This is a genomic window from Terriglobia bacterium (assembly GCA_020073205.1).
Classification (GTDB): domain Bacteria; phylum Acidobacteriota; class Polarisedimenticolia; order Polarisedimenticolales; family JAIQFR01; genus JAIQFR01.
This window is the reverse complement of record JAIQFR010000001.1, coordinates 57,672-115,342: the sequence shown is the minus strand read 5'-3', so window position 1 is coordinate 115,342 and position 57,671 is coordinate 57,672. Positions and strand designations below refer to the sequence as shown.

Here is a 57,671-nt window from a genome sequence, read left to right as displayed (position 1 = left end):
GGACGCCAAGGCTGGCATGGCGGTTCTCGGAGAATCCCTGAAGATGGCGTTCCGGTCGCTGTTGCACAACCGGCTGCGGTCCGCGCTGACCATGCTGGGCATCATCATCGGCGTCGCCTCCGTGGTCGCGCTGATGGCGATCGGCAACGGCGCGAAGCAGGACGTCCTCGAGCGCATTCAGGCCATGGGCACCGACTTGTTGACGGTCATGCGAGGGCCGCCCGCCGTCCGCGCCTCGGCCGTGGTCGTGACCAGCTTCCTGCCCGAGGATCTGCCGTCCATTCGCAGCCTTGCCGGTGTCGACCTGGCGGTCCCGGAATCGACGTCGTCCTCCCTGCTGCGCTTCGGCGACCAGGACCTGACGGTCGCGGTCGTCGGGACCGGCGAGGACTTCCCCCAGGTGCACGATTGGCCGCCGCAGGCCGGCGTGTTCTTCTCGGCGGAACACGTGAAGCGCTACGCCCAGGTCGTCACGCTCGGGAAGACCGTGGCGAGCAACCTGTTCCCCGCGGGTGCGAATCCGCTGGGACAGTACATCCTCATCGGCAGCGCGCCCTTCCTGGTCATCGGCGTATTGAGCACCAAGGGCTTGACCCCGCGGGGCGACGACATGGACAACTCCGTCTGGCTGCCCTACACGACGGCAGGAGCGCGCGTCTCGGGACAACGCTATTTCAATAATTTTGTCGTGAGAGTGAAGCCGGGAGCGGACATGGCCGTGGTGCAAGCCGGACTCCATGCGCTGTTGATGAGGCGTCACGGCAAGGAGGACTTCAACATTCGGAACCAGGCCGACACCATCGCCACGGCCAGTGAAACGCAGAACACGCTCACCTATCTTCTGGCGGCGATCGCCGTGATCTCGCTCATCGTCGGCGGCATCGGCGTGATGAACATCATGCTGGTCTCGGTGACCGAGCGGACACGCGAAATCGGGATCCGGATGGCGATCGGCGCGCGCAGCTTCGACGTGTTGTTCCAGTTCCTCACCGAGGCCGTGATGGTCTGCTTCATCGGCGGCCTGGCGGGTGTCGCCGTCGGCGTTGCCGGCGGTCTTTCGACCTCGGCGATGGCGGGCTGGCGCGTGATCTTCACGGTCGCGCCGATCGTCATCGCCTTCGCATGCGCTTTTCTTACGGGGATCGTCTTCGGCTATCTTCCGGCCAGGAAAGCCGCGCACCTGGACCCCATCGAGGCGCTGGCTCGGGAGTAGGAACGCCGTGGGTCCGCCGGGTCCGGGATGGGCCCGCGAGCGTGTCCCCTCACCGTGGGTAGGGTTCTACCCCATGGAGGAGGGCCGGCGCGCGGCATACCCTACACTCGAGTCAGAAGACAGCTGGCTCCGGATCCCGAGCGGTCCTTGCTCCCATCGCTTCCGTAGTCCTTGTGCGGGCGCGGTGCGGGATCCCAGGCAACACACCACCCACAAGGGAACAAAGGAAAGGCACCAAGTCATGAGAATCCGATTCTTCGCGATTCCTCTCGCACTCCTTCTGGCTCTCTCCGCGGCGGCCGCGACCGGGCTGACCAAGAACGACAAGACGACGCTGCGCGAGGCCGTGGTGGTCCTCGACGCGCTGACGAGCGCCCCCGACAAGGGCATCCCGCAGGAGCTCCTCGGGAAGGCCGACTGCATCCTGATCTTCCCCTCCGTGACCAAGGGTGCGTTCATCGTGGGAGGCAAGGGGGGCCACGGCGTGGCCTCGTGCCGCCAGCCCGACGGGAAAATGGGCTCCGCGGCGTTCTACACGGTCGGTGGGGCCAGCGTCGGCTTCCAGATCGGCGCGCAGTCGGCCGACGTCGTGATGCTCATCATGAACGAGGGTGGGGTCAACCACCTCCTCGCGGACCGCTTCACGATCGGCGGCGAGGCCACGGCCACGGCCGGCCCGGTGGGACGAACGGCCCAGGCGGCGACCGATGCGCAGATGCACGCTCAGATCCTCTCCTGGTCCCGGTCGCGCGGCCTGTTCGTCGGCGCGGCCCTGGACGGCTCGGTGGTGAAGCCGAACCAGGACGCCAACGCGCGTCTCTACGGCGAGAAGACCACCGGGAGGGAGATCCTGGTGAACTCGAAGCTCGACGTCCCGGCCTCGGCTCAATCGCTCGTGGATTCGATCCGCCAACACATGGCGGTCGCCGTCGCCCAGGAACGGTCCGAGACGCGGTGAGCGGGGTCGGTCGCCGTCCCCGTTGCCAGCGCTTCCGCACCATGGCTCGATGATCGCTCACCTGTCGGCTCGCTTCCGGAACCTCCGGGAGCGAGCCGCGTTTCTTTCGGCCGGCGCACCTCGGTGATGACCCCAAGGAGCGAGAAGTAGGGTTACACCCCATGGAGGCGCGGAGTGTCCCGCCGTAGTGTCCAAGGTGGAACGCGGCGCTTCGTATGCTTCGCGAGAGGGAGAACGTCATGTTGTGGACCGTGGCCGTGATCCTGATGGTCTTGTGGCTTCTGGGTATGGCAAGCAGCTACACGATGGGCGGCTTCATCCACGGCCTGCTCGTTCTGGCGATCATCGTGGTCCTGCTCCGGCTGATCCACGGACGAAGACTGACGACTTCCTGATGCGCCTTGCGCTAACCGTCGCCATGTCAATGCTAGCGCCGTTCCGAGGACCTCCCGAGGACACCCGCGATGAGCGCTCGCGAGTCCGGATCGGCGGGCCAGGCGTCGGAATTCCACGTAGGCTCCGCGGTCGACAACGCGACGTCCCGCGCCTTCAATCCAGCGACCCCGTCGTGGCCGTTCGGCGTCGCTCCTCGTGGCTCCGCCGCGCGACGCTCGTCGTGGCCCCGCCTTTCGCGCTGCTCTTGCTCCTGACGGCGGGCATCGTGCACCATGTCTACTTCGATCGGAGCGGTCTCCCGGACCTCACGTCCTTTCTCCGTTTCGAGCCCCCCAGGATCGGCGACGTCTACGACGGCCGGGGCAAGGTACTGATCGAGTTGGCGCGGGAGTACCGCCGGGTCGTCTCCTACGACGAGGTGCCCCCCATCGTGCGCGAGGCCATTCTGGCGGCCGAGGACAAGAACTTCTTCTCCCACTCCGGCGTGGAATACGGCGCGCTGCCGCGGGTGGTGAGGGCGACCGCCCTGCACTCGCTGGCCGCGTGGTGGAGGGGCGATGGGTTCCGTCCGCGCTTTCCCCAGGGGGGCTCGACGCTCACGCAACAGCTCGTCCGCAGCTATTTCCTCCAGGATCTGACGATCCGCGAGAGCAGCGATCTTCCGATCGGCGGCGGACTGACCCCGCGAGTCCTCTCCGCGGTCCTCGGTGTTCGAGCTGCGAACAAGCTCGTCCGGAAGATGGAGGAGGTCCGCCTCTCGCTCTGGCTCGAGAAGGAGATGCGCCGGCGTTACGGATCGCTCGACCGGGCCAAGCGCGAGATCTTCGCCCGCTACGCCAGCTTCATCTACCTGGGCCACGGCCGCTACGGCTTCGCCGCCGCCTCGGAGTATTACTTCGACAAGACCCTGTCGAGCTACACCCGCGAGGACGCAGGGAGAGCGGCGCTCCTGGCCGGGATCAGCAAGTCGCCCAGGGATTACGCACCGGTGCCCGGCGATGCGCGACCCCTGCGCCGCCGCGACGCGATCCTGGTCCTCATGGCACGCAACGGGTGCATCTCCGAGGGCCTCGCGAAGCGCTGCCAGGCCGAGCCGATCCGCGTGCCGGCGCGCAGCCTGGTCGAGACCGACGCCCCGGGGGCGATTGCGAACGTCCTCGAGGAGCTGAAGCAGCACGGCGAGGGCCGCTTCGGGATCGAGGACCTGCTCCAGGGGCGGATCTCGGTCCGCTCCACGGTGGACGGCCGGGCCCAGACCATCGTGAACGAAGCGCTGGAGAACGGCCTGGCCCTCTACGAGAAGCGGCACCGCAGATCGAAGGGGCTGATCCAGGGATCGGTGGTGGTGCTTCGCAACTCGGACGCGGCGATCCTCGCCGAAGCAGGCGGGCGACAGGTCTTCAAGGAGCGCTCAACAAGGTACTCCGACCTGAACCGGGTCACCGGCTCGCTACGGCAGCCGGGCTCCGCGTGGAAGCCGATGGTGTACCTGGCCGCATTCCGCCAGGGGCTCAACCTCGACACGGCCGTGCCCGACGAGCCCATCGAGGTGCCCCTGGGCGCCGATCGCGGTGTGAAGTGGATCGCCAACTACGACAACCAGTTCAAGGGCCTGATTCCGGTCCGCCAGGCCCTGGCCGAGTCCCGAAACGCCGTGGCCGTGTGGATCGCCCGCGAGATCGGCGTGGACGAGGTGAACCGGACCGCCCGGCAGCTGGGAATCCGCACGCCGCTGCAGCGGTACATCAGCACGGCCCTGGGTGCGTCGGAGGTGCGGCTCCTGGAGCTGGCGGGCGCCTATCGCGCCATGGCTTCGGGGGTCCTGGCGGAGCCCCACGTCATCGCCCGGGTGACCGACGCGTCCGGCGGGATCGTGCTCTTCGAGGCGTCCCTGACCGCGCCGGAGATCGGCTCGGACGGGCCGAGCTCCTCCGAGCTGAGCCTGATCCAGGAGGGGCTGCGCGGAGTGGTACGCCTCCCGAGCGGGACGGCTCACGCCCTCGACAGCCTCGACTTCCCGATCCCGGTGATGGGCAAGACCGGGACGACCAGCGACTTCCGCGACGCCCTGTTCGTCGGATCCACCTACGGGCTGCGGGGGATCACCGTGGCCGTCCGCATCGGCTTCGACGACAACCGCGCGCTGGGCGAGAAGGAGACCGGGTCGCGCGCGGCGCTGCCGATCTTCCGCGAGATCATGCTTCGTCTTTACCACGATCGGCTGGTGGGGCCCCTGCCGCAGTTCCCCTGCGAGATCGAGGGGCGGATCGACGATTTCCTGGCGATGCAAGCCGAGCGGGAGGCGGGGCGTGACGGGCGGCTGACGGCCCTCGAACTCGAACTGACCTCCCCTTCCGCTGCGATCTCGGCTTCCACGACCCTCCTGCACCGTGCCGCCTGCGCCCCTTCGATGGCGGCTGCGGCAGCTCCCGCGCGCTGAGCCGCTCCCCCCAATCCCATCGGTAGGGTAACACCCCATGTACCGGTCGATGCCGGCGGAGGATAGTAACGACATCCGCGTGCATCTGAAATCATCTTCGAGGTGACCCGTGAGTTCTGGATCCCCGCTGAAGCCGATCGGGTGGTACCGAGGTTCCGTCGCGGCCTCGCCAAATCCCGGGGCGCACGAGCCTCGAGCGAGCTTCCGGCCGACCGAAAGTCCCGGCCGCAGAGCGGTCGCGGCCGGGCTCGACAGGCTGGATCTGGCCGAGAGTCACGAGCACACGCGCAGGAGCGCCCCGCGCCGGCGCGAACGCTTGTCGGCCGAACCACGTTACGAGTAGCGCCGCGTCAACGCGCGAAGCACGGGAAAACAACGAGAACACGGGTGCTCGACGGTCGGAGCGTGTGAGTCACGGGCGTCCCGTTGCGGATCGGCTCGGTGACGCTCCTGGCCAACACGGTCAGCCCGTGACGCAAGAGGGGGTCGCGATGAAAGGCTACGTGCAAGACATCGATGACGTCGCCGTCAGGAACAACGAGGTCCGCCGGGTGCTCTATACGGCGAAGCACTGCCAGCTCGTCGTCATGGCGCTGAAGACCGGCCGCACATGGGACCGCGGAAACCGAATTGCCGGCCGTCAGAACGACGGAGAAGACCGCAGAGCGGGTCCTGTCTTGGGAGACGGGGGTCGGCAAGAGCTACGTGATCCCGGCCTTCGAGATCTTCGGATTCGACTTCCTGCTGAATCAGGCCGACCGGCACTTCATCGACGCGGAGGCGTACGGGTCGAACCTCTCCACCATCCGTCACAACTTGTCCACCCGATGGGTGGTCGACACCGACCCGTTCTCCGTCAACCAGTTCTTGCATCCGGTTCAGGGATCCATGTACCACGGATTCGCGCGATCAGCGGGGCTCGGCTACTGGAAATCGCTGGGGTACACGCTCGCCGGAAGCGTGCTCTGGGAGGAGGCGGGAGAGAACACCACGCCCTCCATCAACGACCAGATCGCGAGCGGCGTCGGTGGGACTTTCCTGGGCGAGCCGCTCTTCCGGATGGCGAGCCTGACGCTGGAGAAAGGCGGCGCCGAGCCCGGGTTCTGGCGCAAGCTGCGCGCGGCGATCACCTCGCCGCCCACCGGCTTCAACCGCCTTGCGGGCGGCGACCGCTTCGACGCCGTCTTCCCGAGCCACGCCCCGGCCGTCTTCACCCGCGTGCAGCTCGGCGGGAGCCGGACCGCGCAGGTGTCCGAGCAAGGCGACACGCACACCGTCAAACGAGTGGAAGCGACCGCGGACTACTCCATGGCCTACGGGCTCCCCGGAATGCCCGACTATGGCTACGAGCGTCCCTTCGACTACTTCCACTTCGAATTCACGGCGTCCAGCGCCAACACCTTCGAGAACATCATGAGCCGCGGCCTCCTCGTCGGAAGGAGCTACGCGGCCGGTGAGACCTATCGCGGGATCTGGGGCCTCTACGGGAGCTACGACTACATCTCGCCGCAGATCTTCCGGGTCTCGAGCAACGCCGTCTCGATCGGAACCACGGCACAGTGGTGGCTCTCTCGCGGGGTGGCGCTCCAGGGCACGGCCCTTGGCGGCATCGGCTACGGCGCCGCCGGCACCATCCGGGGCGGCGGCGAGCGCGACTATCACTACGGCCTCACCCTGCAGGAGCTCGTCGCGTTCCGCTTCATCTTCGGCGGCCGTGTCACGCTCGATGCGACCGCGCGCCATTACTACGTCAGCGGCATCGCCTCCACGGAGAGCCGGGGATCGGAGTACATCCTCCGCGGTGACACGGCGCTCACCGTGCGCGTCTATCACCGCCACGCGTTCACGCTCAAGTACGTCACCTCGCGCCGGAACGCGCACTACCCCGATCTGGTCGACCGGTACCAGACCGTGGGGACCGTCAGCCTCGCGTACACCCATCTGGGTGCCACGCGGTTCGGCGCGGTCGAGTGGCGCGCTCCGAGCGGGACCGACGCGAATCCGGACTGACCCCGCGAGTCCTCGAAGCCGTCCTTGGTGGTCGAGCCACGAAAAACTCCTCCCAAAGGTGGAGGAGGTCCGGCCGTGTACTCCGGCCGAAACGGCGCTCAGCGCGCGTGCGGCGCGAGCTCGCGGAGGGCTTCGGTCTCGCTCCGGTGAACGGGGAAGCGCGCGTCCAGTCCGACGCGGTGGAAGAGCCGGTGGAGCCTCGGGCTCAGCCCGCTCCACTGAACCTGCGCGCCCCCGTCGATGGCGGACGCCGCAAGCCTCGCCAGGTGCGCCAGGACGAGAGGATGGACGCTCGCGACGTGGGACATGTCGAAGAGGACCCGCGCGCCTTCCTGACCCAGGGTGCGACGCACGAGCGATTCGAGCGCGCCCTGCTCGGACGATAGCGCGTCGAGGCCGAGATGGCCTTGGAAGCGGACGGTCGTCACGCCATCCTTGAGCTCCGAGGCGATCGGCCACAGCATCGTATGGCCCCTCCGTGCCGCTGCGGAGCGTGGGTGATGCGGACACGCCCGCCGCGGTACCGGCCCTCGCTCTGGCAAGCCACCCACCCGCGCCGAAGGAACGCTACCACCTCCCGGGCCGCTTCCCTGTTAAATCCGTGTGACGCCGTCATCTGCATGACCCTTCTCCACTTACGCGCTCCAGCTCCTTCCTCGCGCTCCCGTCCGACTCGACTCAGAAGGCCCACTGCAGCTGGGCGGTCACGAGAAGGTTCCGGTCGGAGTCGAGCTTCGGGAAGGCGGCCTCATCGAGGAAGAACTCGGTCATGTCCAGGCTGTTGACCTTCGAGGTCTTGACCGCGAACGCGCTGCTCCCCTCGGCGTTCACGCCGAGCTTGAAATAGGACGCGCTGACGCTCCACTTGAGGGCGTGCCCCTTGATGTAGCGGGTGAAGTTGAGCGTCGCCTCGCTCCGCTCGTCGCTCGAGAGCTCCTTGTCGTTGTCGGTCTTCGAGTATCGCGCCGACAGCTCCGAGCGCGGCCCGAAGAGGAACCCCGCCTGCACGTAGTACCCCTGCTGGTCGCAGGACAGCCTTCCCTCGAGATAGGCGCCGAGGCATCCCTTCGGGAGATCGATCCCGGGTCGGCCGGTCAGGCCCCCCACGGCGTCGACCTGGATCGTGCGGGTGTAATACTCCGCCGTCACGTTCGCCCGCTTCCAGTACATCTCGAAGTCGGCGGCGAATCTCGCGTCGTCCACCGTTCCGATGGGCGTCCTCGGGTCGTCACGCTTCGGCGTGTCGGTGGAGCGGTACCAGGAGAAGCCCCCCTGGATGCGGCTTCCCGAGGTGACGGAGGCGTCCGAAACCGACTCGACGTCGAGGTAGGGCCCCTTCGAGGTCGCCGTCAGCCGCGCGGCGTATGCCAGCGTCTTGTCGAGGTTCTGGCCCTCGGAGAGCCCCGTCCCGTTGAACGCGCCGAGGCGCCATTCGATCACCCGGTTCGGCGTCCCGCCGTAGAACATCACCCCACGGTCGCGGCTGGGCGCGAACTGGTCCGATGCGATCGACCGAGCGGTCATCTGGAGGAGGTAGTCCGAGACCAGCTCCTGCCGGCCGTAAGGCACCTTGAAGGCGCCGATCCTCACGCCGGCGGCGGTCCTCGGAGCGAGGTCGACGTAGGCGTCGAGGGTCTTCACCGTCCGGTTGTCCTGCGTCTCCTGTCCCGCACGGATGTCGAGCTGCGGAAAGCTGGGGGAGGCCGAGGAGAACTGCCATTCCGGAATGAACACCCGCCGTAGCCCTTCGTCGTTCCCGGCGAGGTCCGCCTCGACCCGGTAGGTGATCCACGGTTCGTGGAGCGACCCCTTGGCGAACAGGCGGAAGCGCCGGACCTCAAAGGACGGCTGCGTGACGCCGACGTTCTCGACGGTGAACGGCGGCACGACCTCGTAGAACTGCGAGCGCCGCCACTGGTCCTGGTCGAGGAGCTGGAAGCGGAACTGGGTGTACATCCCCAGGTTCAGCGTCGTGCTCCCGTCGTCGCTGGAGAACGTCACGCCGTTCCCCGGCTCGACCCGCACGGGTTCCGCCGCCTTGACGGCCGTGACGAGCATCGCCGCGAACGAAGCGATGCCGAAGAATCCGAGACCCCTTCTCCGCATGCCCCCGCCTCCTGGCTCGCGGGCGAGGGCGCCGGATTCCGACGCGCCGCCGCGGTCCGGGGCACGCTAACGGGGGCCCGTCACGAAACCGTGACGCGAATGTGACGGCTCGGAGACGGGCCGATGGGATCGTGTCGGGCGTGCGAAAAGAACCTTCACGCAATCGACACGTGGGCGTCAAGAGACCGTCGCGGGCGGGTCGTGTAGTAGGCGCGCCGGCGGGCCGCGCGAGTTCGATCGGTGCGCCGACGGCGCGTCGCAGAGTCCGAAACGGAATGAACCAAGGAGGAGCGCCCGTGAAGAAATCGACCCTGACCCTCGTGCTCGCCGCCGCGGCCCTCGCGGTCTGCTTCGGCCCGGCGTGGGCGCAGACGTGCGTCCCGGCGATCTGCCAGGCCGCGAACAACACGGCCGACGTCCACATCGCCTTCCTCGGCGCGACGGCGCCGGCCCCTTCGATCATGCAGGCGGCGACCGAGCTCTACGGCGCCGCGATCAAGGACTGCACGAACAACGTCCGCGTCTTCAAAGGTTGCCGCGATCTCGACGGCAACGCGGGCAACGGCGCCGAGACCTGCGTCGAGGCCCTCTTCGCCCAGCGGAACGGCTCCTGCGAAGGCGTTCAGGCACTCGACCGCAAGGAGACCAGCTTCCTCGTCTGCGACCCCGCCGGCGGCGGCGGCTCCGGCGGCACCCGCAGCATCGTCGGTCTCCTGGACGAGAACGGGAAGCAGATCTACGCGAACTTCACCAGCTCCGACGTGCGATACCAGCTCTGCGAGCCGGTGGTCACGGCGTCGACGATCACCCGTCCGACCGTCTTCGACAGCACCGAGGACCCGGTGTTCGTCGAGCCGTTCTCGCTCATCGTCAACCGGGGCATCGAGACGTACCTTCCCGCCGCCTCCAAGCCGTCCCCGGCCGACTGTCCGTACGGCGCCGGCGACTGCGTAAAGCTCGACCTGTCGATCTCGAAAGACCAGGGGAAGGACATCTGGGGGAACAACAACCTCTGCGACTGGCGCTGGGTCAGCCCGAACGTGACGGGCACGAACCCGCTGACGATCGGAACGGTGATCCGGAACCGGCTCTCCGGGACGCGTCGCAACTTCAACGCGACGTTCCTCGAGACGGTCAGCCCGGGCCAGGGGAACATCTTCGAGGCCGGATCGGGCGGCTTGGTCGGCGCGGTGAACACCAACCAGTGGTGCGGCAACACGCCGTCGCTGTGCGGCGAGAACCAGTCGACCGGCGCGCTGGGCGGCGGGGCGGTCTCGCCGGCCTGCAACGCGTCGGCCACGGTGATCAGCGCCGGCCAGCTCGGGGGCGACCGTCTCGCCATCAGCGACAACAACACCCCCGCCGACCCGTTCGACGACTACGCGATCCGGGGCGCCTCGGGCGACAACTACGACGTTCTCCAGTACGACGGGAAGTACTACAGCAAGGTGAACATCCGGTGCGGCCGGTACGACTACTGGTCGCAGGAGCGGATGTACTACGACAACGACTCCACTCCCGACGGCTCCGGCAACCCTGGTTACTACTTCCCTCCGGGGAGCATCAGGGAGGCCGCGGTTCTAGAGCTGATGGCCCGGGCCGCGGCGGACGCGGTGAGCGACCCGACCGTCGTGGCGAACAGCCAGATGCTCGTGTCCCGCGCGCGCGACGGGGCGCCCGTGTTCCCGTCGAGCCCCTACAACGCGACGCTCTGCGCCAAGCCGTAGCGGAAGAGGAGTGTCGAGATGAACAAGACACCCAAGGCCGGATTCGCGCGGCTCCGGGCCGTTGCGGCGGTGGTCGGGATCGCCCTCGCGCTCCTGGCGGCAGCGACTCCCGGGCTGGCGAGCAACCCGAACATCAATTACCAGCGGGGCCACCTGTTCTACCTGGCGTACGAGAACTCGCCGTCGGGGCCCGAGTACCTCGTGGATCTGGGCGACGAGAGCGTCTTCACCAACGCGACGACGAACGTCACCCTGCCCGACGTGAGGGCCGGCGACTTCGCGTCGATCTTCTCGGGGATCACACCTAACCTGTGGGTCGGGCTCTTCGGTATCCAGAACCCCGTGACCCTCGACGGCATCCTGTCGGCCAACGGTCCCAAAGACGACACGCAGTTCAACTCCAGCTCGGTGGTCGGCGCGGTCCAGCAGATCGACACCTGGGGAACGGGCCTCGCCGCCTTCTCGTCGCCCGTCGGCTCGAGCGCGAACGCGGGACAGTTCCCCGGGGCCGTGAACGGCTCCTACCAGGCCACGCTCAACGGCTCGAGCCAGGGATCGCTGGGCAATAACGTCCAGTGGAACGTCGAAACCCGTCTCTCGAGCTCCGCCGGCACCCGGATCGGCCCGACGAAGATCCACTTCGACTCGGCGGTCAACAACCCGACTTCGGGGGCGAATTCGCGCGCCGTCGTGGGGATGTTCACCCTCTTCACCGACGGGACCGTCCTCTACCAGCCGGACCGTGACGGTGATTTCCTGCCTGACGTGCCCATCGGAAGCGACCCCAACGCGGACAAGTGCCCCGGCGTCAACAGCACGAACAACACCGACGCGGACGCCGATAGTCGGGCGGTTCCCTGCGACTGCAACGATGCGGACGCCACGGTCTGGTCCGCGCCCGGAGAGGCCACGGGGATCGCCTTCTCGAGCCACACGGCGCTGGCCTGGTCCGCCCCGGCCGACAAGGGAGGCACGGCCGCCCTGACGTACGACGTCCTCCGCGGCACGCAGACGGTGGGTGGCACCGCCCCGACCTACAGCTGCTTCTTGACCGGGACCGCATCGGCGAGCTCCACGGACTCGGACGTCCCGACGCTCGGGGGCAGCCCGTTCTTCTACCTGATCCGAGCCATCAACCCGTGCCCCGGCACCCTCGGGGACGGCCCCGTCGGCACGGGACAGAACACGAGCGGTCCGTTCGCCCGCGTGGTGCCCACCTGCCCTTGAGGAGGGACGCCCGAGGTTTCGCAAGAGGACAGTTGTTCGAAAGCAGAGCGGCACGGAGGCGAGTCTCGATCCGTCCGCGCCCATCGGCGGGACGGGTCGAGGCTCGCATCCGTGTGTCAGGAAGCCGAGGCGGCGGACGCCGCCTCGAGGGAGCGTCATGACGAGACCCAGAGTCGTCCTCGCCGCAACGTTGTTTTCTCTCGCGATCGCGGTCGCGGCGCCTGCACGGGCGGCGGGCTCCGCCGCCGGCACCGTCGTGGACCGCGACGGACCGCTTCCGGGCGCCACCGTAGTGCTCGCCGGGGCCGCCCTCCCGGCCGCGAAGAGCGCCCTTACCGACGCCAAGGGCTTCTACCGGTTCCAGGGAATCCCCGCCGGGACCTACGAGATCACCGCGTTCCTCGGCGACGGCCAGAAGTTCAAGCTGCCGGGGGTCCAGGTGGCGAACGGCAGTGAGACGCGGGTGCCGGCGATCTCGCTCTTCGTCGAAACCGTTCAGGTCACCGGGAAGAGCCTCGACGTGGTCACGAAGGACACGACCACCTCCGGCGAGACCTTCGAGGCGGAGAAGATCGCGACGCTCCCCACGGGCCGCTCCTACACCGACCTCCTCAAGATCGCGCCGGGCGTCTCCGGCGACGACGGCTCGGGCGGCCAATCGGTGTACGGCGCCACCGGGCTCGAGTCGTCCTACCTGATCGACGGCGTCAACACGACCTCGGTCGAGTCCGGCCGCCCCTCGAAGGAGATCAGTTTCGACCTGATCGACAAGATGGAGCTCAAGACCGGCGGCTACGAGGCCGAGTTCGGGGGGGCCCAGGGCGCCATCGTCAACGTCACGACCAAGAGCGGCTCGAACGAGTTCACCGGCGCCCTCTCCTTCTACGACACGCCGGCCTCCCTCTCCGCGGCGCCGGCGCGGAACGGCTTCGGTACGGAGCTTCCGGTGCCGAACGACCGCGAGATCTCGACGTCGGTCGGCGGCCCGATCGTGCGCGACAGGCTGTTCTTCTTCGCCGCGGTCTCGAGGAAGAACTCGTCGCGCGTCGCCCCGCAGGCCGACCTGTCGAGCGTCCTCGGGGAGACCGTCCAGGGGGCGACGCGCCGCTTCGCCGAGGACAGCGACGAGGCGGACCTCTACTCCCTCAAGCTCACGTGGCAGCCGGCCGGCCGAAACCGGGTCGTGGCGACGCTCATGTCCGACCCGAGGCTCCAGAATCTGCGCGACGAGCTCGGCGGCTACGGCGGCGACCACGAGGTGCGCACCGGCGGGACGACGGCGTCGGTCCAGCTCTCCTCGATCCTGTCGAAGCGCTGGCTCCTCGAGGCTCAGGTCGGCACGCACTCCGAGAACGACCGCGTCCTCCCCACCCTCGAGCGGCGGTCGTTCAATCCCGTCGGCGAGGACCGTCGCCTCTCCTACGCGTCCGTGCAGCTCCGAGGCGCGAGGGGCGCGGACGGGACGACCCTTCCGGGCGAGCCGAGCCTCAAGTACGGCCCCTACGCCTACTCCGGCGAGATGAACGGCGACCGGCAATTCGCGAAGGCCGCCGCCGAAGCGTCGTTCCTCCGGCACACGGTGAAATTCGGCGCCGAGTACGAGATCTCGGATTACGAGCAGAGCCTCGACTACGGCTGGGGCACGGGGATGGCCCTCGAGTGGAGCGACATCACCGATCGCGACCCCGCGACCGGAGCTCCGAGGCCCGGCCGCCAGACCGAGGAGCTGGTCGGCGTGCGGCGCTGCTGGGGCGACGGCCAGGGGGACTGCGTGGACTGGAACCACCAGGTCCGCGCGCGCGGAGCCACGGGCTCGCTCCGCCTCTTCGCCCAGGACCAGTGGAAGCCCGCCTCGACGGTCACCCTCAACTACGGGCTGCGCTGGGAGCAGCAGGACATCCGCGACGCCGAGGGTAGCGTCCTCGGCAAGATGAAGGACAACCTGGCGCCGCGGCTCGGCTTCGCGTGGGACGTGCTCGGCGACGACCGCTCCAAGCTGTACTTCTCGGCGGGCCGGTTCTACGACACGGTGCCGATGCAGGTCGTCAGCCGCGCGTTCGCTCCGCGCATCCTCATGACGCGCCTCTACCGGTCGAAGAACTGGACCGACATCCCGACGTTCCTCAACACCCTGAACGCCCTCCCGGGGAGCAACTACTTCGGCGTCTGCCCGGTCAACGATCCGATCTACGACCAGGGCAGCTCGACCTGCTGGGACTTCGAGAGCAAGGACCTCTGGCCCGACCCGTTCGCCTACGCGACGAAGAAGGGGATCCTCGCGGACAAGGTCCACAGCCCCGACGGTCTCAACTCGAACGGCACGCCGGTCAGCTTCGTCCCGGAGGTGGTGGTCAACTCGGGCTCCCTCAATCGATCGCCGATCGACCCGGACCTCAAGGGAACGAGCACCGACGAGGTGACGGTCGGATACGATTGGGAATTCCGCGACGGCTGGATGGCGGGAGCGCGGGCGATCGGCCGCCGGCTCAACGAGGCGATCGAGGACATGAGCCTCGACTTCGGCAAGACTTACGTCATCGCAAACCCCGGCGGACCGTACCGGTTCTACGCCGATCCGTCGAACCTGGACCTCGTCAACCCGAGGTACGTGCCGGGGAGCGCGGATCCGTCGCAGGCTCCCGGCCTGGCCCAACGCTTCGGCTGCGAGCCGGGCGCCGTGTGCGCGGTCCGGAACGACGATCTCGAGGCCGCCGGTCTCGGCGCCTTCCCGAAGGCCACCCGGACCTTCCGCGGCGTCGAGCTCACGCTCTCGCGAAAGTTGCGGGACAAGTACTGGTTCAATCTGTCGTACCTCTACTCGCGCACCTTCGGGAACTACCGGGGCCGCTACTTCGCGGAGTCCGAGGAGCGCGATCCCAACGTGACCGAGGCGTTCGACGTGCCGGCGCTCGTCGTCAACTCGACGGGCCTGCTCCCGCAGGACAAGACGCACCAGGTCAAGCTCTACGGCAGCTACCGCGTGACGCCGAGCGTCAGCCTGGGCGCGGCGTACCGTTTCGCCACCGGCTCCCCGATCAGCGCGACGACGGACCCTGCCGGGGGATCGACACCGTTCTTCGGGCCGATCTTCCTGCTCGAGCGGGGCTCGGTCGGCAGAACGCCGTCCCTTAGGAATCTCGACGCCAACGTCGCGTGGGAGATCCGGGACGCCGGGCGCGCGAAGCTCTCGATGTACCTCGACGTGTTCAACCTGCTCAACGAGCAGAAGCCGGTCCGGGTGGACGAGCAGTTCCTCGCGGTCGGGCAGCCGAAGGCGGTCATCTACCCCGGTCTCGGCGCCTACATCAGCCAAGGAGGTCGAGGGGAGCCGCTCGACCTGTACCTGGATCAGAAATTCGGCAACAAGGACGGCCGGGTGACGCCGAACGAGTGGAACGCCTGGGCGAACTCGCTGAACGGGGCGTTCGGGTCGCTCCGGGAGCTGTACGCGTACCTCAAGAACGAGACCGTGCCGGACATCCTCTCGTACGACAGCAAGCCGGTGCCGGCTTTCCCCGGTTTCGCGAACTGCCCCGCCTCGCTCCCGGCGGACCCCACGGAGTGCCCGGCGCTCAACGCGGGGTTCGGGCGCGCGAAGGAGATCGAGGCGCCGCGCAGCATAAGGGTCGGGATTCGCCTGACGTTCTGATCGGTCCGACTCGAAGGAGACATGGAAATGATGCTCCGACGCTTCGTAGCCGTGGCGGGAGCGGCGCTGGCGGTCCTGTCGTCGATCCCCGCGGGCTCCGCCGGGGGCGACGACGACCGATCGAAGTACGGGCTCGATACCCCGGTCCTGCCCGTGGATCGCTTCTCGGACGCCGCCGGCACGCTGCTTCGCCGGAGCGAGATTCCCTCGCTTCCCGGCCCCAACGAGGCGATCGACCTGGACCGTCCCCCGTTCGCCCTGACCCTCGCGGGCCCCGACGGCTCCCTCAGGCGCTGCTACGACCTGGACGTCCGTCCGGCGAAGCCGTCGCGCTACTACGTGTTCTACGACCGGGTGGGGAACTACCAGCTCGGCCAGTTCCCCGTGGTGGACGCGGCGCCCGGCGATCCCGGCTACTCGGACCTTTGGGACATCATCAAGGTGATCGTTCCGGACGGATTCGAGCCCTTCAACAGGATCCGGGACGCGGCGACGGTGGAGCGTCTCCTCGCGGATCCCAAGTCCCGGTACACCACGCAGCGGACCGGCATCCTGCTGAACGGCCCGGTCGTCCCCGAGGGGACCTCGGCGTCGCTCAAGGCGGACAACCGGGAGGGCTCGGCGACCCTGCTCTACGCGTGGTATCGCGGGAAGCGCGCGCCCTACCTCTACTTCGAGGGAAGCCTGCGCGCCGAGGGCGACTCCTCGCCCGTCGCCCTCATGCAGTTTCCGGGCGGATCGCCAGGCGTCCCGCTCGGTCTCGCGCTCGCCGACGGCAAGACCAAGCCAACGATCGACGCGGTGCCGAAGGGACCGGGCTACTCCCCGCTCCATCGCGTCGTTGGCCCGGACGGGCGGCCCCTCCTCGACGGGTGGCTCAACTGCCCGGTGGTCGGTACCGCTCCTTGACCCTCGCCGCCCGCGCCGCCGCGGGCCTCGCCGTGCTCGCGTGCGCCGGGGCGCTCCGCGCGATGCCGTTCCCGGACGCGCCCTCCTCCGCCGTCCCCGACCCGAGCGCCCTCGACCGCGCGTTCCGGCAGATGCTCGACGCCTCGGCGATCGTCGAGGCCGAGGACAGGAACCGGGTCGAGCGCGCGCTCGACGCGGTCGTCCGCCGGGTCGACCGGAGCGTGGCCGGCACGCGCTCCCCCCGCCGCCGGGCGCGGCGAATGCACAGGGCGCTGCACGACACCCTGTTCCTCCGGTACGACGCCCGCGCCGACGGCATCGATTCGCCGCTCGATCGAGGTCGCTACAACTGCGTCTCGGCGGTGCTCCTCGAGGGGCTCGTTGCGAGCCGCCTGGGGTTCGAGGCGCGCGTCGTCGAGAGCCCGACCCACCTCTCGCTGCGGCTCCTGGCCGGCGGCGAGACGGTCGACGTCGACAGCGTGTCTCCCGAAGGGTTCGACACGCATCGCGACCTCCGCGCGTTCGAGCGCCTCCTGCTCGCGTACAAGCTCGCCACCCCGGGCGAGATACGGCGGCGCGGCCTCGACACGCTGTTCGACGAGTTCAACGAGGTGACGGGCACCGTCGACCTCGCGTCCGCGGTCGCGTACCTCTGGCACAACGCGGGCGAGCGAGCGGTCGAGGAGGGGCGCGGCCTCGAAGCCGCCCGCTGCTTCCTGGAGGCCCACCGGACCCACCCGGGCCTGGGAGCCCGCGACGACTCGCTCCCATCGCTCCTCGCGAGGGCGTTTCGTATCGAGTACGACGCGGGGCGGTTCGAGGCCGCGAACCGGGTCGCCATCGTCGAGAACGCGATCCTCCCGGGCCGCACCGGCGCTCGGGACCGTCTGCTCGCGTCGGCCATCCAGCGCATCGAGGCGGCTGCGGAGCGCGGCGAGACCGCGCTCGCCGAGATCCTCCTTCGCGACACCGACGCCGTCTCGACGTTTCCCGAGGACCGGGTGAAGCTCGAGCGGGAAGCTTGCCCGCAGATCGTCGCGGCTTCCCTCCGCGAGGGAGATTGGATCCGCGCCCGCCGGATGATCGCGGTCTACCTCGGCGCGGGCGGCGATCCGGAGGAAGCCGCGGCCCTCTCCGCGTGGGCGGACCGGCGCCAGGCCGGGCCGGCTCCGCCTCGTGCCGCCCCCGCGCCGTCCGCGTCGCGCGCTCCAGGGCGTTGAGCCTGCCCTCCGATCCATCGAGTTACAGGAACTTTACGGCCGCGTAACGTCGCGGCGTCGCCCCGTCCGGTACGTTGACGGGCAGGAGGCGCCAGGGATCGATGGCGGAGAGCATCCTGGTCGTCGACGACGAGAAGGACATCGCCGAGATCCTCGGCCACGTCCTTCGGGCGGAGGGGTTTCGCGTTCGCACCGTGCTGGACGGACAGGACGCGGTGCAAGCCGCCCGGCGCGAGACCCCGGACCTGGTCATCCTGGACCTCATGCTCCCGGGGCTGCCGGGGCTCGACGTGCTGAAGGAGCTGCGGAAGAGCGAGGCGACGCGGTCGGTCCCCGTGATGCTCCTCACCGCGCGGACCGGGGAGATCGACCGGGTCCTCGGCTTCGAGCTCGGCGCCGACGACTACGTGACGAAGCCGTTCAGCCCGAGGGAGGTGGTCCTGCGCGCGCGGGCGCTGCTCAAGCGTGCGACGGCGCCGGACTCCGGGAAGGGAACGCTCCGGGCGGGACCGATCGAGGCGGATCTCGAGCTCCACGAGGTGAAGGTCGCCGGGAAGGCGGTCCAGCTCACGATCACCGAGTTTCGCCTCCTCGCGAATCTCCTGTCGGCACGCGGCCGCGTCCGGTCGCGCGCCACGCTCCTCGCGGACGTCTGGGGTTACGACGCGGAGGTGATGTCGCGCACCGTCGACACGCACATGCGCCGGCTTCGCGAGAAGCTCGGCCCCGCGGCGAGCTGGATCGAGACGATCCGCGGGGTCGGCTACCGGATCCAGGACCCCTCCCGCGCCTGACCTGCCGGGAGTCGGCGCAGGAGCGCAGCGTCGAGGCCCGGATGGGGCGAGCTCTCGCCGCGCCTCGACGTGGAATCGCCCCCGCGAACGATCCTAGTTGCGCCTCCCCCCCAGCGTGATCTGGGTGTTGACCGCCTTCGTGAGGCAATGCGTCATCAGGTACTGCGCGTCCTCGATCAAGATCTGCGCAGCGGCCGGGTCGATGTTCTTTCCGCTCTGGGCCTGCACCTCGTTGATGAACGCCCCGTAGATGAATGACGCGCTCGCGCAATTCCCCTTGCTCCTGGACTTCGCGGCGTTGATCAGCTTCTGGAGAAGCGAGTTTTCGCTCAGCGGATCGATCGACCCGTCGGCGACGAACTGGATCACGTCGATCTTGATGCTCTCCGGAGTGACGATGATCTCGAAGGTCACCGACTTGCTGCCGGCGTTTCCGAGGTAATCGTCCGCGTTGACCGTGAACGTGTGGGGGCCGAGCCTCATCTCCGTCAGCAGCCGGATCTTCTGTCCGCTGGCCAGGCCGTGGCCGGCGAGCGTGGCGGCGTTGTCCATCAGGGCGCCGAGGTCCTTCAACCCCGCCCCGCCGACGTCGACCGCTGAGTAGTCCAACGTGAGCGTGGCGCTGTGGACGTACTGCGTCGCCGTCGGCTGGTTGATGGTGATGTCCGGGGGGAAGGTGTCGCAGGGACCACCGGGCAGAACGGTCCCGCTCGTGCCGTGCCAGGCCAGCTCCTGGATGTTGAACTGGAACTGGTACACCCCGTTCTGATTCACGGTGTCCCCGGTGATGTCATCGCTCCAGATCCCGCCCCCCGCCTGCTCTCGGACGAACGTCGCGTGGGTGGAGCCGAGCTCCGCGTCGGCGTTCTCGCAGCTGAAGAGGTGGTTCACCTCGCCGATCGGATCGTCGCGACCGCCGGAGAGGTACGTTCCCAGGCCGAAGAGATTGTTGAACTGGTCCTGGAAGCTGCAGTCGCAGGCGACGTTCGGGTCGATGAGGTTTCCGAAGACCTCGTTGATGCCGTCCGCCTCCCAGCCATCGGTGTGAATCCGGAACTTCCCTCCCGGCGGCAGGACGAGCGTGAATTGCCAGGGGTTCAAGCCTCCGCCCCGCCGGTCGATGACGACGCCGTCCTCGGTGTGATCGTCGGCGTCCCCGAGCCCGTCCTCCAGGATGTTGCCGACATCGTCCGACGCCAGCTCGTTCAGGAAGAGCCAGTTCCCGGCGACCTCCACGAACACTCGGAGCTCCATGTCGCCCTGACCGGTTCCGGGCTCGAGCATGTCGTTGGCCCCCGGATCCATCAAGACGTAGTCGGGCGTCACCTTGAAGATCCGGGGATGATAGTCGGCCTGCACGCCGTGATTGACCGTCAGATCCGCGGTGTTGTCGCCCGTGCTCCACCAGACGTAGAACGTCCGGGCGAAGACCGCGGTGTCCGGCGCCGCCTGGCTGTTCCACGGGATCGTGACGGTCATGCTCGGCAGGAAGTGCACGGAGCCGTTCGGCAGGGTTTCGCTGTCCTGTGAGATCAGGGGATTGGCCGGGAAAGTGTCGCCGTCGTGCAGGACGAACGCCGCGTTGAGCCGGGCGGTGGGGCCGGGCGGCGGAACGTTGTGCGTGATCTTGAACGTGTAGTCCTTCTCGCCCATCGGCACGCGCCGCACGAAGGACGGTGCGCCGGACCGATTGTTGTTGAGCGCGTTGCCGTCGCCGCTGGCGAAGACGTCGGTCTTGGTGGCGACCACGAAATTGCTGGTCGAGACGGACGGGCCGAACATCGAAGGCAGCTGCCGCTGTATGGCGACGAGACGCGGCGGGTGGATCTCGGTGGACGCGGGCGCGTGGCCGCGGTCGAAGATCCAGAACCCTTCCACGTGCACGTGGTCGCCCGCGGTGGGCCACTGCCAGATGAGCTCCCGTCGGGTGTGGCCCTGCGAGAAGTAGCCGCAGCTGTTCCCCGACTCGTTGGCGGAATGGCAGGGGTTGCTGTCGTTGTCGGCGCCGACGCCCACCTCCCATTCGACCTCGACGTCGTCCTGCGTCGTCACGGTCGACGCGCAGTCCGCCATGCCCTGCAGCGCCTCGCAGGACAGATTGTTGCAGGAAGCTCCCCCCGGCGTCTTCGTGCAACGACCGTCCGAGAGCTCCTCGCAATCCGATGGGCAGACCAGGCAAGCTCCTCCCGCGCCGAGATCCACGCAGTCGCCGTTCGAGTTCACGATGCACGGGGCCGGACAGAATCCGTCCGGCGGGGGCTCGAGGGGGCACTCGGGCGTGCAGGTCTCCGCGGCGTTGACCGAGCAAGTCGCGCCGCCACTCTTGGTGACCTTCTCGCCGAGGAGATATCGATACGAGTCGTCGGGGAGCACCTTGAAACAGAAATCGTGGGTATCGTGGCCGAAGGGGGTGTCCTCGAAGCTCACGTGAGGGCCGGTCTGGACGTCGTCGTTGCCCCCCGCGATCGCGACGGTGCCCTCGAGCACCGTGTTCGAGGACAGGCCCGCCTGGTAGTCCCCGTCCCCGCGCTCCACTCCCTCCCACTCCGGGAAGGTGCGGCCGATCTCCGCGAAGCTGATGATCTCCCCTCCGGGAAGGTCCACCGGGATGCGGATCACGCAGCAGGGATGCCCCTCGTCCGCCTCGCAGCTCGTGTGGGGCGTGCCCTGGGCGCCGGCCATGACGGGGAACATCACCATCGCCGCAAGGGCGAGCGCCGTAACGACGCTCCGTCCCCGATGCCGGTGCTCACGAAGTTCTCGATCCCTCATGCTGGTCTCCTCGGTCCCTCGAAGGGGTGCACAGGTGTGGCGTCGTTGCACGACAGGCAGCGCCACGACCGCTCGCCTCTCGGCAACTCTTCGGACGATCTCCTCCCGCGGCGCGCTCGACCCCGCGTGGAGCCCACCGCGCCGAATTGCGGACAGATATACTCCTTTTGCGGGAAATGACAAGGATCGCCGAGGCCGGCGTCGTGGGCGGGCACCCGGGCCCGTGACCTCGGTCAACCCGATCCTGGGGCTCCCCAGGCTCCCACTCGCTTTCAGCCGCCGGACCCCGAAGCGTCCGGCTTGGCCAGCGTGGCGAGGTACTCGCGGTACTGGGTCTTGACCGCGATGAAGTCGCCGTGGTCGAGGCGGAGCTCGTTCGCGATTTCGCGGATCGTCGTGTCCTCGGCGGAGGAGATCGAGCGATCCGCCGCCGAGACGGCGAAGAGGCAGTGCAGGAGCGCGATCTTCTGCTCGCGGGTGGCGATCTTCTCGAACTCGCGCGTGACCAGGAAGTTCTCGACGCCACCGAAGAGCGCGTTCTGGGTCTTGGCCATCTGGACGATCATCACGGCCTGCTCTTCGGGAAGCCCCCCCTTTTCCCGCACGATGCGCTCCATCTCGCGGGTCTCTTCCTCGCTGATCACGAGATCGGCCCTGGCGACCCGGCTCAGGACATAGGCGAAGGCCGCGATGTAGCGGGCCCGGTCGGGATCGAGGCGGTCGAGCGCCGCGGCGATCTTCCGGACGGTCTCGGTGTCCGCGGAGGATCGGCGGCTCGCCTCGGAATTCTGGTCTCGCTCCCAGCCGAGAAGATCGAGGATGCGCATCGTCGCCTCCGTGCGATCATTCTAGACCGCCCGGCGCGATCGCACCCGGGTCCCTGGGGTCGCGGCGGCCGGCGCTCGTCCTTTCGGCTGGACCGAACGTATTCTCGTCGGGAGGTTCAAGATGCCCCTATCGACCGCGCTGTGTGTCGTCGCCATGCTCGCCTCTCCGCCGGCCCCGCCGGGAGCGGGGGACCTCGAGGCCCGACTCGACCGGTGGCTCGTCGCCGCGGACTTTCGCGGAAGCGCGCTCGTCGCGAAGGGTGGCACGGTCGTCCTCCGCAAGGGATACGGCCTGAGCGATCGCGAGAGCGGCGTCCCCTACGGCCCGGACACGGTGTTCAGCCTCGGCTCGATCACGAAGCAGTTCACCGCCGCCGCGATCCTGAAGCTCGAGATGCAGGGGAAGCTCCACGTCGAGGACCCGATCGGAAAGCACGTTCCCGGCGTCCCGGAGGACAAGCGGGCGATCACCCTCCATCACCTGCTCACGCACACGTCCGGGCTCGAGTCCGATTTCGCCGACGACTTCGACCCGGTGGGACGCGACGACTACGTGAAGCGGATCCTCTCGTCGAAGCTCCGCACCCGCCCGGGCGAGGCGTTCTTCTATTCGAACGCCGGTTACAGCCTCCTCGGCGCCATCGTCGAGATCGTTTCGGGGAAGCCCTACGAGGCGTACCTTCGCGAGAACCTGTTCCTGCCGGCGGGGATGAAGGACACCGGCTATCGCCTCCCCGGCTGGGACCCGAAGCGGATCGCGGTCGGCTACCGTGACGGAAAGCGCTGGGGGCGTCTCACGGACAAGCCGTGGGCCGAGGACGGTCCGTACTGGGCGCTGCGCGCCAACGGCGCCATCCACTCGACCCTCGACGACATGCTCCGATGGCACGTCGCGCTCCAGGGCGCGGCGATCCTCTCCGACGAAGAGAAGAAGAAGCTCTACGGGAGGCACGTCCGGGAGGAGCCGGGAGGGGATTCGTTCTACGGGTACGGCTGGACGATCCGGGACTCGCCGTGGGGCGGGCGGGCGATCTCCCACAACGGGGGGAACGGCGTCTTCTACGCGGAAGTCATCCGGCTCGTGGACGAGGATCTCGTGGTCGTCCTGTCCACCAACGACTCGGGGATCCGCGGCGGCCGGATGGCCGAGGCCCTCGTCCGGTTGTCGCACGGCGAGGACGTGCAGCCGCCCTCGCGCCGTGACGCCCCGTCGAGGCCGCTCGGCACCGAGGGCCGGGATGCCGTGATCCGGGGGTGGTTCGACGCGTTCAACGCGCCCGGCCTCTCCGCGATGCGGGAGTTCCGGACGGCGCACGCGGTCCCGCGGCCCGCCATGGACGACGCCGAGCGGGACCGGCGCCTCGGGCAGATGCGGGAGGATCTCGGCCGGCTCGAGCCGACGGGGATCGTCGAGGAATCGCCCGACGCGGTCAGCGTGCGGGCGAGGAGCACCAAGGGCCCCGCAGCCTCTTTCCGGTTCCTCTTCGCGGCCGACGGGAGGATCGAGGGGATCGAGGCGAACATCGGGAACTGACCGCTGGCGGGACGGGGCGAAGCGCGCCTATGATCCCTCCGTCCCCCACGCGGCGTGCCCGGCCCTTCGTGGGGCGTCCTTCCTCGGAGGAATCGATGCTCGCCTCGGTCGTCCTCGCGGCCGCGATCGGCGCCGCCACCATCGACTGGACCACGCTCGGGCCCCTTTACCGGGATCTCCACGCGCATCCGGAGCTCTCCTTCGAGGAGAGAGCCACGGCCGGGAAGCTCGCCGAGCGGCTCCGCGCTCTGGGCTTCGAGGTGACCGTCGGGGTAGGGAAGACGGGCATCGTCGGAATCCTGAAGAACGGCGCCGGCCCGACCGTGATGCTGAGGACCGAGCTCGACGCGCTCCCCGTCAAGGAGAAGACCGGGCTCTCCTTCGCGAGCGCCGCGACCGCGACGAACGCGGCGGGGGAGACGGTCCCCGTGATGCACGCGTGCGGACACGACCTCCACATGACCACCTGGGTCGGCTCGGCGACCTGGCTTTCGGCGAACCGGGGGCGCTGGCGCGGCACGCTCATGATGGTCGGCCAGCCCGCGGAGGAGGTGGGGGGCGGCGCCCGCGCGATGCTCGACGACGGCGTCTTCACGCGCTTTCCGCGGCCCGACGCGGCTCTCGCGGTGCACGACACCGACCTGCTCCCTTCGGGGATGATCGGCGTCAGGAAGGGTCCGCTCCTGGCGAGCGCGGACTCCGTCGACATCACGGTCTACGGGCGCGGCGGCCACGGTGCCAGCCCGCAGAAGACGGTGGACCCGATCGTGATCGCGGCGAAGATCGTCATGGGCCTGCAGACGCTCGTCTCGCGAGAGAACGACCCGTTCCAGCCCGCGGTGGTCACGGTCGGCTCGATCCACGGCGGGACGAAGCACAACATCATCCCCGACGAGGTCCGGATGCAGCTCACGGTCCGCGCCTTCGACGAAGGGGTGCGGCAGCGGCTGCTCCGGGGGATCGAGCGCATCGCGAAGGCCGAGGCCGAAGCCGCCGACGCGCCGCGACCGCCCGACGTTCGCGCGAGCGACGCCACGCCCGTCACCTCGAACGACGGGGCGCTCGCGGACCGGATCCGCCCGGCGCTCGAACGGGCGCTCGGGGCGGATCGGGTCGTCGAGGCGGCCCCGATCACGGCCTCGGAGGACTTCGGCCTCTACGGTCGGGCGGGGGTGCCGAGCGTCATGATGTGGCTCGGCGCGGTCGAGCCCGCGACGTTCGCCCGCGCCCGCAAGGACGGGGTGACGCTTCCCGGCCTCCATTCGCCGCTGTGGGCCCCGGACGCGGAGCGTGCGACCGGGACGGGCGTCGAGGCGCTCGTCGCGGCGGCGCTGGCTGTGTTCGCGCCGGGGGAGTAGTGCCTCCGGGGGATTCGGCCCGAAGCGCCCCTACCGGCCCCGGGGCTTCGTGCTACCTTGAGGACCCTGTCGAGAGACGGAGGCGGAGGATGAGCGTGGGTGCGGGCGGCGATTCTCGATCGGCGCCGTTCCGCACCTGCGGGGCGTGCGGCCGGGCGTGGTCCGACTGGCGGCAATTCGTCGTGGATCCCGAGCTCAGGCTGCTGGGATTCCAGGCGCTGGTCGAGGCGCCCGAGTCGAACCTCTTGGTCTTCGAGCACCGCTGCGGTAGCAGCGTCTCGGTGCTCGCGAGGCGACTCCGGCATCTGCTCCCGCAGGACGACCCGGTCGACGGCGTCAAGGTACTCTACGGCTCCGGCGCCTGCGGGGGGTTCTGTCGGACGATCGCGGACCTCTCCGCGTGCGACCGGCCGTGTGCGAACGCCCGCGACCGCCGCCTCATCCGGCTTCTGATCGACATGAAGGCGGGGAGCTCGCCGGCGCGAAAGCCGGGACGTCGCCGCTGAACCCGCCGTCCCTCCGCCGGATCGCGGCGACCCGATAGGGCACCGGCTCGTCGACGTTGCATTCGAGCTCGCCCGCCGGGGCGATCAACCGGGCTCGGGCGACTTCGCGGTCAACGCCTCGAGGAATCCGGGCGGCGGCTCGAAACCCACCCGGCGTGCGAGCCGCACCTCTCGCCATGCTCCGCCGGTGTCCCCGAGGTAGTAGAGCGCGATGGCCAGGTTGCCGTGCGCCCGCCCGTACGCCGGGTCCAGCCGGATCGCCTCCGAGAAATGCGACGCGGCCTCGTGGTAGAGCGCACGGGCCGCGAGCACGGTTCCCCAGTTGCACTCGATGTCCGCCCGCACGAGGCTTGCCGCCTCGAGCCGGAGCGCGTCGCGAAGCTGCTCCACCCCCTCGTCGAGCCGCCCCGCTTCGGCCAGCGCGACGCCGAGCTCGGCATGCGCGGACGAGAGATCGGGGTCGAGGCGCACGGCCTCCCTGAACTGCGCCATCGCCTCCTCGGTCCGCCCCATCCGCTTCAGGGCGACACCGAGATCTACATGGGTCCCCGCGTGCATCGGGTCGATGCGGAGCGACAGACGGAACTGCTCGATCGCCTCCGGCACCTCGCCTCGCCGGAACAGGACCGTGCCGACGCCGAGGAGCGCCAGGGACCGATCCGGGTCGGTGCGAAGCGCCTCCCGGTAGTGATTCTCCGCCTCGTCGAGCCGGCCCTGACGGATCCTCACACCTCCCAGCTGCAGATGCGCGACGTAGTTGTCGCGCGTGACCTCGAGAGCCCGGGTGAAGAGGGTCTCGCCGTCGCGCCAGCGGCGGACCTCGGCGCGCGTCAGCACGATGCACCCGACTATCGCGACGATCCCGACCGCGGCCGCGACTCGGGGCCCCCTGGGCGGTGCGTCGCGCCGCCCGACCGAGAGCCGCCGCGAGAGGCTCTCGCTCGCGTCGTGGATCCCCCACACCACCGCCACGAAGACGCCGACGAGCGGGACGTACGTGTACCGATCGGCCATCGCGTGCTCGCCGACCTGCACGAGGCCGATCACCGGGAGGAGCGTCCCGAGGTACCAGAGCCACCCGAAGAGGAGGTACGGGCGGGTCCGCCTCAGCCTCACGGCCGCCGAGGTCACGAGCAGGAGGAAGGCCACCGCGGCGACGATCTGCCAGGCCGGCAGGGCTTCCCGCGGATGCGGGTAGAACACGGCCAGGCCCGTCGGTCGGACCGTCTTGACGAGGTAGGCCGCCATGGCCACGGCGGCGTTCAAGAGGCGCTGCCCGATCGGCAGGACCGATGCGCCGGCGATCGCCTCGCCCGCTCGCTGGGACGCCACCGTGAGAACCGCGGACGCGGCGCAGAGTGGAAGCAGCGGCATTTTCTCCCGCAACGCGCTCCATGGGCCCACCTCGCGATTCGATCGCCGGGCGCCGAGGCGGCCGAGCGGCCAGTAGTCCAGAAGGAGCAAGGTGAACGGGAGCGTGATCGCCATCGGCTTGGACGCGAGGGCCAGGGCGCAGAGGGCGACGAGCGCCGCGTACCGCGCGGGATGGCGCGACTTCACCCACCCGGCGTAGACCCCGATCGCCGAGAGCCAGAAGAGCGTGCTCAGAACGTCTTTCCTCTCCGCGATCCAGGCGACCGACTGGACGTGGAGCGGGTGGACGGCGAAGAGAAGGGCGACGAAGGCGCTTCGCCCGACGGCTCCGGTCATCCTCAGGAGCAGGAGGAAGAGGAGCATCGCGTTCGCCGCGTGCAGCGCCACGCTGGTGACGTGGTGCTTGCCGGCATCGAGCCCGAAGAACTGGACGTCCAGCATGTGGGAGAGCCAGGTGAGCGGATGCCAGTTCCCGGCGTGGAACGACGTGAAGGCCCAGGCGAGGCCCTGCGCGGTGAGCCCCGACCGAACGTGCGGGTTCAGGGTCACGTACTCGTCATCGTCGTAGTCGAGAAAGCCGTTTCCGCCCACGGAGGAGAACGCGATGATCGTCGCCGTCGCGAGCAGCACGATGGCGATCGTGCGCTGCCGAGCGACCCGGGTCTCGAGCATGGCAGCAGGATAGCTCAGCTTGCGCGCGGCGTTCCAGCCGCCGTTCCTGCGAACGCCGCGCCGCTCATCGGCCGCCTCCGCCCGGCGCCCGGCGGCGCGCCTCCCGGAGCGCGCGGCTCGCGCTCTCGTTGCCGGGCTCGATCCTCAGGGTCTCCTCGAAGTGCGCGATCGCCTCCTGCGGCTTGCCCTGCCTCACCAAGAGCAGGCCGAGGTTGAAGTGGGCCCCCGCGTCGCGGGGGTCGAGGCGAAGCACCTCGGAGAACTGGCCCGCGGCCTGCTCCGCGTCGCCCTGCATGGCGAGCACGATCGCGAGATTGTTGTGTGCCGCGGACAGGTCGGGCGCGATCTCGAGCGCCTTCGAGATCTCCGCGATGGCCTCCGCTGCGCGCCCCTGCCGGCCGAGCACGGAGCCGAGGTTGTTGTGGGCCTCGGCGAACCCTGGCTCGAGCCGGATCGCCTCGCCGTAGGACGCTGCGGCTTCGTCGAGCCGGCCCCGGCCGCGCATCTCGTTGGCGCGCTCGAAGCTCGCCCATGCCTCCGGATTCACCTTCGCCTTGGCGGCGGGCGTCGCCGCGGCCCGCTGCTTCGTCTCGAGGGCGGCCCGGAGCATGGAGCCGATGGCGGGCTCGTCCGGCTGCAGGCGCTCCGCCTCGCGGAAGGCCACGATCGCCCCGTCGATGTCGCCGGTCTTGCCCAGGGCGTTCCCGAGGTTGAGCCAAGCCTCGACGTGGGTGGGCTTCGCCTTCAGCGCTTCGCGGAACAGCCCGATCGCCTCGCCGACCCGCCCCTTCCCCTGCACCGCGACCCCGAGGTTCGAGAGGGTCGGCGCGTGGTCGGGACGGAGTCGCCGCGCTTCCTCGAGGTGGCGTATGGCGTCGTCGAAGCGCCCCTGCCCCGTCAGCGTTCCTCCCAGATTGCTCTCCGTGACGTAGTTTTCGCCGGTGACCGCGAGGGTGCGCTCGAAGAGGGTCACGCTGTCGTGCCAGTAGCCGGCCTGCCGCCAGGACAGGACCGAGCAGCCCGCCACGGCCAGCAGGGCCGCGGCCCCCAGGATCGCGCGCGGGTACCGCCGATCGCCGAGGAGGTCCGGCAGGCCCCAAGCCAGCATCAGGAACACGCCGACCAGAGGGACGTAGGTGTAACGGTCCGCCGACGCCTGCACGCCCACTTGCACGACGCCGATCACGGGAACGAGGGTCCCCACGTACCAGAGCCAGCCGGTGGCCAGGTAGGGGGCGCGCCGCGCGGATGCCGCGACGACGGCGGTGACCGCGACCAGGAGCGCAGAAGCCCCCGCGACTTCCCAGGCCGGCAGCTTCGCGGCGAGCGGATAGAGCACCCCGAGGTCGGCCGGCCAAACCGTCCTGGCGAGATACGTCACGTACGCGACCACGGCGTTCGCGAGCCTCGCCCGGAACGGCAGCACGTCGAGTGCGGCGATCGCGCCCCCTCGTTGCTGCACCACCCAGGTCACGACGGACGAAGCCGCCGCGAGCGCGAAGAGCGGGAGCTTCTCGGTGACGAGCCGGAGCGGCGGGAGGAAGCGCCGTCCGCCGCCCGCCGGGGCGCCGCCAAAGCGCGCGAGCGGCCAGTAGTCGAGCAGCAGGAGGACGAACGGGAGCGTGACGAGCATCGGCTTGGCCATCAAGCCGAGGCCGAGCAGGAGCGGAAGGAGCACGCGGCCCGTCGTCGTGGGCCGCGTGACGTGGCGCGCGTAGGTCAGGAGGATCAGCATCCAGAAGAGCGTGCTCAGCACGTCCTTGCGCTCGGCCGCCCAGGCCACCGATTCGACGTGGAGCGGGTGCAACGCGAAGAGCGCCGCGACCGTCGCGCTTCGCCAGACCGCCCCCGTCATGGCGTGGAGCGCGAGGAGGAGGAGCACCGCGTTCAGGGCGTGGAGCCCCAACGAGACGAGGTGATGCCCCGCGGGATCGATCCCGAAGATCTCGCAGTCGAGCGCGTGGGAGAGCCACGTCAGAGGGTGCCAGTTGCTGTGGGACCCGGTGCGAAACGCCCAGGCCACCGTCTCGACCGTCAGCCCGGCCCGGACGTGCGGGTTGTACGTGACGTAAGCGGGATCGTCGAAATCGATGAAGCCGTTGCCTCCGATCCGGCCGTAGACGACTCCCGACAGGAGCACGAGCGCGAGAGAGAGCAGCGCGAGCCGCTTGAGCGGGGCGGGGGAGGACGGATCGTGGCCCACGACGGATCCCTAGCGAACGTCCAGTTCGATGCCGTCCACCCGCTTCGCTCCCACCCAGGCCTCGACCCGCCACCGCCCCTGCCGCAGCACGCCGCGGCGCTCTTGAATCCAAGCGGCCGAGCCGCTCAGGGCCGGAACGACGAAGACGGGGCTCGAGAACCCGGCGCGGCCGTCCGCCGCGATCCAACGGAACGCCACCGGGAACGGCTGCGGGTTCTCGTCGAAGTCGAAGCGAACGACGAGATCCTGATTCCTGCCCACGGACGAGGCGGGAACGAGGGCCATGGGGTCCCGGCCCTTCCCGACGTGCAATCCTCGCGGGACCGGCACGAAAGGGGGCGGCGCTTCGGTGCCGTCCTGCGCCGCGGTCACGAGGCGGTAGACGAAACGGAGATCGTCGAGGGGAAAGACCTCGAAGCGATAGGGCTTCCCCGCCGCCCGGAGGAACACGTCGAAGGGCGGTCCGAGGGTCGCGAGGAAGAGCGGGAGATCCGCGGCATGGGCGTATCCGACGAGCTGCGCAAACGCCTCCTTCGACAACCCCCAGTCCGCGAACCCGAAGAGGTTGACGAGGTTCGTCTCGAGGTCCGGACGGCGTCCCTCGTAGAGCCGATAGAACTCCAGCGAGTTGTACCTCGAGTCGTCGTCGAGGTAGGTCGCGTTCGGCGGAAGCTTGTCGAGGAGGGCGCCGAAGTACGCGTCGATGTCGCGGTAGCGTCGCTTGTCGGGATTCGCGACGAAGCGGGCCGGGTCGATGGTGTTCGAGGACTCGCCGGTCGCCCCGAACCGCATCGCCCAGACGCTCCCGGCGGGGGCCCTCCACGAGCCCATCCGCGCGTAGAGCCAGGGGGGCGTCGCCACCGACAGGACGAATCCCAGGCCGATCGCGGCCGCCAGCCGGAGCGAGCGACCCTCCCTCGCCCAGGCGACCAGCTGATCGAGGGCGAAGGCGCCCCAGAAGGCGAGCACGAGGAACGACACGAGGAGGAACGCGAAGCGGTCCCAGGTCTGGTAGAGGGCGAAGAAGGCGCCGGTGACGCCGAAGATGATCAACACCCCCGCGGTCGCCGCGCTCCACCTCCACGTCTGGAGGAATCGCAGGAAACCCACGGGCACCAGGAGGAGGAAGGGCGATGGGAACTGGAGCAGGGTCAGCTGGGCCGTGTCCGCGATTCCGAGGCCCCCCGCCCAGCGGAACATGATGTCCTTGAACGGTCCCCCGGCTGCCGCCGACACGGCCGATCGCAGCCCTCCCGCCGACCACGCGTCGCTCAGGAGCACGAGCCCGTAGGGAACGAGGCTCGCCGCCGCGACGACGGCGGCGCGCCCCGCGAACCGGACGATCTCCGCCCGCGCGCCCGGGCCGCGCGCCAGTCGCGCCACGTGCCCGCTGGCCACGGCGACGGCCGCGAGTCCGATCACCCCGAGCTGCGCGTGATGGAACAGGGAGATGCCCGAGAGGGCGATCAGCCAGAGCAAGGGCCCCTCGCCCGGGGCCTCGCGGTACCGGGCCAGGAGCAGGAGCGCACCCACCACGAAGCAAGCGTTGATCGCGTACGATTCGACGATGGTCGAGTGCCACCACATCGAGTGCGAGACCATCAGGAGCGTCGCCGCCATCGCCGCGACGGTCCGCGAGCGCAGCGAGCGGACGACGAGGGAGTAGAAGAGCGAGACCGCCAGGCCGCCGAAGAAGACCGACATCAAGTTCGCGCGGAACGCGAGGCCCCCGATCGGAAGCGCCGTGAACAGCCGGCCGAAGAGGAGCGAGAAGTTGTGGCTGTTGACCTCGGCCGACAGACGCAAGTCCAGCATGTCTCCGATCAGGATCGCCGTGTCCGACATCCCGATGCCGCGGGAGCAGGTGGACAGGTAGAAGAGGAACGGCAAGGCGACGAACGGGTGCCGCGCCGCAACCGCAGCGACCCGCCTCACTCGCTCGCCTCGATGGACCCGCACGCCTCAGCGGACCTTCGTCCCGCATCCTGAGGCCCCATGCCTCAGGATGCCGGAACGACCCTCAGTCTACAGGAAGTGCTTTGCTCACGGGCGAAAGGAGAGGTTCGCCCCCTCACGGCGGACACTTCGGAGGATCGAGGAGCACGCCCGCCCAGATCCCGTCCCGGGCGAAGACGGTCTTGGCGCGCGTCTTGGCGAAGGCCTGGACGAGGGCGAGGTCCCCCTCGAACTCCTCGAGGCCGTACGAGGGCACGAGGGTCGGCAGGAACCCGTGGAGGTGCTCCACGTTGATCAGCAGGTAGGTCACGCCCTGCTCGCGCAGCGCGCAGTGAAGCTCGTCCAGGTTCTTCTGCCGATGGATCCACTGGAGGACCTGGGCGCCCTCGTTGATGTGATACGGGATGTAGTCCAGGCCGCGGAAGATGAATCCACGGCTCTCGGCGAACAGGAGCAGGCGGTCGCGCGGTCCCATGACCTTCCGGAGCTCAACGGCGGCGGCCTCGGCGGGATGGCCGTTCCGGAACTCTTCGACCGAGAGGGTGCCGATCGCGTAGCCGTAGCGAGCCGGCAGCTCCTCCAGCAGCAGCGCCTGGCAGTAGACGAGTCCCGCGAGCGGGAGCGCGATGAAGAGCCGCCCCCAACCCGGTAGACCGGAGGCCAGGGCCGCCAGCGCCGCCCCCCCCGCGACGGCGAAGCAGGCGAGCGCGGGAAGGAGGAACCGCGCCTCCTGGAACGTGAAGAACCAGAGCACGGTGAGGATCCCGCCCGCCGCGAGGAGCCGGGCGACGAGGGGATGCCGCCGAACGCTCCCGACCAGGAGGGCTCCCAGCGCTCCGATCACGTACAGCGGAGTCACCTGGTAGCCGAAGCTGTTGCCGTAGACCTCCGGCACCGTCCGCATCACGAGGTTCCAGGGCAGCAAGAGGAGCGCGCCCAGGCTCCGCCCCATGCCGACGCGCGACAGGAAGGTCGTACTCTGCTCGATCGCCGTGCGATCGAAGTACTCTCCGCCCGCGGGGTAGAACAGGGACTGGAGGAGGGGGGCGACGGGGTTCCCCGTGAAGACCAGATTGCGCACCAGCCAGGGGGAGCAAACCACGACCGCCCATCCGGCGAGGACGCCTCCCGCCAGGAGGGTGGCGCGCACCCGGCGTCGCGGAGGGAGCCAGAGCATCAGGAGCAGCGCGGCGAGCACCAGCGCGCCGTGGAGCTTCACCAGGAGGCAGATCCCCGAGAGCACACCCGCGTAGCGCAGGGAGCCGCGGTCCGAGGACGCCGACCTCTCCTCGAACGCGACGAGCGCGAGGAAGGCGTAGAACGCCAGGGTGAGGTCGTTGTACGCCCAGCTCAGCTCCCTCTGGAAGAGCGGGTCCGCGAGGAGAACGGCCGGCGCCAGGATCGCCGCGAGGCGGGAGAACCGATTCGCGGCGAGGGAGACCGCCGCCAGCAGGAGCGCGCCGAACTCGAAGTGCAGCAGGGTCGCGAGCGAGGGACCGCCGAGGACGAGCGCGGGGACGTAGAGCATCTCCATGAGGAACGGGTAGGCCGTGAGGTGCGAGAAGGGGGTGACCACGATCCCGTTCGCGAAGAGATACCGCTCGGGAATCGCCAGGTGATAGGTGAGCGCGTCCCATCCCGGCTCCGGAGCGAATGCGCCCAGGAAGGCGTTGAGGCAGAGGAGGACCGCGGCGAGGGCGAGCCACGACAGACGCCCATGCGGCCGCTCCCCGATCCACGGGCGGCCGCGACGCGTCCACGCGATCGCCACCGCGGCGGCGGCGGGAAGCGCGATCGCCAGGTGGACGGCCGGGAACTCGAGCGCGTGCAGGGCGGCGAGCCCGAGCACGAGGAGGGAGAGGAGAGCGAAGCCGAAGCCGAGCCGGTGGAGAAGCCTGAATTCCTTCCCGGCCGATCGGCACCGCAGGAGCCGCTCGACGAGGACGCCCAGCGACCACGCGGCGAGGTTCATCGCGAGGAGCCAACCCAGGATGCGCGTCATGTCGGCCAGCTTGGCCGACCGGAGCCCTGCTCCCTCGGGGGGGAAGAGCCGGCCGGGAAGGCGGGGCGGGTACCGCCCGAAGTGGAGGGCCATCACCACGGCGCCCAGAACGAGGACGAGCGCGCCGGCGGCGGCGAGGGCCCGGGCGGGGCGCGATTCCGGGGCGACGACGATCGGTCTCCTCCTGGGGCCGCGAAGGCGGCGTGGCGTATTGTATCCGGGGTATCTCCCGGCGGTGGCGTCCGACGCCTGGGTGGCCACGGGCGTCGGGAATCCGGCGGGATCACGAGCACCCCCGAAAGAATTGCCGTTCCTGGCGTCTCTCCGCGGCGCCGGGCGTGGCACGGCGATTGCGGTGCTCCCGGAGGGGCTTCGCTCGCGAGGCTACGGGGGTGGCGATGGGCGCCGAGACGGGATTCCGCGTGCTCGGGATGCTGCGGGTCAGGAACGAGGCGGAGCTGATCGGGGACGCGCTCGACCACATGGCCTCGTTCTGCACCGGCGGGGTCTTCGTCTACGACGACGCGTCCGGCGATGGCACCTCCGATCTTGCGGCAGGGCATCCCGCGGTGCGCGAGGTGATCCGGGGCGCGGACTGGGACGACGACCGCGAGCGGGCCGAATGGCAGCACCGCGCCGCGCTCCTTGACGCCGCTCGGCGCCACGCCGGCCCCGGCGACTGGCTGGTCTACCTCGACGCGGACGAGCGGGTCGAATGGGACTTCAGCCGTCTCGCGAGCCTCGGCCCCGACGTGATCGCCGTGAGGATGAAGCTGCTCGACTTCCACATCACGAGAGAGGACGAGGGGCGGCCGTACACCGAGCGCCGCTACGCCGGACCCGAGTACCGCTCGATCGTCGTCGCCTTCCGCAACCGGCCGGGAATCGTCTATCGCCACCCCGACCAGCGCGAAGTCGAGCTCAGCGGCCCCGGCCGGATCCTCGACGACGGGTGGGTGCGCCACTACGGCAAGGCGCTCTCGGTCGCGCGCTGGGAGCGGAAGTGCGATTACCACGCCGGGCACTTTCCGAGGTATGCCGAGAAGTGGGCGGCCCGGCGCGGGCGCGCCGTCCACGACGCCTCGGACTTCGGGGCCCCGCTGATTCGCTGGGAGGAGCGTGAGGCGAGATCCTACCTCATGCCGCACGAGCCGGAGCGCGCCGGGCGGAGGCATCTCGGAGAGCCGGGGCCGCTCCGCGTCCTCTTCACGAACCACCACCTCATGAACGCCGCGGGGAGCGAGACGTTCACCCTGACCCTCGTCAGGGCGCTCACCGAGCGCGGGCACCGCGTGACGGTCCACTCGAAATTCCTCGAGCCCCTCGCTCCCGAGCTGGCGGCGTCCGGGGCGCGGGTCGTCGACGATCTCCAAGCGGTGCGACAGGAATCGTTCGACGTCGCCCACGTGCACCACAACGTCTGCGCGCTCGAGGTCCGCCACTGCTTCCGCGAGCTCCCGATGGTCTTCGTGTCCCACGGCGTGCTCCCCTTTCTCGAGCGGCCCCCCGTCGCGGACGTCGGCATCGCTCGGTGGCTCGCGGTAAGTGAGGAGGTGCGGGGCCGGCTCCTGACCTGCGGAGTGCCGGAGGGGCGGCTCGAGATCTTCCGGAACCCCGTGGACGACCGACGCTTCCGGGCGGAGACGCCGCTATCGCCGCGACCTCGGCGAGCACTCGTCCTGAGCCACCGTATCGACGAGGCGACCGAACGCGCGATCCGCGACGGCTGCGCCTCCGCGGGGGTCGAGACCGTGTTCCTGGGGGCGCGCTTCGGGATGGCGGATCCGCGCGACCTGCCGGCGCTCATGAACGGATCGGACGTCGTCTTCACCCTGGGCCGCGGGGCGATCGAGGCGATGCTGTGCGGCCGGCCCCCGTTCGTTCTGGACCATGCGGGAGGCGACGGGCTCCTCGGGCCGGACAACGTCGAGGAGTCGATGCACTGCAACTTCTCCGGCCGACGCTACGCGAGGCGCTTCAACGCCGCGGACGTCGCGGCGGAGCTCAGTCGCTTCTCCCCCGAAGGAGCCGCGTGGCTCCGGAGCTTCGCCCTCGCGCGCTTCGGCGTCGAGGGCAGCGTGGCGCAGCTCGAGCGGGTCTACCTGGCCGCCATGGATGACCGGGGAGCGTCGCGGTGCGCCCCGGGCGCCGAGGAGGTCATCGACGCCTTCGCGGAATCGGTTCGCGAGACGGTGGGGCAGGCGGCGATCCTCTGGTCTTGGCGGGCGCGCGCCGGCCGCGTCGAGGCACCTCCCGCTCCGGAGGACGCCGATTCGGGCCGTCTACGCGTCGTGGAGCTCCTGTTACGCGCGGGCTGGACGGAGCCCGCGCGAGCCCTGCTCCTCGATACCCTCTCCCGCGAGATCGACCGCGTGGATGCCCTGGCACTGATGGCGCGGCTCGGCGCCCTGGAAGGGGCCGACGACGACGCGCGAGAGCTCCTGGACCACGTCCTGTCGGTCGACCCCGGCCACCGGATCGCGCGGGAGACGCTGGGCCTCCTCGACGCGAGAGGAACTCGCGGCTGACGGACCGCGAGCGCCCGACGGCGGCCGCTCCTCAGTGACGACCCTCGCGGCGCGCGCTCGCGCCGGGGTCCACGGCCCAGCTCTCGCTCGAACGCCGGTAGGCAGCCAGCTTCGCGGCGTTCCGCTCGCGCCACAGGAGCCCCTCGGGATCGCCCGCGGCACGGCGGATGTCGTAGGCGAGCGCCTCCAGGTGCCCGCCGGCCCGCATGGAGTCGAAATAGGCGAGGACGAAGGGTCGCCAGAACGCGGTGTCCGACTCCCGCGCGTGGAGCGACGAGACGAGCTTGAGGATCGTGTCCAGGGCGTAGACGAAGAACGTGGCCTCGCTCTTGTCCTTCCACGGCCCGCTCTGGCGCAGGATCCCGATCATCGACATCCCGGCGACCTCCGCTGCGCTCGGGGACGAGCGCGCCGTCTCGGTCGGCACGCGCGCGCGGATCACCCCGACGGAGCCGGCGTCGCCCGCCGACGCGGGGGCCTCGAGGTTCTCGAAGAGCATGGCCCACATCCTCTTCGCGATCTGCTGCGAGGGCGGCGTATCCCCTTCGAGCGTCAGCGAGCGAGCGTAGGCGGCGAAGGCCCTTCCCCTCGCGCCGGAGTCGTAGAGGGTGTCGCCGAACGCGCGCCAGATCTCGGCGCGATACGGCGAATCGCGGAGACAGTTCTCGAACGCGTCGATCGCCGGCTCGGACCTTCCCTGCGCCGAGAGGCTCAGCGCGAGGTGGAAGCGGAGCGTCGGGTCCTGCGGCCGGACCGCGAGTCCCCTGCGGAACACGCTCTCCGCGAGCGCCCAGTGCCCGAGCATGGCGTGGGACGAGCCGAGCAGCACCCACGCCCCCTGCGGAGCGGTCTCGGGGATCGACACGACCTTGTCGAGCATCTCGATCGCGGCGAGGTGGTCGCCCTTCGCGAACGTCGAGTAGGCCATCTCGTAACGCGCGTCCGCGTTCGACGGGTCCGCGTCGAGGACGCGCTGGAAGATGCGGATCGCCTCGTCGTACTCCCCCGCCTCGTGCAGTTGAACGCCGGCGAGGAGGAGTTCTCCGGTGTCGGGGGGCGCGGACGGTGCCGCGAGTGAAGGCGAAGCCGTGACGGCGACGGCGATCAGGAGCATCGGGACGAGGCGCATGGGCTCGGTTCCTCCGCTTCCAATTTGCGTCACGGGCAGAGGAAAATCGAGGGATGGGCGCGGGATTCTTGGGTTTGTGCGGATATTCCGGCGTGTGATTGTTACGCGGATGCGACGCAATCGGGTAAGAAGGTGAGGCTGAGCGACGAGGAAGGGATTCCCGAGGCTCTCGTCTAGTATGGAGCGGGAGGCAACCATGCCAACGAGCGGCCATTCGGCTCCCGTGCCCCCTAAGACGCCGGCGGAGCGAATCCTCCGGCCGTTCCAGGAATTCCTCCGCATCGAGGCCTCGGCGGGGATCCTCCTCCTTCTTTGCACGGTCGCCGCGCTCACATGGGCCAACTCGGGAGCGGGGTCGCTGTACTTCGAGATGGCCCGCGCTCCGGTCACCGTCGGCGTCGGGCCATTCGTTCTCTCGAAGCCGATCGTGGTCTGGATCAACGACGGGCTCATGGCGATCTTTTTCCTGGTCGTCGGCCTCGAGATCAAGCGGGAGGTCCTCGTGGGCGAGCTGTCGAGCCCGAGGCGGGCCGCGCTACCGCTCCTCGCTGCCGCCGGAGGCATGATCGTCCCTGCCGCGATCTACCTCTCCCTGAACGCCGGGACCGACAGGGCGGCGGGGTGGGGGATCCCGGTGGCGACGGACATCGCGTTCGCCATCGGCGTGCTCACCCTCGTCGGGAAGCGCGCGCCCCTCGGGGCCAAGGTCTTCCTCACCGCGCTGGCGATCGCGGACGACCTCGGAGCCGTGCTGGTGATCGCGATCTTCTACGGTGGGAGGATCGACGGGGCCGCGCTCGGAGCGGTCGCCGCGCTCATGGCTCTCCTCTTCGCCGCGAACCGTGTCGGGGTGCGCAGTCCCCTCGTGTACGGGTTGCTCGGCGTGGGGTTGTGGCTCGCGGTCTCCCGATCGGGCGTGCACCCCACGGTGGCCGGCATCCTGCTCGCCGCGGCCGTTCCTTCACGCTCCGGGATCGAGCACGCGCTTCACCCGTGGGTCATGTACCTCATCATGCCGGTCTTCGCCTTCTTCAACGCGGCCGTGGTCTTAAAGGGCAGCCCTCTCGACGCTCTGTTGCATCCCGCGACACTCGGGGTGGTCCTCGGCCTGGTCGTCGGGAAGCCGGTCGGCATCACGCTGTCGTCCTGGCTCGCGGTTCGGGCCGGGCTCGCCGCGCTGCCCGAGGGAGTCGGGTGGAGGCAGATCATCGGCGTGGCCTGCCTGGGAGGGATCGGGTTCACCATGTCCCTCTTCATCGCGGGCCTCGCGTTCGACGGTTCCCTGCTCGCGTCGGCGAAGACCGGGATCCTGATGGCATCGGCGGCGGCCGGCGTCCTCGGCTGGCTGTCCCTTCGAGGCTCGCGGGTCCCGACTCCTAGGCCTTCGGAGGGCCCGTCAGGGCCAGACGCGTGATCCGCTCGATCAGATCCTCGTAGGGGATCCCGGCCTTCCCGGCCGCCTCGGCGAAGTCCTCCCCCGAGCCGATGTCGGGGTTCGGGTTCGCCTCGACGATGAAGAGCTGCCCGTCGGGCGCGAGGCGCAGGTCGATCCGGCCGTAGCCCCGCATCTGCAGCACGCGGAAGGTCCGCTTCGCCAGCCGCGAGACCTTCTGAACCGTGCCCGCCGGGAGGTCCTCCGCGAAGGTGTTGACGATCCCCCATCGCTCGCGGTAGCCCTCGTCCCACTTCGCCTTGAAGCTGGCGAACCGCGGCTCGCCCTCGGGGACCTTGGAGAACGTCAGCTCCCGCAGAGGGAGGACCGTGAGCCGAGCGTCGCCGAGGACTCCCGCGTAAAGCTCGCGCCCCTCCACGTAGCGCTCCACGATGACGTCCGTCTTCATGCGCTGGTGGAGGAAGTTCGCCCGGCGAAGCGCCTGCTCCTCGGTCTCGGCGAACGAATCGCGGGCGATCCCCACGGAGCCCTCCTCGGCGAGCGGCTTCACGAGGACGGGAAGGAGAGACTTCGCGAGCGCCTTGAGCGGCCGAGCGCAGCGGGAGACGACGAACGGCGGGACGGGGACCCGGTGGTGGCGGAGGATCTTCTTCGAGAGCGCCTTGTCCTGGCAGATCATCAGGCCGTGCGGCCCGCAGCCCGTGTGCGGGATCGCGAGCAGCTCGAGGACGCCGGCCACGTTGCTCTCGAACCGGCGCTGCCCGCGGAACGCCTCCACGAGGTTCCAGACGAGGTCCGGATTCACGCGATCGACGTGCGCGAGGATCTCGCGGGGATGATCGTGAATCGGTCCGAGGAGCACCTCGTGGCCGTTGGACCGGAGGGCCTTCAGGACGTGCCCCTCCGTGATCCAGTCCTGGCGGGTCTTCATCAGCTCCTCGTACTCGTCGTCGGCCAAGGGAGACTCGTTGACCTCGAAGAGAGCGAGGATCCTGAGCGGCTTCCTGGCCATCACTTCCTCGGCCGGTACGCGTGGGTCCTGAGGCGATTGACGATGAGCGTGGCGACGTACGTCGAGAACCGCACGAGCGTCGAGGCCGGATCGGCGCGCACGACGAGGCGGTGCTCGTTGGCGATCCGCGCGAGGCTCGCGACGACCCGCGTCACGTGCCCCGGCCGGTCTCCGGACCAGGCCGCGACGGCCTCGACGATCAGTTTCTTGTTCCTGCGAATCAGCGCCGCCGCGGCGTCTCCGGGCGTCTTCGCGCGCGACGCGCCGAAGATGGCCTTGAGCTCCCGGACGCACAGCGACAGGTCCTCGAGCCGCTGGCGCCTGGACTTCCGCTCGTAGTAGCTCCTGAGGGTGGACTGGAGAAGCCGCGCCTGACCCTGCAGCCGCGGCTTCCGGCGCGGCGGACGCCGGCACGCGATCTCGTGCATGAGCCGGTCGACGAAGCGGAGCTTCCGCATGGCGGGCCAGCCCGCGTAGCGGGTCCGCCACAGCGAGTTCGGCTGGAGCCAGACGGCGAACGTCTCGGCGAAGTCCTCGTACGGATGGGATTGCGCGTAATCGTCCGGCACGTTGCGCACGAAGTTCTTGCTGACCGGATCGACCTTGTAGAAATACGGATTGTACGGCGTGCCGGGGGAGCCGAAGACTCGCCGCCAGTCGGGCCGCCTGTGAAGCCCGTAGGCGTGGTCGACGGCGTGCCCGGCCTCGTGCCGCAGCAGCTTCATGCACCAGGCCCGCGTCCCGCCCTCCACCTCGAACATCATCCGGAATTCCAGCGCCATGAGGCGTGGGTGGGCGAGGTAGAACGGGATCCCGATGGCGGCCTCGCCGTCCGGGCAGAGCCACTCCGCCGCCAGGTAGCACGGCGGCCGAAGGGCGAGACCACGGCTCTCGAGCTCCCGGTGGAGGCGGCCGATGTGGGGCTCGAGGGCGCTGCCCCGGATCCGCACCTCGAGGTCGCGGATGCGGACCTCGAGAAGATCGTCGTCGGACAGGTGTGCCCAGGTTCCGCCCCCCCCGTCTCCCTTGCGGTGCCCGCGCATGACGGGAAGGGTAACCGCGCCCCTTGAGGGCGGTCAACGCGCCGGGGCCAAAGGGAGGGGCCGGCGCGCGATTTCATCGAAACGATCGCCCTTTTTCGGGTGAAGAGAAAGCGGGGCACCCCACGCCCGGGCGGCGGGGGAGGCGGTTTGACCCGCCCCGCATCAAGGCCGATATTCCTTGCGTCGGGGCATTCCCCGAGGTGGGTGAGATGCGCGAGGACGACCCGGGCAGAAGCTCGGACACGACCGCCCAGGATGCGGCCAAGCGGGCCCTGATCGAGGTGCAGCGCTACCTGGCGGACGAGATCGCCCCCATGATGGCGGCGGAAGCCGCAGGGGTCCTGGTCCGCATGCCGCCCAAATACGGAGCGGCCGTCCTTCGCAACTGGATCGAGGCCCAGCTCCAGGCGCCGGGTCGGACCGCGCCGGTATCGAGCTACGTGTATCACGCGGTCAAGAAGCTGCACCATCTCGCCGAGCTGCGGGTCGTGGACGCGAAAGCCATGGCCCGGTACGTGGCGGAGCTTTCGCGCATCGTCGTCCGCCTCTGCCCCGAGGGGGAGCAGACGGATCTCCGGCTGAAGCTGAGCCGGATCGCCGAGGCCGAGACGACGTTGTCGGCGCCGGTCGCGCTGCTGAATCGTGAGATGGGGACCGCCGCCGAGGAAGCCGAGATCAAGCAGACCCTGGAGCGGCGGATCGAAGACGTGTCGCGTCCGAGCGCCGGGCCGCCTCCCGCCAGTCCCCGCCTGACCCTGCTCATGGGGCGGATGGACGAAGTGCGCGCGGCGCCCGGCAAGGGGCCCGCGGACGAGGAAACGCAGGAGCTTGCCGCGCGGATGGTGACGAAGGCCGCCGCGGAGGCTCGCGACGCCGACCAGCTCGAGTCCTCCCTCGCGAAGCTCCGCAAGCTCGGGATGGAGCCCAATCTCGACCGCCGCCTGTTCCGAATGCTCGCTCAGCGCATGCCGGAATGGGAGGTCGACCTGGAGCGGGCCAAGCCGGGCGACGAAGCAGCGGTCGGGCGGCTGCTCCAGGCGATGCACCGGATCGTGGCGATGGCCGGCTCGAGCGAGGAGGGGATCCAGCGATTCAGCGAGATGGTCTACGCGGCCATCGAGCAGTTCAACGAGGGTCACCTCGCCCAGGCCGTCGCGATGCTCGACACGGCGCAGAGGCTGATCGAGGAGAAGAAGGTGGACGGCGAGCTGGCCCGGATCGTCAAGACCCGGGCGCAGAGCGCGGTCGCCCTCGGACCGCTGCGCCAGTTCGCCTCGACCGCCGCCAAGCACGGGCTGCTCCGCAAGGTGCTGTGGTTCTTCCCGATCTTCAACCCCGACAGCCTCCTCGACCGCCTCGACGGCGAGCCCAAGCGGGAGACGCGGAAGCTGATGTTGTCGCTCCTCGAGGTGTACAGCACGCCCTGCCGGAACAAGGTTCTCGAGCGGCTCGCGGGGTGTCTGGCCGGGAAGCCGCCCGACCCCGACGGCTTCTACAGTCGCAACCTCGTGTTCCTGCTCCGCCGGATCCCTCGCGGCGCCCAAGAGGATCCGCAGAAGGAGCTCACGCTCCTGGCCGAGTTCAGCCGGCCGCAGCGCCCGTTCATGGTCACCAAGGAGGCGGTGGGCGCGCTGGCCAACCTGAGCCATGGGAAGGTCTCGCAGGTCCTGGCCCAGCGTCTCGAAGAGTTCGAGCGCGCGGCGCATCCCGGGGTCACGGATTACACCGGAGAGGAGATGCTCGAGATCCTGGACCGGACCTGCGCGGCGCTGGCGTTCCTCGGCACGCGGGACGCGGTTCGCGCCGTCGTCGCCCACGCGCGCCTGGAGGACCCCCGCCTCGGCGACACGGTCGGGCGCCTTCGACATCTCGCGGACTGCGACCTCTCCGGCGGCGACCGGCTCGGCGAGCTCGTCGAATGGCTGAGGAAGGCCCTCCCGACGAAGGTCCTCGGGGTCGTCCTGAGGCGCGGTGCGCCGGTCGCGAGCTGCCTGGTGCAGGCGCTGTCGGGGACGCGGAAGCCCGACGTGGAGAGGCTGTTCGAGGAGATCGTGGAGCGCTACCCGGGCGAGGAATTCGCGGAGCGTGCCCGCGACGCGCTAGCCGGATTCCGGGCGGAGCCCGCGCCGGAGACCCCGGCGACGGAAAGCGTCGCCGGCGATCTGGAGCTCTTCGGCCTTCCGGCGCTTCTCCAATCGCTGGCGGACGCGCGACAGACCGGGCGCCTCGTGATCTCCGAGCGCAACGGACACGATCGATCGATCCTCGTGCTGCGCGACGGCAGAATCGGCGGGTGCGAGACGGGAACGCTCCGCGGCTTGGACGCGTTGTGCCAGCTGATGGAGCGGCCGCGGCCGGGGACGTTCCGGTTCGAGAAGGCGTTGCGGGAAACCCTGCCGGTCCAGGGGGAACCCATGGAGGTCCTGCCGGCGCTCCTCGAGGCGATCCGCCGGCACGACGAGTTCCAGGAGGATCGCGCGCTGGTTCCCGACGGCGTCTCGTTGATGCCGACGGGTGCTCGCCCTTCCCTTCCCCAGGACGAGAGCGACCGCGGGCTGATGGAGGTGGTCTGGCGGGAGGCGACGCGAGGCACCGCGCCCGAGAGCTGCGAGGGTCTGGCGGGCAGCGACGCGTACCGCGTTCGACGGCTCTACGCGCACTGGCTCGAGAACGGCGCCCTCAGGCGCCGCCCCGCGGCGTGAGCCTGGGCGGGGCCCCGCTCGGAGGCGCCCCGGGCCGGCACACCCGAACGAAGAGGGGCGACCCTGGCGGTCGCCCCTCGGCCTGATTCCGATTTCGCGACGAGCCGCGGCCCATGTCCCGGCCGCGGCGCGGAGTCAGGGCGCTCCGGCGACGTCGATCCTGCCGAAGCTCCCGTGCGCTTCGTGGTCGGAGCCGGCGGTGAAGAAGAGCTGGTTCGTTCCGCCTGCCGCCGCCCCGTTGCCGAACGAGATGGCCCACAGTCCCTCGATGCTGATGATCCTGCCGCCCTGATCGCGCAGCTGGCCCGCCGGGGTGAACCGGCGCATGTCGTCGGTCATCCTGTAGGCCAGGATGTTCCCGTCGCCGAAGTTGCCTATCAGCAGGTCGCCGCCGAAACGACCGAAATCGGTGGGCGCGAGGGCGATCCCCCACGGGGAGTTCAGCTGGCCGCGGGTGCCGACCCGGGCGATGAAGGTCCCCTCCGTGTCGAAGACGCTCACGAACCCGATGCCCTGCCCGGCGACGTCGTCATGCTGGTCGGCGTCCTGCTTCGCATAGGTCACGAAGATCCGTCCGCCGATCGCGCGGATGCCGAACGGGGCGAACCCGGTCGGAATGCGGGGGTCGACGAACGCACCCATCCGGACGACGGGCGCGAAGCTCCCGTCGAATACATCGACCCTGCCGTTGTGGAAGTCGGTCGCGTAGAGACGGTCACCCGCGCCCGTGCTGGCGATCGCAAGTCCCTTGTAGACGGTCCCGGCGGGGGAGCTGTCCACGACCACGAAAGCCTGGTGGGATGGGGAAGGCGGCGGGACTCCCGGGTTCCAGCCGGAGATGGTGCCGTCCTCGCTGGCGAAGAGGAATCGCGCGGGTCCGCTGTTCGTGCCGTCGTTCACGATGAACCCGGCTCCCGCCCCGGCTACCGCGCCCGTGGGATTGCCCGGGACCGTGACCACCAGGGATTGCGGCACGCCGTTCCCGTCGTAGAGAGTGGAGAGCCCCGTCCCGTTGTCCGCGACCCACCAAGGACTCGTGGAGGTCGCGGTGAGTCCCCAGGCGTTGACCAGGTTCGCGTCGTGCTGGGGTGCCTCCACGAAGCCGTCGGACGTGAGGAAGCTCACATGGTACGAATGCGCCTCCCCGAGCATCGTCCGGGCGGGGCCGGCGGCGAAGCTGGAGACGACGATCGCGGAGACGAACACGGCGGCCGCAGAGGCACCGAGATGGCGCATAGCTTTTCCGTTCATCGGTTGTTCTCCTTGCCCCCTGGAAATAAGAGTATTTGACTCCAGAAATATTCCGCGAAAATCCAGTGACCTGGGTCGGGGGTCGCGATCACGGGGCAGCCGGGGGGCCGTCGCCGGGGAGTTCTTGTTACGGGCGGTAAGCTGCCGGTAAGATGGAGGAATGATGGCATCCATTTCCTCGCGCCTTGGATCGCCTGAGGGGGGAGTCGGACGATGATCGTCGGAGTGATCGGCTCGGGCTCCATCGGACCGGACCTCGCCTACGGATTCGTCGCGGCGCTCGCCGGTGGCGGCGGTGGCAAGGTCTATCTCCACGACATCAAGCAGGAAGCGCTGGACGCCGGCGTCGCGCGGATTCGCGGATACGTGGCCAAGGGCCTCTCCCGGGGCAAGCTGAGCCCGAAGACCGCCAAGGCCATCGAGACGGCTCTCGTCCCGACCCGCAACGTAATGGACCTCAAGGAATGCGAGTACGTTCTCGAGGCCGCGACCGAGGATCTCAGGATCAAGAAGGTCATCCTCGAGAGCGTCGAGACGGTGGTCGGCGCGGACTGCCTCATCGGTTTCGCCACGTCCGGCATCCCACGCTCCCGCATTGCCGCAGGGGCCGAGCATCCCGAGCGCTGCTTCGTGAACCATCCCTTCTACCCGGCATGGCGAGCTCTTCCCGTCGAGGTGGTCCTGTCCGGCGACGAAGCGTTCGGGGCCCGGATGCTCGCGACGCTGAAGTCGCTCGGGAAGGTGCCGATCGTCACCGCCGACGTCCCCTGCTTCGCCGCGGACGATATCTTCTGCAACTACTGCGGCGAGGCGGCGCGGATCGCGGCGGAAGGCGTCGCCACCCCGGCCCAGGTGGACAAGGTCGTCAACGACGCGATCGGAGGAGGAGGCCCGTTCCTCGTGATGGACCTGACCCGCGGCAATCTCCTGAACGTGCACTGCATGGAGCTGATGCGCGAGGATCCCAAGGGAGGCGAGTGGTTCGCGCCCCCCCCGATCTTCAAGAAGCAGGGGCTGACCCCGTGGCACGACCGGAACAAGCCCGGAGATCCGAGCATCGACCCCGCGAGGGCGAAGGAGGTGCTCGACCGCATTCTGGCGGTGCTCCTCGGCAGAGCGCTGCAAGTGGCGGACGACGGCACCTGCGATCCACGTGAGCTCAATTGGCTCACGCGCAACGCGCTCGGCTTCCGTGCGGGCCTGCTCGATCTCGCCGAGGAACTCGGCACGGATCGGGTGCACGACATCTGCACGGCCTACGCCGCGAAGCACCGGGGTTTCCCGGTGCCGACGAGCGTCGCCGCCCGGAAGCTCCCGTCCTTCCTGAGAAACGTCTCCGTCGCGCGCGACGGGGAGATCGCGGTGGTCGCGATCCAGCGTCCCGAGGTGAGGAACGCCCTCGACGAGCGGACCATGACGGAGCTCGAGGAGGTCTTCTCCGGACTGGCTGCCGAGAACGCCGTTCGCGGCGTGGTGCTCACGAGCTTCGACGGTGCGCTGGCCGGCGCCGACATCGGCGAGCTGGCCGCGCTCAAAACCCCCGAGGAGGCGCGTCAGAAGTGCCTTCGCGGCCATGCCGTACTCGGCGCCATCGAGCGCATGCTGAAGCCGGTCGTGGCCGCGGTGGACGGGCCGGTGCTGGGCGGCGGCGCGGAGCTCGCGATGGCCTGCCACGCGCGCGTCGTCGGGCCGGCGCTGATGCTCGGCCAGCCCGAGGTCAACCTCGGCATCATTCCTGGTTACGGCGGAACCCAGCGCCTGCCCCGCCTGATCGGCATCGAGCGCGCCCTCGATCTCCTGCGCACCGGACGGCCGGTGGGCGCGACCGAGGCCTGCGCCTGGGGCTGGGCCGAGGGGGAGCCCGCGCCGGACGTCGTGGGCGCGGCAAAGGACCTCGTTCGCCTGCACCTCGCGGGGAAGAAGAAGCTCTCGCCCGTGGACCCGGCGCAGCTCCCCGTTCCGGAGAAGCTCCCCGCGCTGGACGTCGGTCACCATTCGCTGGTCACCGACGCCATCCTCGTTGGCGTCCTGCGCGAAGGGCTCGAGAAGCCCCTCGCGGAAGGCCTCGAGGTCGAAGCGGCGGGGTTCGCGCGCTGCAATCGGACGGTGGACTACGACATCGGCATGAAGAACTTCATCCAAAACGGCCCCAGGGTTCCGGCGGTCTTCCTGAACGAATAGCGGAGTGAACATGACGACCAAGGACAGGACCATCGTGATCCTCGACGGAGGACGCCGGACGCCGAGAGCGGACATTCTCCTGGACAACAGCAAGCCGGGGTTGTTCTCGCGCTTCTCCGCCACCCAGCTCGGTGGCATGGCCATCCGCGCCGCGCTCGACCGCACGAAGATCGACAAGGCCCTCGTCGGACACGTGGTCATGGGCATGGCGATGCACAGCCACCGCGATTCGATCTATGCGGCCCAGGGGATGAGATGGCGCGGCGGGCTCGCCGACGACGTGCCCGCCCTGACGGTGGCGAGGATCTGCGGCAGCGGGGCGGAGGCTCTCGCCGTCGGGTCGGAGATGATCCTCGCCGGCGTCCGTCACGACGAGGCGCGCCCGTTCGTGGTCGTGGGCGGCGCCGAGAGCATGCAGTACCCGTTTCTTCTCTACAACTACCGCGGGCGCAAGGTCGGCGAGGCCGTACAGAAGTACGGCCCCGTGGACGTCCGGAGCCTGCCCCCGGGAACGCACTTGCAGGACGGGCTCCTCATGTCCCTCTACGACCCGAGCGCGCGCATGTCCATGGCGAACACCGCCGAGGAGCTGGGACGGCGCTACTCGATCACGCGGGAGGAGGCCGACCGGTTCGGCTACCGCTCGCACGTCCTCGCGAAGAAGGCGAGGGACGCCGGCTGGTTCGACGAGGAGATCGAGCCTTTGACCGTGGAAGGGGACGGCGCGACCGTGCCCGCCGAGGTCAAGTACGACACGCACATCATCGATGACGTGAACCTGGAGAAGATCGGACGTCTCCCTCCCGCCTTCGAGCCCGGCGGGATCATCACGGCGGCGAACGCCAGCGCCGTCGTGGACGGTGCGGCGGCCATGGTGATCGGCAGGGAATCCGACGCGGACCGATACGGCCTCAAGGCGCTGGCGCGGGTGGTCGGGATGGGCGTGGCCGCCTGCGACCCGCAGATCATGGGGTGGGGACCTGTCCCCGCGACGCGCAAGGCCCTGGAGACGGCGGGCGTGAGCGGCGGCTCCATCGACCACGTGGAGCTGAACGAGGCGTTCGCCCCGCAGGCTCTGGCCTGCGTCCGCGACTTCGAGAAGATGGGCATCGATCCCGAGAAGGTCAATCCCATGGGGAACGCGATCGCTCTCGGCCATCCCCTGGGGGCCACGGGAGCCGTGCTGACGCTCACCTGCGCTTACGCGCTGCGCCGGACGGCGAGGCGCTACGGCCTGGTCACGATGTGCATCGGAGGCGGGCAGGGGATCGCGCTGGTCCTCGAGGCCGTGTAGCGCGAGTCGAAGGTCTGTTCGTTCGCCTCGGTCACGAACTTCTTGACCTTTCAGTCCGCCATCTTGATCGATGCCAGCTCTTCGACGTTCGCAAGGTCCTTCTTGGTGCGCACCTCGAGCCGCACGCCCCGGCCCTCGGGGTACTTGGGCCCATGCTGGATGATCTCGAGTACCCGCGCTGGAAGTCCGCTTCCTCGTGCTGCCTGGCAGGCCTTCTCGCCGAGCGCGAACGACGCCACGAAGTACCCTGGACAGGGCACCATGTACAGTACCGTCCTCCGCTTCTGCCGGAGCCGGAGAATCCAACCGTGGGACTTTCCCGAGAAGCTCCACTTCTCGTTCAGCGGAGCGAATTCGGAGGACAGATCAGCCCGTAGCTCAGCCCACAGGCCATTCCCCTTGCCCAGAATTGCTTCGAGTGCCCGTTCACTGGGTGGGGAACCGCGGTCAAGGAATGCGCTCGGCGACATGCGTCCTCTCAGCTCTGTCCGTCCGACGCTCCGGTTCAGCGGCGGGGTCGCGTGGCGCGGCCCTTGCGCTTCTCAACAAGGGCCGTGACACGCGAGACCGGCCGCTGCAGCGCGTTGGGCCGCTGCCGACTTGTTACTCTCGGCCAACCCAGTACGTGGGACGGCGCTTGAGATTCATGACCGCCAGAACCCGGATACCCGTTGGCTTGACCTTGTAGAGAAGCGCGTAGGGAAACCTGCGAAGAAGGCGACGACGAACGGAACCCCGGAGGATCGTCCCGGCATCGGGATGGTCGGCGATCAACTGCAAGCACCGCTCGACCTCCTTGAGGAACGAGAACCCCAGCCCCGAACCTTCAATCTCGTAATATTTCGCCGCCTCGTTTAGCTCCCGGTCCGCGAGACGATGAAAATCGCGAGGAGCCATTCACTTCAGCTTGGCCCGAGCGTCACGAAGCACATCGGTCGCCGAACGCGCGCCACCCGGCGCCGTGTCCCACTCGGCATCCCGTCGGTCGGCCTCTTCCGCCCAGAGCCGCTCATTCTCGCGATCCGACAGTGCTTCGAGGCTCTCTAGGAGCTTCTCGGCCAACCGTGCCCTTGCCTTTGGATCCAGCTTCAGGGCTTCGGCCTCGATTTCCTCGTTGCTCATACCCAGCACCTTACCACGGTCCCGTGGTCTGGCGTCTGTCGGCCCAACGAGTGCGTTCAGCGGCGGGCCGCGTGGCGGACCGCCGCCTGGAACGACTTGTTAGACAGCGTGTTGAGCGTTTCATACGTCATTCGGACGATTTCACGAGAGTGACCGGTACGGGTTGGGACTAGACCGCGCCGGTCCACAATCCGCAACCTGAGCGGAATACTCCGCGGACTGTCGCCGGCCCGTCGCCGATGTCGGGGACCGTAATGTCCCGCGTCCATCGCAGCGTGGATCCCGGAGCCAAACTGACCTGCCCCCCGATTCTGGCCGTTTAGAGTGGGAGTCCGTTGATGGTTTCCTTCTTCGCGATCTGCGGGTCGGAGGGAGGCGGAGCCGACCGTAGACCTGCAGATCGCCGCGCGAACTCGGTGGGCGTCAAGTCGCCCAGAGAGCTATGAGGTCGCACCAGATTGTAGTCCCGCCTCCAGGTCTCGATGGTGAATCGGGCGTCGTTGAGGCCGGTGAACCAGTGCTCGTTCAGGCACTCGTCGCGGAACTTCCCGTTGAAGCTCTCGATGAACGCATTCTCGACCGGCTTGCCGGGTCGAATGAACTGCAGCTGCACGCCTCGCCGGTAAGCCCACGCGTCGAGCGCCTTCCCCGTGAACTCGGGTCCATTGTCGATCACGATCGCCTTGGGGCAACTTCGCGCCGCCACCAGCCGCTCCAGCACTCGAACAACACGAACTCCGGGAAGGGACGTGTCCACTTCCAGCACCAGGCACTCCCTCGAGAAGTCGTCCACTACGTTGAACGTCCGGAACGCTCGCCCATCGGCCAGCGTGTCGGAGGTGAAGTCCATCGACCACCGCTCGTTCACCTGCGATGGCGTGGTCATCGGCTGCCTGGCCGACGCCGCCAGGCGCTTGCGCCGTCGCCGCCGTACCGCGAGCCCTTCCTCGCGATAGATCCTGTACAGACGCTTGTGGTTGACCACGTGCCCCTCACGACCCATCAGGACATGAAGTCGTCGGTATCCGTACCGCGGACGCTGGCCGGCCAACGTGCGAAGCCGCTCCCGCATCTCCTCGTCGGGTCGTCTCTGGCTCGAGTACGCAAAGCTGCTACGGCTCATTCGAATCAGCCCGCACGCGCGTCTCTGGCTGAACTCGTGGGTCGCCATCGTGTAGCGGACGACCTCACGCCGCGCGGCGGGCTTCACCACTTTCGGGAGACGATGTCCTTGAGCGCCTGGTTGTCGAGGGAGAGGTCGGCAACGAGCTTCTTGAGCCGCCGATTCTCCTCCTCGAGCTGCTTGATCCGTCGCGCCTCGCTGATCCCGAGGCCACCGTACTTGGCCTTCCATCGGTGGTACGTCTGCTCGCTGACGCCGTGGGCCCGGCACGCTTCGCGAATCTTCCGTCCGCCCTCGACCTCTTTCAGGATCCCGATGATCTGCTCTTCCGTGAACCTCGACCGCTTCATCCCGTCCTCCTGCGGGGCCTTATACCCCTGGAGGACTCTCATTCAAAACGGCTCAGTTTTCGGGGGGCAGGTCAAAACGAACGATATCGTCCAGAGCAATCCCATCGGATGTAGCGGAGATCCTCCCCCGATTCCGACCATCCGGCCGCGTGAAATGGTAGTTGTCCCAACCGTCCGCGCATGCGGAAACCGCGTGGGACCACGTGTTGGTCAATTCGTACGTCAATGGAACGGTACTGCCGATCGTCAACGTTGTGCTGCTCGGGACTACCGTCAACGAAAAGGAAGAGGCAGGAAACTCATCGCGATCGTCTTTGCAGAAGGGCTGACGGTGGATGCAGTTCACGAGCACCATCGACAATATCACGAGGACTACGATCGCCGATCTTCTCAAGGTCTTTCTCACGCTGTCTAACGCCACGCATAACGCGCGGGCCGTGTGGGCGCGCGCCTTGCGCACGCAAGGCGCGTGACCGCAAGGACCGTCGCGTTGATGCGGCTGTTAGCCAGCGTGCCCGTGGATCTTCCCATAGATCGATTTCAGCTCCGGCAAGACGTGACGAAAGCAAGCGACCAGGTCTTCGATAGTCGAGACCGCCCGAGGAAACGCAATCGAATACACGCCCCACCTTTCCGGGGTTGGCTCGCTGATGACTTCGGTCGGAAAGCTACCCACCGACCACACCAACCCGGCTCGACTGTTGTCCGGTGCGACGACAAACCCATCGCCTGCCACGCGCGGATTCAAACCCTGAAAGGCAGTGATCGCCCCGTACCGCCAGTTGTCGGTCATCGTTTCTTCAACTATCGGGAAACCATGATAGACAGGTGCGCCGTTTGGCCTGGCTAGAAACGCTGGGAGGACTGGACTCGTGGATTCTGCGTCAGGATCCGTCAGGATCGGCTCCCCATTTGGGCCCTTGCGTTCATACATCTTCGCCGCCTTCAGACTGGCTAACTTGTATTCGGCCGAACTCTCTTATGGGTAAGGCCGGTCACCTTTATCGTTTTATGCGAACTTCTGTCGTCCGCTGGCATGGCTCGAACCTCTACGGCCGGGGCGGCAGTCCCTTCGTCCTCCAACCGCAGCCTCGCTGCACGATGTCTACGCCCAACCTACTGCTAATGCAAGCGAAGTCGCGAGATTCTGCCGCTGCAGCACGGTGCGTGCTGTGGAGTTGCCGCGCCGCTCCCGCTTGAGGCAAACACGAGCGGCACGCCAGCCTGGACACCCTTCCGATGGTATTTTCACCGCTTGGCTCCGAACCGACGGGACGAGGATCCGGCGCTAGTCTTCCAGGCGATAGCTTGAATGCCTCGTCCCCCCGGAGGCGAACCCGTCCCCGTGGCGGCCAGGGAACTCGCGTATGGATCCTCTCAGCGATTCGCGAAAACGCCGGCCACACCCGCGAGGATGAGCGCGGTGCCCCCCAGGGTCCACGGCGTGACCGGCTCGTGCAGCAGGAACCAGCCGAGGAAAACCGCCACGACCGGGTTCACGTAGGCGTAGGTGGTCACGATGCTGGTCGGGAGCGCGCGCAGCGCTCGCAGGTACGAGGTGAAGGCCAGGACCGACCCGAAGAGGGTGAGATACCCCCACGCCAACCACGCCTCCCTCGCCGCCAGTGCCGGCGGAGGTCTCTCGCCGAAGACTCGCGCGGTGACCGCGAAACCGATCCCTGCGAACGCCTGCTGAAACCCGGACGTCACCCTGGGAGAGAGCTTCAGGGGGCGGCGGTGATAGAGAATCGTCCCCGCCCCCCAGGAGATCGGCGCGAGAACGAGCCCCGCCGTGGCCCAGGCGTCTCCGCGCGAACCCGCGCGGAGCACGGGAAGCGTGAGCGTGGCCAGTCCGGCGAAGCCGACGAGGAGCGAGCCCACGAACCGCGGCGAGGGGACCCGGCGATCGAGGAGAGCCTCCATGGCCGCGACCCAGAGAGGCGTCGTGCCGATGAGCAACGCCGTGTAGCCCGAGTCCAGGCGTTGCTCCGCCCAGTTCACCAGGCCGTTTCCGCCCAGCCACATGAGCAAGCCCGTCGCCAGGAGGAGAGCCGCCTCGTCGCGCGTGGGGCGGATCCGCTCCCGCCGCGCCGCGGCCCACAGGAGCAGGAGGATCCCGCCCGGAATCACGCGGAGCGCGCCCAGGGTGAACGGTGCGAAGCCCGCGTCGCCGCGCACGGCGACCCGGATGGCCAAGTAGGTGCTCCCCCAGACCAGGTAGATGACCCCGAGGTGGACGAGGCCGGCCAGGGGGAGATCGCGCGAGGCAAGTCGCAGGGTGCGCACGGGGGAGACACTGTGGTCGCGGGGTGCAGCGATGTCAAGCCGGGACCGTCGCCCGGTCACTTCTCCGCGGCCTCCGGGCGGGCGTGCTCGATCATGTGCATGCCGATCATCATCGCCATCACGTCGGGGGGAAGCGCGGCGAGCGTCGCGCTGAGCCGGACCTCGCTCCCGCCGCGGGTCACGACGTACTCGATCTTCGAGCCCGGCTTCCAGACGTCCTTCGTGCGCTCGCAGGTGACGCAGCGGTCCTCGGTGTTGTCGGCGAACTTCGTTCCGTTGACGGAGACGAGGACATCGCCCGGCCGGAATCCCGCCGACTCGGCGGGGCTCCCCGACACGACTTTCGTGACCCGGAACGCCTTCGTCCCCTTGCTGTCGTCGTACTCGATCCCGAGCCAGCCGCTCGTCTTGAGCTTCGCGACCATGAGGTTCAGGCAGGTCTGCGTATCGTGCGAGCACTTGTACGACTTGCCCGCCGCCCCCAAGGCGGCGAAGGGCGCGGCCAGCGCGACGAGAGCGACGAGCGCTACGAGCCTCACGGGACGACGTGTCATGACGCGGCACCCTCCCGGCGCCGCCGGCGCGCGACGCGCCGGTGGGACCGTGCCTCGATGCGGTCGTGCGAGGGAATTGTACCGCGAGGAGGGGCTCGAGGCCGCAACGAGGAAACTGAAGCCCGCCTCGGACGTGGCGAAACGGTTAGCCCCCGGGGCAGGAGCCCGAGGCGGGCGAGGCCGGCACGATCGCGTCCCGGCCCCGCCGTCTCCCGGGATACCTGCGGAGGACGCTACTTCTTGGCCACCTCGACCTCTGCGTGCTCGATCATGTGCGCCCCGATCCACTGCGCCATCACGTCGCTGGGGATCGCGGCGAGGGTGGGCTCGAGGGTCAGCTCGCCGCCGCTCCGACTGACGACGTAACGGACCTTCCGGCCGGGGGTCCAGTCGTTCTTCGTCGCCTCGCACGTCACGCACTTCCCTTCGGTGTTGTCGGCGAACTTCACGCCGTTGACGGAGACGAGCGTGTCGCCGGCACGGAACCCGGCGGCTTCGGCAGGGCTCCCCGGCACGACGCGCGTCACCGTGAGAGGTTTGTTCGCCTCTTCGTCGGTGAGCTCGAGCCCGACCCAGCCACGGTCCTTCATGCTCGAGACCATGTGGTTCAGACAGGCCTGAGTGTCGTACTTGCACTTGTGATCCATGCCGCCGGCAACGGCGGGGATGGCGACGAACGCGAGCGCGAGGAGCGCGCCGAGGGAAAGCCAAAGCCACTGGCGGGTTCTCATCGATCTTCCTCCCATCGCGACCCGGGACCGCGGTGCGCGTCGGCCGCCGCCCATTCGGCATCCGAAGCGCATTGCGAGATGTTTCGCACTCGATGAAGTTACCTGCGAGCGCTGTAAACGACTCCGCGGCTACGTAAAAACTTGTTGACGATGTCAACGGCTCGTAAACGCCCGCGCTCGGGACGGAACGCTCGCCCCCGTCGCGGGGTATATTGCGGCGGGATCCGCCGGATCCCGCCGGGGTTCCTCCCTCGGGCGCCGGCGATCCGGCTCTCCACGCGGGGTGCGTGCGTTGTCGAAACGAGGAGATCCTCCGGGGCGTCGGGCCGCCTGGACCGGGTTTCTCGCGGCGTTCCTCGCCCTCGTCCTGGTCCTGGCGCTCCAGGTCGCGTCGCTCGTCCGGCTCGAGCGGGCGTCGCTCCTCGCGGGCAACGCGGTCCTCTCCGGATTTCTCGACGCCGTCGCGACCGAGGTGCTCTACACCTACGGGCCGGCCGCCGAGCGCACGCTCGACGTGCCCGCGTCGTACTTCGCGCGGGACGACGTCGGCCGGGCGGCGGCGTACTTCCGGCGCAAAGACCTCGAGGGGGCGAAGCGACTGTTCGTGGTGCGCTTCGGCGACGCCGACTGGGGAACGGTCCTCTTCTACGACCCCGAGACGGGGACGATGACGCTGGCTCCCGCGTCGGACGAGACGCGCGCCGTCACGGTCGCGTGCACCCCATGGAAGCTGCTGCGGGAGAAGGCGATCGCGTTGGACACGCCGCGGCTCGTCGTCGAGGAGCGGGACCCCGCGAACCGGGTGATCTTGAACCCGATCACCGACGCGACGTCCCGGATCGTCGGCGTCGCCGGCCTGATCCTCGACGGCGACTACTTCACCTCGCGCCTCCTTCCGAACGCCGTTCGCTCGTGCCTTCCCCGGTACTTTCCGGACGGCGGCGACGCGGTGGTCGTGTCGGTCCGAGACGGGAGCGGCGCTCTCCGGTTCACGACCGACCCCGGCGGGGACGGCCGGGCCGACCTCACGAGGCCGATCCCGTTCGTCTTCACCGACCACAGCCTCGGGGTCCGCAGCCGGACGCTGACGCCCGAGAAGCTCGCCCGCGTCAACTTCGGCTTCAACCTGACGCTGTCCGTCCTCGTCGCGGCGCTCATGGCGGGCGGGCTCGTGCTGGCGCTCCGTGCGACCGCGCGCGAGGTGAAGCTCGCCCGGATGAAGTCGGAATTCGTCTCGAACGTCACGCACGAGCTCAAGACGCCGCTTGCGTCGATCCGCGTCTTCGCGGAGCACTTGAGACGCGGGCGCGCGGCGGCCCCCGAGAAGGCCCGCGAGTACGGCGAGCACATCGAGGCGGAGAGCCTGAGGCTCACGAACCTCGTCAACAACGTGCTCGACCTCTCGAGCATCGAGTCGGGACGGAAGGCCTACGCCTTCGCCCCCGGCGACGTCGGGAAGGTGCTCGCCGCGACGCTCGCCGCATTCCGGGTGCGGCTCCTCCACGAGGGATTCGACCTCGAGCTCGACGAGCCGGAGGAGCCGCTGCCGGCGGCGCGGATCGACCCCGACGCGCTCGGGCGGGCGATCCACAACCTCGTCGAGAACGCCGTGCGCTACTCCGGCGACTCCCGCTGGGTCGGCGTGCGCCTTACGCACCGGGACGGGGAGATCGCGATCTCGGTCGAGGACCGGGGGATCGGTATCCCCGAGAGCGAGCAGGAGCGGATCTTCGAGCGGTTCCACCGGGTGAGCACCGGGCTCGTGCACGACGTGCGCGGGAGCGGCCTCGGGCTCTCGATCGTGCGTCACGTCGTGGAGGCCCACGGCGGGCGCGTCGAGGTGTCGAGCCGGCCGGGGCGCGGAAGCGTGTTCACGATCCGGATTCCGGTCGCCGGGGTTCCGGACGGACCGGCCAAGGGATAGGTGCCCCATGCCCAAGATCCTGATCGTCGAGGACGACGCGCCGCTCGGGACGGCGCTGCGCGACGGCTTCGAGTACGAGGGGTACGCCGTGGCCGTCGCGAGGGACGGCGCCGCGGGGCTCAAGCTCGCTTCGGAGGGGGCGCCCGACGTCGTGCTCCTCGACGTGATGCTCCCGAAGCTGAGCGGTGTCGACGTCTGCACGCGGCTCCGTGCCGCGGGGAACACGGTGCCGATCATCATGCTGACCGCGCGCGGCCAGGAGATCGACCGCGTCCTCGGGCTCAAGTCCGGAGCCGACGACTACGTGACGAAGCCGTTCAGCTTCATGGAGCTCACGGCCCGCGTCGAGGCGGTCCTCCGCCGCGCCGGGGGAGCGTCGAAGCGCGACGTCGTCTTCCGTTTCGGCGACGTCGAGGCGGACTTCGCGAAGTGCGAGGTCCTGAAGGCCGGGCGGAGGGTCGAGATCTCCGCGCGCGAGCTGCGCCTTCTCGAGTACCTCGTCGCGCACCGCGGCGACGTGCTGACCCGCGAGCGTCTGCTCGCCGCCGTCTGGTCGTACGAGGGGAACACGCTGAGCCGCACGGTGGACGTCCACGTCGCCAAGCTGCGGCGCAAGCTCGAGGACCGACCCGACGACCCGCGCCACATCCTGACGGTCCACGGCATCGGCTACAAATTCGCGAGCTGACGCGCGGGCGGGGCGGGCCTGCTGGGATCGACCGCGGGCCAGGGTCGTGAAGCTGCTCCAGGGACCGGGGTTAGGCGAACGTCCCCACTCGGTGGATAATGAAATGCGCGCGGGCGTTCGAGAGCGGGCCGTTTTCATTGGGCGGAGGGCGGCATGGCGCAGGAGCAGGCGGGAGCCATCAAGAAGATCCGTGCAACCGGGCCGATGCGGGAGGTCATGGCCGCTTACTTCAAGGAGCTGGATGAAGCGTCACGGACCGGCTCGACCAAGGTCGCCTGGTGCACGAGCGTGGGACCCGCGGAGCTGCTGCGCAGCTTCGGTTTCCGCGTCTACTTCCCCGAGAACCACGGCGCGCTGCTCGGTTCGTCCCGAGTCGCCTCGGACGTCATTCCCGCGGCCAACGCCATCGGGTACTCGCCCGACATCTGCTCCTACCTGACCAGCGACGTGGGCTCCTTCCTGCGAGGCCACACCCCGCTGACCAAGGCCTTCGGCATGGCCTCCGTG

General features: G+C 69.0%; 42 protein-coding genes and 1 pseudogene (2 of these 43 cut by a window edge). 23 read left to right on the top strand and 20 right to left on the bottom strand.

Translation table 11 applies throughout. The annotated features are described in order from the left end of the window. The 5 genes from LAO51_00420 to LAO51_00400 form a co-directional block, all read left to right on the top strand. On the top strand, positions 1–1,213 hold the 3' portion of the coding sequence (locus LAO51_00420; protein MBZ5637197.1) for a MacB family efflux pump subunit. Its footprint begins 731 nt before the window's first position; only the last 1,213 of its 1,944 coding nucleotides appear in the window; the start codon falls outside the window, past its left edge; it ends in the stop codon at positions 1,211–1,213. Positions 1,214–1,454: 241 nt separating this feature from the next. Further along, the gene (locus tag LAO51_00415; protein ID MBZ5637196.1) at positions 1,455–2,171 is read left to right on the top strand and encodes a lipid-binding SYLF domain-containing protein; all 717 of its coding nucleotides are present in this window, start codon (positions 1,455–1,457) and stop codon (positions 2,169–2,171) included. A gap of 239 nt (positions 2,172–2,410) precedes the next feature. Beyond that, positions 2,411–2,566, top strand: coding sequence for a lmo0937 family membrane protein (locus LAO51_00410; GenBank protein MBZ5637195.1), 156 nt, complete (start codon positions 2,411–2,413; stop codon positions 2,564–2,566). Positions 2,567–2,787: 221 nt separating this feature from the next. Then, entirely contained in the window at positions 2,788–5,007 is a 2,220-nt protein-coding gene (locus LAO51_00405; GenBank protein MBZ5637194.1) for a penicillin-binding protein, read from the top strand. A 630-nt stretch (positions 5,008–5,637) separates the two neighbouring features. After that, on the top strand, positions 5,638–7,017 hold the full coding sequence (locus tag LAO51_00400) for a DUF3943 domain-containing protein (GenBank protein ID MBZ5637193.1): 1,380 nt from the start codon (positions 5,638–5,640) through the stop codon (positions 7,015–7,017). Positions 7,018–7,115: 98 nt separating this feature from the next. On the opposite strand, the gene LAO51_00395 is transcribed toward LAO51_00400, so the two are convergent. Together LAO51_00395 and LAO51_00390 are read right to left on the bottom strand one after the other, a co-directional pair. Continuing rightward, positions 7,116–7,481: an STAS domain-containing protein gene (locus tag LAO51_00395; protein ID MBZ5637192.1), complete on the bottom strand. Its 366-nt coding sequence runs from the start codon at positions 7,479–7,481 to the stop codon at positions 7,116–7,118. Between the two features lie 214 nt (positions 7,482–7,695). Continuing rightward, positions 7,696–9,123, bottom strand: coding sequence for an OprO/OprP family phosphate-selective porin (locus tag LAO51_00390; GenBank protein ID MBZ5637191.1), 1,428 nt, complete (start codon positions 9,121–9,123; stop codon positions 7,696–7,698). 296 nt (positions 9,124–9,419) lie between these two features. On the opposite strand from LAO51_00390, the gene LAO51_00385 reads away from it, so the two are divergent. From LAO51_00385 to LAO51_00360, 6 genes are all read left to right on the top strand, one after another. After that, complete coding sequence (locus LAO51_00385; GenBank protein MBZ5637190.1) at positions 9,420–10,850, top strand: hypothetical protein; 1,431 nt, start codon at positions 9,420–9,422, stop codon at positions 10,848–10,850. Between the two features lie 18 nt (positions 10,851–10,868). Further along, complete coding sequence (locus LAO51_00380; GenBank protein ID MBZ5637189.1) at positions 10,869–12,077, top strand: hypothetical protein; 1,209 nt, start codon at positions 10,869–10,871, stop codon at positions 12,075–12,077. A 157-nt stretch (positions 12,078–12,234) separates the two neighbouring features. After that, a complete protein-coding gene (locus LAO51_00375) occupies positions 12,235–15,726 on the top strand; it encodes a carboxypeptidase regulatory-like domain-containing protein (protein MBZ5637188.1) in 3,492 nt (1,163 codons plus the stop codon). Positions 15,727–15,753: 27 nt separating this feature from the next. After that, positions 15,754–16,635, top strand: coding sequence for a hypothetical protein (locus LAO51_00370; GenBank protein ID MBZ5637187.1), 882 nt, complete (start codon positions 15,754–15,756; stop codon positions 16,633–16,635). Next, positions 16,632–17,855, top strand: a complete 1,224-nt coding sequence (locus tag LAO51_00365; protein ID MBZ5637186.1) for a hypothetical protein — start codon at positions 16,632–16,634, stop codon at positions 17,853–17,855. The genes LAO51_00370 and LAO51_00365 overlap by 4 nt, the downstream gene beginning before the upstream one ends. 101 nt (positions 17,856–17,956) lie before the next feature. Beyond that, a complete protein-coding gene (locus tag LAO51_00360; protein ID MBZ5637185.1) occupies positions 17,957–18,649 on the top strand; it encodes a response regulator transcription factor in 693 nt (230 codons plus the stop codon). 93 nt (positions 18,650–18,742) lie between these two features. On the opposite strand, the gene LAO51_00355 is transcribed toward LAO51_00360, so the two are convergent. Together LAO51_00355 and LAO51_00350 are read right to left on the bottom strand one after the other, a co-directional pair. Next, a complete protein-coding gene (locus LAO51_00355) occupies positions 18,743–21,421 on the bottom strand; it encodes a hypothetical protein (protein MBZ5637184.1) in 2,679 nt (892 codons plus the stop codon). Between the two features lie 272 nt (positions 21,422–21,693). Beyond that, on the bottom strand, positions 21,694–22,248 hold the full coding sequence (locus LAO51_00350; protein ID MBZ5637183.1) for a TerB family tellurite resistance protein: 555 nt from the start codon (positions 22,246–22,248) through the stop codon (positions 21,694–21,696). 121 nt (positions 22,249–22,369) lie between these two features. On the opposite strand from LAO51_00350, the gene LAO51_00345 reads away from it, so the two are divergent. The 3 genes from LAO51_00345 to LAO51_00335 all read left to right on the top strand — a co-directional run bounded on the left by LAO51_00345 (position 22,370) and on the right by LAO51_00335 (position 25,646). After that, positions 22,370–23,782: a beta-lactamase family protein gene (locus LAO51_00345; GenBank protein MBZ5637182.1), complete on the top strand. Its 1,413-nt coding sequence runs from the start codon at positions 22,370–22,372 to the stop codon at positions 23,780–23,782. A 95-nt stretch (positions 23,783–23,877) separates the two neighbouring features. Continuing rightward, complete coding sequence (locus LAO51_00340; GenBank protein MBZ5637181.1) at positions 23,878–25,140, top strand: amidohydrolase; 1,263 nt, start codon at positions 23,878–23,880, stop codon at positions 25,138–25,140. Positions 25,141–25,229: 89 nt separating this feature from the next. Further along, positions 25,230–25,646, top strand: a complete 417-nt coding sequence (locus tag LAO51_00335; GenBank protein MBZ5637180.1) for a hypothetical protein — start codon at positions 25,230–25,232, stop codon at positions 25,644–25,646. Between the two features lie 84 nt (positions 25,647–25,730). On the opposite strand, the gene LAO51_00330 is transcribed toward LAO51_00335, so the two are convergent. The 4 genes from LAO51_00330 to LAO51_00315 all read right to left on the bottom strand — a co-directional run bounded on the left by LAO51_00330 (position 25,731) and on the right by LAO51_00315 (position 34,114). Continuing rightward, positions 25,731–27,692 (bottom strand): tetratricopeptide repeat protein, encoded by a 1,962-nt coding sequence (locus tag LAO51_00330; protein MBZ5637179.1) that lies wholly within the window; start codon positions 27,690–27,692, stop codon positions 25,731–25,733. A 64-nt stretch (positions 27,693–27,756) separates the two neighbouring features. Next, positions 27,757–29,895, bottom strand: a complete 2,139-nt coding sequence (locus LAO51_00325) for a tetratricopeptide repeat protein (protein ID MBZ5637178.1) — start codon at positions 29,893–29,895, stop codon at positions 27,757–27,759. A gap of 9 nt (positions 29,896–29,904) precedes the next feature. After that, positions 29,905–31,830: a DUF2723 domain-containing protein gene (locus LAO51_00320; GenBank protein ID MBZ5637177.1), complete on the bottom strand. Its 1,926-nt coding sequence runs from the start codon at positions 31,828–31,830 to the stop codon at positions 29,905–29,907. A 136-nt stretch (positions 31,831–31,966) separates the two neighbouring features. After that, a complete protein-coding gene (locus LAO51_00315; protein MBZ5637176.1) occupies positions 31,967–34,114 on the bottom strand; it encodes a hypothetical protein in 2,148 nt (715 codons plus the stop codon). Between the two features lie 137 nt (positions 34,115–34,251). Between LAO51_00315 and LAO51_00310 the strand changes: the two genes are divergently transcribed. Further along, positions 34,252–36,381: a glycosyltransferase gene (locus LAO51_00310; protein MBZ5637175.1), complete on the top strand. Its 2,130-nt coding sequence runs from the start codon at positions 34,252–34,254 to the stop codon at positions 36,379–36,381. A 31-nt stretch (positions 36,382–36,412) separates the two neighbouring features. Here the strand turns inward: LAO51_00310 and LAO51_00305 are convergent, their stop codons facing one another. Beyond that, positions 36,413–37,510, bottom strand: coding sequence for a tetratricopeptide repeat protein (locus tag LAO51_00305; protein MBZ5637174.1), 1,098 nt, complete (start codon positions 37,508–37,510; stop codon positions 36,413–36,415). A gap of 196 nt (positions 37,511–37,706) precedes the next feature. Between LAO51_00305 and nhaA the strand changes: the two genes are divergently transcribed. Then, positions 37,707–38,924, top strand: coding sequence for a Na+/H+ antiporter NhaA (gene nhaA / locus LAO51_00300; protein ID MBZ5637173.1), 1,218 nt, complete (start codon positions 37,707–37,709; stop codon positions 38,922–38,924). Here the strand turns inward: nhaA and LAO51_00295 are convergent. Next, positions 38,887–39,915: an ATP-grasp domain-containing protein gene (locus LAO51_00295; protein ID MBZ5637172.1), complete on the bottom strand. Its 1,029-nt coding sequence runs from the start codon at positions 39,913–39,915 to the stop codon at positions 38,887–38,889. The genes nhaA and LAO51_00295 overlap by 38 nt on opposite strands. After that, positions 39,915–40,958 (bottom strand): putative zinc-binding metallopeptidase, encoded by a 1,044-nt coding sequence (locus tag LAO51_00290; GenBank protein MBZ5637171.1) that lies wholly within the window; start codon positions 40,956–40,958, stop codon positions 39,915–39,917. The genes LAO51_00295 and LAO51_00290 overlap by 1 nt, the downstream gene beginning before the upstream one ends. A 209-nt stretch (positions 40,959–41,167) precedes the next feature. On the opposite strand from LAO51_00290, the gene LAO51_00285 reads away from it, so the two are divergent. Then, positions 41,168–43,660 (top strand): DUF4388 domain-containing protein, encoded by a 2,493-nt coding sequence (locus tag LAO51_00285; protein MBZ5637170.1) that lies wholly within the window; start codon positions 41,168–41,170, stop codon positions 43,658–43,660. A 135-nt stretch (positions 43,661–43,795) separates the two neighbouring features. On the opposite strand, the gene LAO51_00280 is transcribed toward LAO51_00285, so the two are convergent. Further along, entirely contained in the window at positions 43,796–44,911 is a 1,116-nt protein-coding gene (locus LAO51_00280) for a TIGR03118 family protein (GenBank protein ID MBZ5637169.1), read from the bottom strand. Between the two features lie 213 nt (positions 44,912–45,124). On the opposite strand from LAO51_00280, the gene LAO51_00275 reads away from it, so the two are divergent. Then, a complete protein-coding gene (locus LAO51_00275; protein ID MBZ5637168.1) occupies positions 45,125–47,092 on the top strand; it encodes an enoyl-CoA hydratase/isomerase family protein in 1,968 nt (655 codons plus the stop codon). A 10-nt stretch (positions 47,093–47,102) separates the two neighbouring features. Further along, a complete protein-coding gene (locus tag LAO51_00270; GenBank protein ID MBZ5637167.1) occupies positions 47,103–48,386 on the top strand; it encodes a thiolase family protein in 1,284 nt (427 codons plus the stop codon). 50 nt (positions 48,387–48,436) lie between these two features. On the opposite strand, the gene LAO51_00265 is transcribed toward LAO51_00270, so the two are convergent. The 4 genes and pseudogenes from LAO51_00265 to LAO51_00250 form a co-directional block, all read right to left on the bottom strand. Next, entirely contained in the window at positions 48,437–48,856 is a 420-nt protein-coding gene (locus LAO51_00265; protein MBZ5637166.1) for a DUF3788 domain-containing protein, read from the bottom strand. Between the two features lie 133 nt (positions 48,857–48,989). Continuing rightward, positions 48,990–49,283 carry a type II toxin-antitoxin system RelE/ParE family toxin gene (locus tag LAO51_00260; GenBank protein MBZ5637165.1) on the bottom strand — a complete coding sequence of 98 codons (294 nt, stop codon included), beginning with the start codon at positions 49,281–49,283 and terminating at the stop codon, positions 48,990–48,992. After that, positions 49,284–49,508, bottom strand: coding sequence for an addiction module protein (locus LAO51_00255; GenBank protein MBZ5637164.1), 225 nt, complete (start codon positions 49,506–49,508; stop codon positions 49,284–49,286). Between the two features lie 397 nt (positions 49,509–49,905). Then, a pseudogene (locus LAO51_00250) lies at positions 49,906–50,981 on the bottom strand (IS3 family transposase). 335 nt (positions 50,982–51,316) lie between these two features. On the opposite strand from LAO51_00250, the gene LAO51_00245 reads away from it, so the two are divergent. Beyond that, entirely contained in the window at positions 51,317–51,454 is a 138-nt protein-coding gene (locus LAO51_00245; GenBank protein ID MBZ5637163.1) for a hypothetical protein, read from the top strand. Between the two features lie 29 nt (positions 51,455–51,483). Here the strand turns inward: LAO51_00245 and LAO51_00240 are convergent, their stop codons facing one another. The 4 genes from LAO51_00240 to LAO51_00225 form a co-directional block, all read right to left on the bottom strand. After that, complete coding sequence (locus LAO51_00240; GenBank protein MBZ5637162.1) at positions 51,484–51,774, bottom strand: 3-deoxy-8-phosphooctulonate synthase; 291 nt, start codon at positions 51,772–51,774, stop codon at positions 51,484–51,486. 584 nt (positions 51,775–52,358) lie between these two features. After that, positions 52,359–53,267, bottom strand: coding sequence for an EamA family transporter (locus LAO51_00235; protein ID MBZ5637161.1), 909 nt, complete (start codon positions 53,265–53,267; stop codon positions 52,359–52,361). A gap of 56 nt (positions 53,268–53,323) precedes the next feature. Beyond that, complete coding sequence (locus tag LAO51_00230) at positions 53,324–53,821, bottom strand: PDZ domain-containing protein (GenBank protein ID MBZ5637160.1); 498 nt, start codon at positions 53,819–53,821, stop codon at positions 53,324–53,326. Positions 53,822–54,054: 233 nt separating this feature from the next. Next, entirely contained in the window at positions 54,055–54,552 is a 498-nt protein-coding gene (locus LAO51_00225; protein ID MBZ5637159.1) for a PDZ domain-containing protein, read from the bottom strand. A gap of 292 nt (positions 54,553–54,844) precedes the next feature. On the opposite strand from LAO51_00225, the gene LAO51_00220 reads away from it, so the two are divergent. From LAO51_00220 to LAO51_00210, 3 genes are all read left to right on the top strand, one after another. Further along, entirely contained in the window at positions 54,845–56,476 is a 1,632-nt protein-coding gene (locus LAO51_00220; protein MBZ5637158.1) for a HAMP domain-containing histidine kinase, read from the top strand. 7 nt (positions 56,477–56,483) lie between these two features. Beyond that, the gene (locus LAO51_00215) at positions 56,484–57,164 is read left to right on the top strand and encodes a response regulator transcription factor (protein ID MBZ5637157.1); all 681 of its coding nucleotides are present in this window, start codon (positions 56,484–56,486) and stop codon (positions 57,162–57,164) included. Between the two features lie 153 nt (positions 57,165–57,317). Beyond that, positions 57,318–57,671, top strand: the beginning of a protein-coding gene (locus LAO51_00210) for a 2-hydroxyacyl-CoA dehydratase family protein (GenBank protein MBZ5637156.1). It continues 891 nt past the right edge of the window; only the first 354 of its 1,245 coding nucleotides appear in the window; it begins with the start codon at positions 57,318–57,320; the stop codon falls past the right edge of the window.

Excerpts from the sequence above, each read along its gene's own strand:
- LAO51_00415 (MBZ5637196.1), top strand. The coding sequence starts at position 1,455 with ATGAGAATCCGATTCTTCGCGATTCCTCTCGCACTCCTTCTGGCTCTC.
- LAO51_00410 (MBZ5637195.1), top strand. The coding sequence starts at position 2,411 with ATGTTGTGGACCGTGGCCGTGATCCTGATGGTCTTGTGGCTTCTGGGT.
- LAO51_00395 (MBZ5637192.1), bottom strand. The coding sequence starts at position 7,481 with ATGCTGTGGCCGATCGCCTCGGAGCTCAAGGATGGCGTGACGACCGTC.
- LAO51_00390 (MBZ5637191.1), bottom strand. The coding sequence starts at position 9,123 with ATGCGGAGAAGGGGTCTCGGATTCTTCGGCATCGCTTCGTTCGCGGCG.
- LAO51_00380 (MBZ5637189.1), top strand. The coding sequence starts at position 10,869 with ATGAACAAGACACCCAAGGCCGGATTCGCGCGGCTCCGGGCCGTTGCG.
- LAO51_00375 (MBZ5637188.1), top strand. The coding sequence starts at position 12,235 with ATGACGAGACCCAGAGTCGTCCTCGCCGCAACGTTGTTTTCTCTCGCG.
- LAO51_00370 (MBZ5637187.1), top strand. The coding sequence starts at position 15,754 with ATGATGCTCCGACGCTTCGTAGCCGTGGCGGGAGCGGCGCTGGCGGTC.
- LAO51_00360 (MBZ5637185.1), top strand. The coding sequence starts at position 17,957 with ATGGCGGAGAGCATCCTGGTCGTCGACGACGAGAAGGACATCGCCGAG.
- LAO51_00355 (MBZ5637184.1), bottom strand. The coding sequence starts at position 21,421 with ATGAGGGATCGAGAACTTCGTGAGCACCGGCATCGGGGACGGAGCGTC.
- LAO51_00350 (MBZ5637183.1), bottom strand. The coding sequence starts at position 22,248 with ATGCGCATCCTCGATCTTCTCGGCTGGGAGCGAGACCAGAATTCCGAG.
- LAO51_00345 (MBZ5637182.1), top strand. The coding sequence starts at position 22,370 with ATGCCCCTATCGACCGCGCTGTGTGTCGTCGCCATGCTCGCCTCTCCG.
- LAO51_00340 (MBZ5637181.1), top strand. The coding sequence starts at position 23,878 with ATGCTCGCCTCGGTCGTCCTCGCGGCCGCGATCGGCGCCGCCACCATC.
- LAO51_00335 (MBZ5637180.1), top strand. The coding sequence starts at position 25,230 with ATGAGCGTGGGTGCGGGCGGCGATTCTCGATCGGCGCCGTTCCGCACC.
- LAO51_00330 (MBZ5637179.1), bottom strand. The coding sequence starts at position 27,692 with ATGCTCGAGACCCGGGTCGCTCGGCAGCGCACGATCGCCATCGTGCTG.
- LAO51_00310 (MBZ5637175.1), top strand. The coding sequence starts at position 34,252 with ATGGGCGCCGAGACGGGATTCCGCGTGCTCGGGATGCTGCGGGTCAGG.
- LAO51_00305 (MBZ5637174.1), bottom strand. The coding sequence starts at position 37,510 with ATGCGCCTCGTCCCGATGCTCCTGATCGCCGTCGCCGTCACGGCTTCG.
- nhaA (MBZ5637173.1), top strand. The coding sequence starts at position 37,707 with ATGCCAACGAGCGGCCATTCGGCTCCCGTGCCCCCTAAGACGCCGGCG.
- LAO51_00295 (MBZ5637172.1), bottom strand. The coding sequence starts at position 39,915 with ATGGCCAGGAAGCCGCTCAGGATCCTCGCTCTCTTCGAGGTCAACGAG.
- LAO51_00290 (MBZ5637171.1), bottom strand. The coding sequence starts at position 40,958 with ATGCGCGGGCACCGCAAGGGAGACGGGGGGGGCGGAACCTGGGCACAC.
- LAO51_00285 (MBZ5637170.1), top strand. The coding sequence starts at position 41,168 with ATGCGCGAGGACGACCCGGGCAGAAGCTCGGACACGACCGCCCAGGAT.
- LAO51_00280 (MBZ5637169.1), bottom strand. The coding sequence starts at position 44,911 with ATGAACGGAAAAGCTATGCGCCATCTCGGTGCCTCTGCGGCCGCCGTG.
- LAO51_00275 (MBZ5637168.1), top strand. The coding sequence starts at position 45,125 with ATGATCGTCGGAGTGATCGGCTCGGGCTCCATCGGACCGGACCTCGCC.
- LAO51_00270 (MBZ5637167.1), top strand. The coding sequence starts at position 47,103 with ATGACGACCAAGGACAGGACCATCGTGATCCTCGACGGAGGACGCCGG.
- LAO51_00265 (MBZ5637166.1), bottom strand. The coding sequence starts at position 48,856 with ATGTCGCCGAGCGCATTCCTTGACCGCGGTTCCCCACCCAGTGAACGG.
- LAO51_00260 (MBZ5637165.1), bottom strand. The coding sequence starts at position 49,283 with ATGGCTCCTCGCGATTTTCATCGTCTCGCGGACCGGGAGCTAAACGAG.
- LAO51_00255 (MBZ5637164.1), bottom strand. The coding sequence starts at position 49,508 with ATGAGCAACGAGGAAATCGAGGCCGAAGCCCTGAAGCTGGATCCAAAG.
- LAO51_00245 (MBZ5637163.1), top strand. The coding sequence starts at position 51,317 with ATGCAGTTCACGAGCACCATCGACAATATCACGAGGACTACGATCGCC.
- LAO51_00240 (MBZ5637162.1), bottom strand. The coding sequence starts at position 51,774 with ATGACCGACAACTGGCGGTACGGGGCGATCACTGCCTTTCAGGGTTTG.
- LAO51_00230 (MBZ5637160.1), bottom strand. The coding sequence starts at position 53,821 with ATGACACGTCGTCCCGTGAGGCTCGTAGCGCTCGTCGCTCTCGTCGCG.
- LAO51_00225 (MBZ5637159.1), bottom strand. The coding sequence starts at position 54,552 with ATGAGAACCCGCCAGTGGCTTTGGCTTTCCCTCGGCGCGCTCCTCGCG.
- LAO51_00215 (MBZ5637157.1), top strand. The coding sequence starts at position 56,484 with ATGCCCAAGATCCTGATCGTCGAGGACGACGCGCCGCTCGGGACGGCG.